General features: G+C 60.9%; 50 protein-coding genes, 1 other RNA gene and 3 pseudogenes (1 of these 54 cut by a window edge). 26 read left to right on the top strand and 28 right to left on the bottom strand.

All coding sequences use genetic code 11. From position 1 onward, the window contains the following. Window positions 1-413 precede the first annotated feature (413 nt). From AC3RCM_RS08435 to AC3RCM_RS08390, 10 genes are all read right to left on the bottom strand, one after another. Entirely contained in the window at window positions 414-794 is a 381-nt protein-coding gene (locus tag AC3RCM_RS08435) for a hypothetical protein (protein ID WP_492629505.1), read from the bottom strand. Between the two features lie 83 nt (window positions 795-877). Next, window positions 878-1,894 carry an IS30 family transposase gene (locus AC3RCM_RS08430; RefSeq protein ID WP_008435491.1) on the bottom strand — a complete coding sequence of 339 codons (1,017 nt, stop codon included), beginning with the start codon at window positions 1,892-1,894 and terminating at the stop codon, window positions 878-880. 70 nt (window positions 1,895-1,964) lie between these two features. Next, window positions 1,965-2,675 carry an HNH endonuclease gene (locus AC3RCM_RS08425; protein WP_492629504.1) on the bottom strand — a complete coding sequence of 237 codons (711 nt, stop codon included), beginning with the start codon at window positions 2,673-2,675 and terminating at the stop codon, window positions 1,965-1,967. Window positions 2,676-2,812: 137 nt separating this feature from the next. Further along, window positions 2,813-3,421, bottom strand: a complete 609-nt coding sequence (locus AC3RCM_RS08420) for a hypothetical protein (RefSeq protein ID WP_156343188.1) — start codon at window positions 3,419-3,421, stop codon at window positions 2,813-2,815. Between the two features lie 5 nt (window positions 3,422-3,426). Further along, window positions 3,427-4,401 (bottom strand): hypothetical protein, encoded by a 975-nt coding sequence (locus AC3RCM_RS08415; RefSeq protein WP_060519344.1) that lies wholly within the window; start codon window positions 4,399-4,401, stop codon window positions 3,427-3,429. A gap of 317 nt (window positions 4,402-4,718) precedes the next feature. Continuing rightward, an RNA gene (gene ffs / locus AC3RCM_RS08410) (signal recognition particle sRNA small type) lies at window positions 4,719-4,815 on the bottom strand. Window positions 4,816-5,039: 224 nt separating this feature from the next. Beyond that, a complete protein-coding gene (gene ligA / locus AC3RCM_RS08405; RefSeq protein ID WP_064493453.1) occupies window positions 5,040-7,370 on the bottom strand; it encodes an NAD-dependent DNA ligase LigA in 2,331 nt (776 codons plus the stop codon). A 235-nt stretch (window positions 7,371-7,605) separates the two neighbouring features. Beyond that, window positions 7,606-8,499, bottom strand: coding sequence for a cell division protein ZipA (zipA, locus tag AC3RCM_RS08400; protein WP_020193514.1), 894 nt, complete (start codon window positions 8,497-8,499; stop codon window positions 7,606-7,608). 204 nt (window positions 8,500-8,703) lie between these two features. Further along, window positions 8,704-12,192, bottom strand: a complete 3,489-nt coding sequence (smc, locus tag AC3RCM_RS08395) for a chromosome segregation protein SMC (protein WP_104886428.1) — start codon at window positions 12,190-12,192, stop codon at window positions 8,704-8,706. 3 nt (window positions 12,193-12,195) lie between these two features. Further along, window positions 12,196-12,855 carry a GntR family transcriptional regulator gene (locus AC3RCM_RS08390; RefSeq protein WP_064493455.1) on the bottom strand — a complete coding sequence of 220 codons (660 nt, stop codon included), beginning with the start codon at window positions 12,853-12,855 and terminating at the stop codon, window positions 12,196-12,198. A 268-nt stretch (window positions 12,856-13,123) separates the two neighbouring features. Here AC3RCM_RS08390 and xdhA point away from each other — a divergent pair, with 268 nt between their 5' ends. From xdhA to guaD, 4 genes are all read left to right on the top strand, one after another. Further along, window positions 13,124-14,578, top strand: a complete 1,455-nt coding sequence (gene xdhA, locus AC3RCM_RS08385) for a xanthine dehydrogenase small subunit (protein ID WP_492629503.1) — start codon at window positions 13,124-13,126, stop codon at window positions 14,576-14,578. Next, on the top strand, window positions 14,571-16,970 hold the full coding sequence (gene xdhB / locus AC3RCM_RS08380; protein WP_064493457.1) for a xanthine dehydrogenase molybdopterin binding subunit: 2,400 nt from the start codon (window positions 14,571-14,573) through the stop codon (window positions 16,968-16,970). The genes xdhA and xdhB overlap by 8 nt, the downstream gene beginning before the upstream one ends. A 119-nt stretch (window positions 16,971-17,089) precedes the next feature. Next, window positions 17,090-17,935 carry a xanthine dehydrogenase accessory protein XdhC gene (gene xdhC, locus AC3RCM_RS08375; RefSeq protein WP_064493458.1) on the top strand — a complete coding sequence of 282 codons (846 nt, stop codon included), beginning with the start codon at window positions 17,090-17,092 and terminating at the stop codon, window positions 17,933-17,935. A gap of 10 nt (window positions 17,936-17,945) precedes the next feature. Then, the gene (guaD, locus tag AC3RCM_RS08370; RefSeq protein WP_010955026.1) at window positions 17,946-19,250 is read left to right on the top strand and encodes a guanine deaminase; all 1,305 of its coding nucleotides are present in this window, start codon (window positions 17,946-17,948) and stop codon (window positions 19,248-19,250) included. On the opposite strand, the gene aqpZ is transcribed toward guaD, so the two are convergent. Both aqpZ and AC3RCM_RS08360 read right to left on the bottom strand, forming a co-directional pair. Continuing rightward, window positions 19,247-19,945: an aquaporin Z gene (gene aqpZ / locus AC3RCM_RS08365; RefSeq protein ID WP_014590205.1), complete on the bottom strand. Its 699-nt coding sequence runs from the start codon at window positions 19,943-19,945 to the stop codon at window positions 19,247-19,249. The genes guaD and aqpZ overlap by 4 nt on opposite strands. Before the next feature lie 151 nt (window positions 19,946-20,096). Next, on the bottom strand, window positions 20,097-20,852 hold the full coding sequence (locus AC3RCM_RS08360; protein ID WP_014590204.1) for a GntR family transcriptional regulator: 756 nt from the start codon (window positions 20,850-20,852) through the stop codon (window positions 20,097-20,099). 280 nt (window positions 20,853-21,132) lie between these two features. Between AC3RCM_RS08360 and AC3RCM_RS08355 the strand changes: the two genes are divergently transcribed. Beyond that, window positions 21,133-22,482, top strand: a complete 1,350-nt coding sequence (locus tag AC3RCM_RS08355) for an NCS2 family permease (RefSeq protein WP_013973528.1) — start codon at window positions 21,133-21,135, stop codon at window positions 22,480-22,482. Between the two features lie 300 nt (window positions 22,483-22,782). Here the strand turns inward: AC3RCM_RS08355 and uraH are convergent, their stop codons facing one another. After that, on the bottom strand, window positions 22,783-23,136 hold the full coding sequence (gene uraH / locus AC3RCM_RS08350; protein WP_003254328.1) for a hydroxyisourate hydrolase: 354 nt from the start codon (window positions 23,134-23,136) through the stop codon (window positions 22,783-22,785). Window positions 23,137-23,535: 399 nt separating this feature from the next. Here uraH and puuE point away from each other — a divergent pair, with 399 nt between their 5' ends. From puuE to AC3RCM_RS08315, 7 genes are all read left to right on the top strand, one after another. After that, a complete protein-coding gene (gene puuE, locus AC3RCM_RS08345; RefSeq protein WP_020193280.1) occupies window positions 23,536-24,462 on the top strand; it encodes an allantoinase PuuE in 927 nt (308 codons plus the stop codon). After that, window positions 24,462-24,977, top strand: a complete 516-nt coding sequence (gene uraD, locus AC3RCM_RS08340; RefSeq protein ID WP_010955031.1) for a 2-oxo-4-hydroxy-4-carboxy-5-ureidoimidazoline decarboxylase — start codon at window positions 24,462-24,464, stop codon at window positions 24,975-24,977. The genes puuE and uraD overlap by 1 nt, the downstream gene beginning before the upstream one ends. 49 nt (window positions 24,978-25,026) lie before the next feature. Further along, window positions 25,027-25,530, top strand: coding sequence for an ureidoglycolate lyase (locus tag AC3RCM_RS08335; protein ID WP_003254333.1), 504 nt, complete (start codon window positions 25,027-25,029; stop codon window positions 25,528-25,530). Between the two features lie 44 nt (window positions 25,531-25,574). After that, on the top strand, window positions 25,575-26,903 hold the full coding sequence (locus AC3RCM_RS08330) for a urate hydroxylase PuuD (RefSeq protein ID WP_064493249.1): 1,329 nt from the start codon (window positions 25,575-25,577) through the stop codon (window positions 26,901-26,903). Between the two features lie 185 nt (window positions 26,904-27,088). Beyond that, a complete protein-coding gene (locus AC3RCM_RS08325; RefSeq protein WP_010955033.1) occupies window positions 27,089-28,444 on the top strand; it encodes a nucleobase:cation symporter-2 family protein in 1,356 nt (451 codons plus the stop codon). 139 nt (window positions 28,445-28,583) lie between these two features. Then, window positions 28,584-29,369: an outer membrane protein OmpK gene (locus tag AC3RCM_RS08320; RefSeq protein WP_003254337.1), complete on the top strand. Its 786-nt coding sequence runs from the start codon at window positions 28,584-28,586 to the stop codon at window positions 29,367-29,369. A gap of 353 nt (window positions 29,370-29,722) precedes the next feature. Further along, window positions 29,723-30,505, top strand: a complete 783-nt coding sequence (locus AC3RCM_RS08315) for an outer membrane protein OmpK (protein WP_003254339.1) — start codon at window positions 29,723-29,725, stop codon at window positions 30,503-30,505. Window positions 30,506-30,644: 139 nt separating this feature from the next. On the opposite strand, the gene AC3RCM_RS08310 is transcribed toward AC3RCM_RS08315, so the two are convergent. After that, the gene (locus AC3RCM_RS08310; protein WP_492629502.1) at window positions 30,645-31,559 is read right to left on the bottom strand and encodes a DUF808 domain-containing protein; all 915 of its coding nucleotides are present in this window, start codon (window positions 31,557-31,559) and stop codon (window positions 30,645-30,647) included. Between the two features lie 132 nt (window positions 31,560-31,691). Between AC3RCM_RS08310 and AC3RCM_RS08305 the strand changes: the two genes are divergently transcribed. Beyond that, the gene (locus tag AC3RCM_RS08305; protein WP_010955036.1) at window positions 31,692-32,303 is read left to right on the top strand and encodes a TetR/AcrR family transcriptional regulator; all 612 of its coding nucleotides are present in this window, start codon (window positions 31,692-31,694) and stop codon (window positions 32,301-32,303) included. 120 nt (window positions 32,304-32,423) lie between these two features. Here the strand turns inward: AC3RCM_RS08305 and AC3RCM_RS08300 are convergent, their stop codons facing one another. Beyond that, window positions 32,424-32,864, bottom strand: coding sequence for a GlcG/HbpS family heme-binding protein (locus AC3RCM_RS08300; RefSeq protein ID WP_010955037.1), 441 nt, complete (start codon window positions 32,862-32,864; stop codon window positions 32,424-32,426). Between the two features lie 257 nt (window positions 32,865-33,121). Between AC3RCM_RS08300 and gcl the strand changes: the two genes are divergently transcribed. From gcl to AC3RCM_RS08270, 6 genes are all read left to right on the top strand, one after another. Beyond that, complete coding sequence (gene gcl, locus AC3RCM_RS08295; RefSeq protein WP_010955038.1) at window positions 33,122-34,897, top strand: glyoxylate carboligase; 1,776 nt, start codon at window positions 33,122-33,124, stop codon at window positions 34,895-34,897. A 53-nt stretch (window positions 34,898-34,950) separates the two neighbouring features. Further along, on the top strand, window positions 34,951-35,733 hold the full coding sequence (hyi, locus tag AC3RCM_RS08290) for a hydroxypyruvate isomerase (RefSeq protein WP_010955039.1): 783 nt from the start codon (window positions 34,951-34,953) through the stop codon (window positions 35,731-35,733). 152 nt (window positions 35,734-35,885) lie between these two features. Next, on the top strand, window positions 35,886-36,779 hold the full coding sequence (locus tag AC3RCM_RS08285; RefSeq protein ID WP_064493251.1) for a 2-hydroxy-3-oxopropionate reductase: 894 nt from the start codon (window positions 35,886-35,888) through the stop codon (window positions 36,777-36,779). Between the two features lie 233 nt (window positions 36,780-37,012). Further along, on the top strand, window positions 37,013-38,287 hold the full coding sequence (locus tag AC3RCM_RS08280; protein WP_020192149.1) for a glycerate kinase type-2 family protein: 1,275 nt from the start codon (window positions 37,013-37,015) through the stop codon (window positions 38,285-38,287). Next, window positions 38,284-39,699 (top strand): pyruvate kinase, encoded by a 1,416-nt coding sequence (gene pyk / locus AC3RCM_RS08275; RefSeq protein ID WP_064493253.1) that lies wholly within the window; start codon window positions 38,284-38,286, stop codon window positions 39,697-39,699. The genes AC3RCM_RS08280 and pyk overlap by 4 nt, the downstream gene beginning before the upstream one ends. A 206-nt stretch (window positions 39,700-39,905) precedes the next feature. Beyond that, window positions 39,906-40,781, top strand: coding sequence for an urea transporter (locus AC3RCM_RS08270; protein WP_492629501.1), 876 nt, complete (start codon window positions 39,906-39,908; stop codon window positions 40,779-40,781). Here AC3RCM_RS08270 and AC3RCM_RS08265 read toward each other — a convergent pair. After that, window positions 40,778-41,512 (bottom strand): RHS repeat-associated core domain-containing protein, encoded by a 735-nt coding sequence (locus tag AC3RCM_RS08265; protein WP_104887841.1) that lies wholly within the window; start codon window positions 41,510-41,512, stop codon window positions 40,778-40,780. The two genes, AC3RCM_RS08270 and AC3RCM_RS08265, sit on opposite strands and share 4 nt — an antisense overlap. Window positions 41,513-41,652: 140 nt before the next feature. On the opposite strand from AC3RCM_RS08265, the pseudogene AC3RCM_RS08260 reads away from it, so the two are divergent. Together AC3RCM_RS08260 and AC3RCM_RS08255 are read left to right on the top strand one after the other, a co-directional pair. Then, a pseudogene (locus tag AC3RCM_RS08260) lies at window positions 41,653-41,908 on the top strand (hypothetical protein); the annotation flags it as partial. 217 nt (window positions 41,909-42,125) lie between these two features. Continuing rightward, window positions 42,126-42,281 (top strand): annotated as a pseudogene (locus tag AC3RCM_RS08255) (urea transporter); the annotation flags it as partial. Between the two features lie 564 nt (window positions 42,282-42,845). Here AC3RCM_RS08255 and AC3RCM_RS08250 read toward each other — a convergent pair. Continuing rightward, a pseudogene (locus tag AC3RCM_RS08250) lies at window positions 42,846-43,139 on the bottom strand (RHS repeat-associated core domain-containing protein); the annotation flags it as partial. A gap of 154 nt (window positions 43,140-43,293) precedes the next feature. Here AC3RCM_RS08250 and AC3RCM_RS08245 point away from each other — a divergent pair. Both AC3RCM_RS08245 and AC3RCM_RS08240 read left to right on the top strand, forming a co-directional pair. Then, window positions 43,294-44,115, top strand: coding sequence for an ion transporter (locus AC3RCM_RS08245; RefSeq protein WP_064493256.1), 822 nt, complete (start codon window positions 43,294-43,296; stop codon window positions 44,113-44,115). 211 nt (window positions 44,116-44,326) lie between these two features. After that, window positions 44,327-45,325, top strand: coding sequence for a sulfate ABC transporter substrate-binding protein (locus AC3RCM_RS08240; protein ID WP_492629500.1), 999 nt, complete (start codon window positions 44,327-44,329; stop codon window positions 45,323-45,325). Between the two features lie 13 nt (window positions 45,326-45,338). Here the strand turns inward: AC3RCM_RS08240 and AC3RCM_RS08235 are convergent, their stop codons facing one another. Beyond that, on the bottom strand, window positions 45,339-46,265 hold the full coding sequence (locus tag AC3RCM_RS08235) for a class I SAM-dependent methyltransferase (protein ID WP_371928137.1): 927 nt from the start codon (window positions 46,263-46,265) through the stop codon (window positions 45,339-45,341). 31 nt (window positions 46,266-46,296) lie between these two features. Then, window positions 46,297-47,220 carry a DMT family transporter gene (locus AC3RCM_RS08230; RefSeq protein ID WP_409312940.1) on the bottom strand — a complete coding sequence of 308 codons (924 nt, stop codon included), beginning with the start codon at window positions 47,218-47,220 and terminating at the stop codon, window positions 46,297-46,299. 133 nt (window positions 47,221-47,353) lie between these two features. Between AC3RCM_RS08230 and AC3RCM_RS08225 the strand changes: the two genes are divergently transcribed. The 3 genes from AC3RCM_RS08225 to AC3RCM_RS08215 all read left to right on the top strand — a co-directional run bounded on the left by AC3RCM_RS08225 (window position 47,354) and on the right by AC3RCM_RS08215 (window position 50,564). Next, window positions 47,354-47,791: an Lrp/AsnC family transcriptional regulator gene (locus tag AC3RCM_RS08225; RefSeq protein ID WP_003254357.1), complete on the top strand. Its 438-nt coding sequence runs from the start codon at window positions 47,354-47,356 to the stop codon at window positions 47,789-47,791. Window positions 47,792-48,286: 495 nt separating this feature from the next. Beyond that, window positions 48,287-49,819, top strand: a complete 1,533-nt coding sequence (locus tag AC3RCM_RS08220; protein WP_047604158.1) for an NCS1 family nucleobase:cation symporter-1 — start codon at window positions 48,287-48,289, stop codon at window positions 49,817-49,819. A 16-nt stretch (window positions 49,820-49,835) separates the two neighbouring features. Beyond that, the gene (locus tag AC3RCM_RS08215; protein ID WP_010955048.1) at window positions 49,836-50,564 is read left to right on the top strand and encodes an aspartate/glutamate racemase family protein; all 729 of its coding nucleotides are present in this window, start codon (window positions 49,836-49,838) and stop codon (window positions 50,562-50,564) included. A gap of 118 nt (window positions 50,565-50,682) precedes the next feature. Here the strand turns inward: AC3RCM_RS08215 and AC3RCM_RS08210 are convergent, their stop codons facing one another. The 9 genes from AC3RCM_RS08210 to ccmI all read right to left on the bottom strand — a co-directional run. Continuing rightward, window positions 50,683-51,876 (bottom strand): D-amino acid dehydrogenase, encoded by a 1,194-nt coding sequence (locus tag AC3RCM_RS08210; RefSeq protein WP_492629499.1) that lies wholly within the window; start codon window positions 51,874-51,876, stop codon window positions 50,683-50,685. Window positions 51,877-51,920: 44 nt separating this feature from the next. Beyond that, a complete protein-coding gene (locus AC3RCM_RS08205) occupies window positions 51,921-52,583 on the bottom strand; it encodes a histidine phosphatase family protein (RefSeq protein WP_064493261.1) in 663 nt (220 codons plus the stop codon). Between the two features lie 234 nt (window positions 52,584-52,817). Beyond that, complete coding sequence (locus tag AC3RCM_RS08200; protein ID WP_104961068.1) at window positions 52,818-53,156, bottom strand: FKBP-type peptidyl-prolyl cis-trans isomerase; 339 nt, start codon at window positions 53,154-53,156, stop codon at window positions 52,818-52,820. Window positions 53,157-53,283: 127 nt separating this feature from the next. Next, window positions 53,284-53,691: a GFA family protein gene (locus AC3RCM_RS08195; protein ID WP_004577113.1), complete on the bottom strand. Its 408-nt coding sequence runs from the start codon at window positions 53,689-53,691 to the stop codon at window positions 53,284-53,286. Window positions 53,692-53,758: 67 nt separating this feature from the next. Continuing rightward, a complete protein-coding gene (locus tag AC3RCM_RS08190; RefSeq protein ID WP_010955053.1) occupies window positions 53,759-54,547 on the bottom strand; it encodes a PhzF family phenazine biosynthesis protein in 789 nt (262 codons plus the stop codon). A 52-nt stretch (window positions 54,548-54,599) separates the two neighbouring features. Further along, window positions 54,600-55,538, bottom strand: coding sequence for a 2-hydroxyacid dehydrogenase (locus tag AC3RCM_RS08185; protein ID WP_492629498.1), 939 nt, complete (start codon window positions 55,536-55,538; stop codon window positions 54,600-54,602). 38 nt (window positions 55,539-55,576) lie between these two features. Beyond that, a complete protein-coding gene (locus AC3RCM_RS08180) occupies window positions 55,577-55,765 on the bottom strand; it encodes a hypothetical protein (RefSeq protein ID WP_492629497.1) in 189 nt (62 codons plus the stop codon). Between the two features lie 609 nt (window positions 55,766-56,374). Beyond that, window positions 56,375-56,791, bottom strand: coding sequence for a hypothetical protein (locus tag AC3RCM_RS08175; protein ID WP_003254373.1), 417 nt, complete (start codon window positions 56,789-56,791; stop codon window positions 56,375-56,377). 12 nt (window positions 56,792-56,803) lie between these two features. Further along, window positions 56,804-57,137, bottom strand: partial view of a c-type cytochrome biogenesis protein CcmI gene (gene ccmI, locus AC3RCM_RS08170; RefSeq protein ID WP_064491598.1) — the final stretch only. It continues 863 nt past the right edge of the window; 334 of the gene's 1,197 nt are visible here — the last part of the coding sequence; its start codon lies off the right edge, out of view; it ends in the stop codon at window positions 56,804-56,806.

The following is a 57,137-nucleotide window of genomic DNA, read 5'->3' as shown; positions in this document are numbered from 1 at the left end:
ACTGCGAGCCTGAAATAAGCTATGTGGAGGCTTTTTGTATGCGCCCATCGGATTTGATTAATATTTAGGCCCATCCGGCCTTGGCACCGGCCTTGCAGTCAAGCGATGTCGCTGTATCGCGGGGGATTTTGACTACTATGGATTCGCAGTTAGTTAAAAAAACCAGATTCTGAAATCTGTGGGGTTGAGTTGATAGCGTAAGATCAACACAGTATACCTCGAAGCACCCTGCATATCGATAAAGCGCTTCTAACCTCCAACCCGCTTACCTCGTCACACCAAGCCATCCTATCAGAGCTTTGCCCTTTCAGGGATAGCATAAACTATGTTCGATGGCGAGGGCAAACCTCGCTTTAATTTCACGCGACCTAGCCTATTGTCACCAATCAACATCGCTGGCACATCTAGCCCTTCTAACGTAGGCAGCTTCTTGTCAAACCTTGGAACCGATCGAGGTAACCTATAGGCATATGCTCCAAGCTACGCTCTTGAATTAAAGACTTTTTACGATCTTGGTCATTGGGCGTGATATCCAAAAAATACATGGGGTGTCCTGTTATCGCGGTTATAGTAATCCGGTTACCCTGACGGTAGCTTTTGGCACCATCGAACCGGATCATCTCAAACCCCCGCGCATTACCATTAAAGACTCCGACGATGCATTCATCTAAAACTTCTGGAGAGAGCTCGCTAGTATAAATTTTTGCAGGCAGCGCTTCTCTCATTTGATCAATCGACATCATGCCGCAAGAGGCGAGAAAAATGATAGCTATAAGCAGTGTAGCGAATCGCACTACGAAATCTCCTCAACTGAATCAAAGCACAACGCCCCAAACACCTAAAGCATGGGCGGTTGCAGGAGCTGAGTGCAACACAGTTACTGGATTGAGGCGGGAGCCTCGTGATGCTTGGCCATCAGCTCGGTCATGACCTCGATGGGGCACTTGAAACCGAAGCGCTTACGCGGTCGGATGTTCAACTCGTAGGCAATCGCATCCAACTGCTCTTGGCTGCACACCGACAGATCCGTGCCCTTGGGCAGGTACTGGCGGATCAGTCCGTTGATGTTCTCATTGCTGCCGCGCTGCCAGGGGCTGTGCGGGTCGCAGAAGTAAATTGCCACCCCGGTCTTCTGGGTGATTTCCGCGTGACGCGCCATCTCCCGCCCTTGGTCGTAGGTCATGCTCTTGCGGGCCGCCAGCGGCATATGGTTCAGCGCCGAACTGAAGCCTTCCACGGCCGAGGTCGCCGTCGCGTCTTGCATCTTCACCAGCATCAGGTAGCCGCTGGTGCGTTCGACTAGCGTACCCACGGCCGATGCGTTGGCTTTGCCCTTGATCAAGTCGCCCTCCCAATGTCCCGGCATCACGCGATCCTCGATCTCCGGCGGACGCACATGGATGCTGACCATGTCCGGGATCTGGCCACGGCGATCTACGCCGCCAGAACGCGGACGGCGGGAGGTTTTGCCTTGCCGCAGGCAGATGATCAGCTCCTTGCGCAGTTCGCCGACCGGCAGGGCATAGATCGCGTTGTAGATCGTCTCGCGGCAGACGTAGGCGTCTTCGAAGCTTGGGGATTTCATGGTTCGCAGCTTGCCGGCAATCTGCTCGGGAGAAAAGCGCTGTCGCAGCAGGTGGGCGACCAGCTCGAACAATTCGTTGCCGGGCACCAGCTTTTGCCGGGGCCGGCAGGGCAATCGACGATCGCGCATGGCTTGTTGGGCATGCTGGGTGGTGTACTCACCCCGGGCATCACGATTGCGACGGATCTCGCGACTGATCGTTGAGGGGCTGCGGTTGAGCATTCGGGCAATGGCGCGCTGGCTCATGCCACGCAGCAGACTGACCTGGATATCGGAGCGTTCTTCAACGCTGAGTTCGTGATAAGACATGGCAACACCCTACCGGAAAGGTCAGGTGTTGCACTCAGTTTTTGCCGCCGCCATGCAATCTAAAACTATTTTAAATGATTTCTCTAGCCTCTTCTATTGACAACCACTTACCTCTAACCGCCATAGCGCGATGAAGCAAGCGATGGCAGTTAGCACAGAGAAGGGCCATTTCACTAACTTTAGTAGTTGACTCACCCCTTATACTTAATGGCAAGACATGATGGCACTCAAACATTGAATCTCGAATGTCAGGATCAAGATGACAACCATCAATCCTACAAATATCGCACGATAGGCTTCCCGACTTCAGACGGATACGTATAAACTCTTTTCGCAGCTTCGCGCTACGCTCTCGCCGCACATGTAATGCAGTAGCAGCCTTTCCCTCTGGAAATTCCTCTTCGTCATAAGGTTCTGGAAGGTTCTCCATCGCCTCTACTCGTCGTCGGACATCACTCGCTAAACCACTTGTGAGTTCACGGGCCCGACCAAGCTCCAACCATACCTCTCGATCAATTTTTGAAGTATTCTTGAGCCCGACACCTTTATCTACAGCGCGAAGATTTTGAAGTTTGAACAATATACTATCAGGATTTCTAAATGATGCTTCACGCGCTTGCAGTAAGTGGTGTGGGAATGACCGTAATTCATTTGACAACTTGCACACTCTAATGTCATTCACACCGGGAATCTTACCATCACAATGGTGATACAGTTCTAAGGCTAAAATTACCTCATCCCTAGTCCAGCGTGGATTTCCGTGCCCTTTAGTAACAGCCAATTGTCCCTCCTTGGCACAAATAGCATTGAATCATCATTAATACCAGAACGGCATTTGACGAATACTAGCCGTAACCAACCTTAATGTCTTTATTATTGATGCATCAACGACAAGGCCACACACCAATAAATCCGGCATCACTGAATAGCTTTCCAACGAATTGCTGTCATTACAGTATGGTAAACATTGTAAATGAATGACTTCAACTGCATGAGCAGAAAGAAAAAGCCTGTATAAAGCATCACATATGCAGCACCCACCAACCACTCCGAGATTTTCCATGATATTGGGGATAACTGAACAATCGCATGCACCAAGCCTCCCTTAACAGCAAAGACTATTACGAGCAAGCAAAAAACAGTATAACTCAAATAATATATGAACACTCGCATAAAGATAAAAAAGTTATTTTTCAAATACGAGAGTTGCGATTTTTCATGGCGATGCCTAGACATGGCCACCAACATATCCGGCTGACTAATAGTTGCAAAAATCGTGAAACCCGCAAGTATAAAGCCCAAAACAGAGACCACGAGCCCAATAGCCATCGTACTAAATTCACGAACTATCTTAAGCTTATCGTCAAGAGAGATTTCCAGCATGCAATACTGAAGGGATACCAAAACAAAAACGATGAACGTCGCCCAAAAATTAAAAGAGGTTACAGGAATCCGCCTAGCCTTGACATAAATTGCCCATAGGCTTTTCTCATCCATTAGTGCCTTTGGTGACAAATCATCGTTCACTTGACTCACCTTCGATACGGATTAAGTTTAGCAAGGGCCGCCTGAGTTGGAGCAGCAACCTGAATCATTCCATCCCCGACCAACTGAATGAATTTTTGGAACAGTGTAGGCGCGGCATCAGCGGGCGATGTAGATTTTAGCTCAACAAAACTTTTGAGCTGAAAATTTTCATTATCTCCCCGTAACTCAGTTCCAGAACTATCCTTACCCACAAGCGTAACCTTCTGATTACCTTGAACAGTTGCAGCTTGGACTTCTTCGATTACACTTTCTTTATCCAAACCATCAGAGTTTGAGTGCTTGATCGTGGTAGTCTTACTACCGACCTCATCTTTTTGACGCTGAACAGCTTCAAAAAAGCCTTCGTTATCGTGCTCATCATTACGATCCGAGAATTTGTACGTAACCGAGCTGAGTACTTCATACTGACGCACGAACGAATCAATACTTTGAGCCGATGTCAAAGGAATCAACTCCAGAGTAGGTGAGACATTGTCAAGCATCAACTGCCTCTTTGTCACCTTCTCTTTACGCTCCTTTGCAGCATCGTAAACAGAGTCTATGTAAAGTTTATACTTTGCCTTAAGAAAATTTTCGAGAGTAGACTTAAAATTATCGAGATTCGGTGCACCCTTAGTTTCTTTAAGGAATATCAGCCTATGGATATCAAGAACCAGAACAAATATACATGACGGCGATGACTGCATCTCATCATGATCGGCTACCAGCCCATCAGAAGTATAAACCTGCTCTCGCTCGAAGATCATGTCTTTGATGAATCTACCCACGAGCAACACGCGCCCATCAACCGTGACCAACTGGACATTTTCAAAGAAATACTTCGTTTCCGAATACACCCTCCGAAGGGCAGGATCCGAAAAAGCTGGGTACACAATCTCTTCAAAATAGTCAAGGAGATTTCTAGCCCCGAATTTACAAACGAGATTAGCCATCTCGACCGGGTATTGGCGCTTAGACATTAGGTCCCTCTAACTGAGCTTGGAGTTCTGATAGCTATTTGATAGCTAACTTTAGCGACACCAACCAGCTTTGTCACTGTAGTCGGTAGCCTAAGCATAAGGAAAGCCACTGCAAAATTGGCCGGAAACGATGATTACAGCCGCAAGCACACGAAAGCGCGTCCATGCAACCTAAAGTTGCGTAGTGGCTGATCTGTAGGATACAAGGTAGGATGCTAAGCACAGTGCACACTCAGGTGTACTACGGCACTGGTCCACTTTGAGATTTTTGAGCGAGAAAGTCCTTTAGAATTAAGGACTTACAGAAATGGAGGCGGCCCCACCAGCCACACCCCGGCACTCGATGTTCCCGCTATGGCTGCTCCCTTCCGGGCCTGACCAGGTTAACGGGTAATCAATGCGGGGGGACCGATGGGGCCACCACAACATGCCTCGCTGAGCAGCGAGTGGCGCCATTGTACCGGTCTTTGGAGCAGATACAACCACTGAGGCAGAAAAAGTCATCATTTCTCAATGACTTGTCAGGGTCGAGATGGCCTGGACGGGCCTCTTCGCGGGTAAACCCGCTCCTACGGGCGACCGCGCTGGCTTTTCAAGTTTTGAGCAAGACAGTTGCCCCCCACAGGGGGCACGGATGCCTAGACCGCTATGCCCTGTTCGGCCAGGAATGTGACGAAGGCATCTTCGTCCAGTACCTTCACACCCAGCTCAGCAGCCTTGGCCAGCTTGGAACCTGCCCCCGGCCCTGCCACCACGCAGTGGGTCTTGCCGGAAACGGAACCGGCAACCTTGGCCCCCAGGCTTTCCAGCTTGTCCTTGGCAATGTCGCGGCTCATGCGCTCCAGCGTACCGGTCAGCACCCAGGTCTGGCCGGCCAGCGGCAAGCCTTCGGCCACCTTCTTCTCGCTGCTCCAGTGCATGCCGAACGCCAGCAGCTGCGCTTCGATGTCCCGGGCCAGTTTCTGGTTTGCTTCATCCTTGAAGAACTCACGCACTGCGTCGGCCTGCTTGGCCGCCAGGGCCTGGCGCAGGTCAATGCCGTCGGCGGCGATGATCTTGTCCAGGCTGTCGAGCCTGGCCACCAACTTCTCGGCACCGGTCGGGCCGACGGAGGCAATGTCGAGCTTGGCGATCATCCCGGCCAAGGTGGTGCTGGCGGCAAATTCGGCAGCCAGTTCGCCTTCGTCCTGCAACTGCATACCGCTGTCGAGCAGTTGCTGGATAACCTTCTGGTTGTGCTCGTCTTCAAAGAAGTTGTGGATCTCGTAGGCCACTTCGAGACCGATGTCCGGCAAATAGGTCAGCACCTGCGGCAATGCCTGCTGCACGCGCGCCAGGCTGCCCAGCGAGCGGGCCAGCACCTTGGCGGTCTCCTCGCCGACATCCGGGATGCCCAGCGCGTAGATGAAGCGCGCCAGGCTCGGGCGCTTGCTGGCTTCAATGGCATCCAGCAGCTTCTGGGTAGACACCTCGGCGAAGCCTTCCAGGCCGACGATCTGCTCGAACTGCAGCTTGTACAGGTCAGCCGGCGAGCCGATCAGGCCTTCATCCACCAACTGCTCGACGCTCTTCTCACCCAGACCGTCGATGTCCATGGCACGGCGCGACACATAATGAATGATCGCCTGCTTGAGCTGGGCGCCACAGGCCAGGCGGCCGACACAGCGGTACACCGCACCTTCGCTGGTGGTTTCCTTGCCCTTGCTGCGCTTTACCAGCCGGGTACGCTCGACCTGCGAGCCACAGACCGGGCATGCGCTTGGCACCTCTACCGGGCGGGCGCCTTGCGGACGACGCTCCAGCACCACCTGCATCACCTGCGGGATCACGTCGCCGGCCCTGCGAATGATCACCGTGTCGCCGATACGCAGGCCCAGGCGGGCGATTTCGTCCATGTTGTGCAGGGTGGCGTTGGACACCGTCACACCGGCCACCTTGACCGGCTTCAGGCGCGCCACAGGCGTGACTGCACCCGTGCGGCCAACCTGGAACTCGACATCCAGCACCTCGGTCAGCTCTTCCATGGCCGGGAACTTGTGGGCAATCGCCCAGCGCGGCTCACGGGCGCGGAAGCCCAGCTCGCGCTGGGCGGCCAGGCTGTTGACCTTGAACACTACCCCGTCGATCTCATACGGCAGGCTGTTACGCCGCTCGCCAATGTCGCGGTAGTAGGCCAGGCATTCTTCGATGCCCGCCGCATGCTTGAGCTCGCGGCTGATCGGCAGGCCCCAGGCCTTGAGTTGCTCGAGGATGCCGATGTGGCTGTCGCCGATGCTCTCGGACACCTGGCCAACGCCATAGCAGCAGAACTCCAGCGGGCGGCTGGCGGTAATTTTCGAATCCAGCTGGCGCAGGCTGCCAGCGGCAGCGTTGCGCGGGTTGGCGAAGGTCTTGCCACCGGCCTCGGCCTGGGCGGCATTGAGCCGGTCGAAGCCGGCCTTGCTCATGTACACCTCGCCGCGCACCTCCAGCACCGCCGGCCAGCCCTTGCCCTGCAACTTGAGCGGGATGTTGCGCACGGTGCGTACGTTGGCACTGATGTCTTCGCCAGTGGTGCCGTCGCCACGGGTGGCACCCTGCACCAGCTGGCCGTCGCGGTATAGCAGGCTCACGGCCAGGCCATCGAGCTTGGGTTCGCAGCTGTAGTCGACCGCGCCAGGCTGATCGAGGCCTTCTACCACGCGACGGCCGAACTCACGCAGGTCGGCTTCTTCGAAGGCGTTGCCCAGGCTGAGCATCGGCACTTCGTGGCGCACCTGGCTGAACGCAGCCAAGGCAGCTCCACCCACACGCTGGGTGGGCGAGTCGGGGGTTACCAGGTGCGGGTGTTCGGCTTCCAGCGCCTTGAGCTCGTTGAACAGGCGGTCGTATTCGGCATCAGGCACGCTGGGCTCGTCGAGCACGTAGTAGCGATAGTTATGCTGATCGAGCTCGGCACGCAGTTCGAGGATACGGGTTTCGGCGGTCATGGGATTGTCTTCTCTTGCAAAGCAAAAGAGCAGCTTGGGGTGGTGCGTGGGGTTCCAGGTGTCTGTTGACTGTGCCGGCCTCTTCGCGGGTAAACCCGCTCCTACAAGGGCGTCACATGCCCTAGGGCGGTGATGTACCTGTAGGAGCGGGTTTACCCGCGAAGAGGCCGGCACAGGCAACGACGATACCCGAACCGGCCAGCACGCCCTCAGGCTGCTCTTTCGTCTGGATCTGTCAGCGTTTCTGGGTCAGCGCACGGCGCTCGAACTCGACGATACGCTGGCGGTAGTGCTCGATGGTCTGGGCAGTCAGCACGCTGCGCTGGTCATCCTTGAGCTCACCGTTCAGTTCGTGGGCCAGCTTGCGTGCCGCAGCAACCATCACGTCGAAAGCCTGCTTCGGATGACGCGGGCCCGGCAAACCGAGGAAGAAGCTCACCGCGCGGGTGCTGAAGTGATCGATGTCGTCCAGGTCGAACACGCCAGGCTTGACTGCGTTGGCCATCGAGAACAGCACCTCGCCGTGACCGGCCATGCTCTCGTGGCGGTGGAAGATGTCCATTTCGCCGAAGCGCAAGCCGCTTTCCAGGATGTTCTGCAACAACGCCGGGCCCTTGAAGCCACCCTCGTCGCGCGAGATCACGCTGATGACCAGCACCTCTTCGGCAGGTGGCAACTCCTTGACGCTGTTGCTGGCAGGCGCTGCGCCGCTGCTACGGTTGTTGTCGGCGGCAAAGTCGTCATCGCTGTCGGCAAACAGGTCGGGCTCGCGCGGCTCGGCGCTCAGGTTCAGGTCACCCTGCTGCACATCGGCAGCCGCACTGGCACGCTTGCCGCGCTTGCTGGCCTTGACCGGCTTGGGCTCACGCTCGCGATCACGCGCAGACGCGCTGAGCGACGGCAGGTCGCTTTCGTCCAGCTCAGGCTCCTTGTGGGTATCGAGCACTCGCGACGGGCCGAGCACTTCGGCACTGCCACCCTCTTCGTCCGGCAGGTTGGAATAACTGCGATCCAGACGGAATTTCAACTTGCCTTTCCCGCCGCGCATGCGGCGCCAGCCGTCGAAAAGAATCCCGGCGATAACAATGATGCCGATGAGGATCAGCCACTCGCGCAGACCGATTTCCATGTAATCCCGTGCCTCTATAAAAATATGCTTGAAAACAAAGGGTTCAAAGCCCTTTAACACGTGGCGCCAACTCTATGTTCTGACAGGCGTTTTACCCACGCAAAAAACGAGTGACATTAAGCTAGCACGACCAAAGACAACTTTACACCGTCTGTCGCACACGGCGGGGCATTTCGCTGCAGAATGTGCCCCTATCGTCGTGCATCAAGCGTCGACCATGGCCATGGCCGCCTCCACATCAACCGCAACAAGGCGTGAACAACCTGGTTCATGCATGGTCACCCCCATCAATTGGTCCGCCATCTCCATGGCAATCTTGTTATGGGTGATGTAGATGAACTGCACGCTTTCACTCATTTCCTTGACCAGACGCGCGTAGCGCCCGACGTTGGCATCGTCCAGCGGTGCATCGACCTCGTCGAGCATGCAGAACGGTGCGGGGTTCAACTTGAAGATGGCAAACACCAGCGCCAAAGCGGTCAGTGCCTTCTCGCCGCCGGACAGCAGATGGATGGTGCTGTTCTTCTTGCCCGGCGGTCGCGCCATGATCGTTACCCCTGTATCGAGTAGATCTTCGCCCGTCAGTTCCAGATAAGCGCTGCCACCACCGAAAACTTTTGGGAAAAGTGCCTGTAATCCGGCATTTATCTGATCAAAGGTATCCTTGAAGCGGTTGCGGGTTTCCTTGTCGATCTTGCGGATGACGTTTTCGAGGGTCTCCAGCGCTTCGACCAGGTCGGCGTCCTGGGCGTCCAGGTAACGTTTGCGCTCGGACTGCTGCTCGTATTCTTCGATGGCCGCCAGGTTGATCGCCCCCAGGCGCTGGATGCGCGCTTCAAGCTGTTCCAGCTCCTGCTCGGTGCCCTGCTCGCTGGCCTCGGCTTCCAGGGTGGCGAGCACGCCTTGCAGGTCATAGCCGTCGGCCAGCAACTGTTCCTGCAAGGTCTTGCGCCGCACATCCAGGCCCTGGCACTCCAGGCGCAGCTGCTCCAGTTGACCACGCAGCAGCTGGGCCTGCTGCTCGGCCTGGGTGCGGCGTTTTTCGGCATCGCGCAGTTCGCGGTCAGCTTCGTCCATGTGCAGGCGAGCCAGGCGCATTTCCTCGTCGACGCTCATGCGCCGCTCCAGCAGCTCCTCCAGCTTCAGACGCAGTTCTTCCTGCGGGGCTTCACCCTCCTCCAGGTTCAGGCTCAGTTGTTCCTGGCGTTCGGTCAGGCGCGCAGCTTGCTGCTCCAGACGCTCCAGCGCCTGGCGGGTAGAGTCGTGCTGGGCACGCAGCGACCCCAGACGCACCGCCAGCTGGTGAGCGTGGTCCTTGTGCTGGCGGGCCTCCTGACGCACCCGGTCAAGGCTTTCGCGCAGGGTGTCGCGGCGGGCCATCAACTGTTCGCGCTGCTCGGTGTCCTGGGCCATGAGCTCCAAAGCCTCTTGCAGCAGCAGGCGTGCTTCGCCCAGTTGCTCGTGTTCCAGGGCGCGCTGTTCTTCCAGCTCGCTCAGCTCTTCGTGCAAGCGGCGGCGTCGCAGCTCGACCTGCTCGGCGCGCGCGCGGCTGGCCGAAAGACTGGCCTTCAGCTCGCCGTGCAGGCGGTTTTCATCCTGGGTGCGGCGGCGCAACTGTTCGCGCTGCTCCTCCAGGTCCAGTTGCTGCTCGCGCAGGGCCTGCAACTGTTGATCGAGTTGCTCCAGCGCCGCTTCCTGTTCCAGTTGTTCCTGGCCCAGGCGTTCGATTTCCTGGCCGCGCGCCAGCACGCCGCCTTCGGCCTCGCCACCCCGGCGTACCCGCAGGAAGTGCCGGCCGACCCAGTAGCCATCGCGACTGACCAGGCTCTGCCCTTCGCCGAGCGCCCCGCGCTGCTCCAGTGCCTGAGCCAGGTCTTCCACAGGCCTGACCTGGCCCAGCCAGGGCGTCAGGTCGATACGGCCCTCGACCTTCTCCAGCAAGCTGCCGGGCAAGGTCGCCCCCGCGCCGAGGGCCAGCAGCAAGCGCAGCTCACCCTGTTCCAGGCCGGCAAAATCGAGGTCGTTGAAATCGTCCACCAGCACAGCCTGCAGATCGGCGCCAAGCACCGTCTCTACCGCCAGCTCCCAACCCGGCTCCACCCGCAAGCCTTCGGCCAGCCGCGGCTGTTGCTCCAGCCCTTGGCCGTGCAGCCATTGCGCAGCACCTGCGCCCGGCTCCAGGGCGGCCTGCTGCAAGGCTTCAAGCGAGGCCAGGCGCCCACCCAGGCGCTGCAGGTCGCCCTGTGCCTGCTGTTGCGCCTGGGTGGCCTGCTGCAGTTGCTCGCGCGCGCTTTCCAGGCGCTCGATCACCTGCTCTTCGGAGAGCTGCAGTTCTTCCAGCAGCATTTCGCTGCTGGCCAGTTGCTCGGCCAGTTCGAGCATGGCGGCATCCTGCGGGTCGCTGCCCAGTTGCTCGCGCTCCTCGACCAACTTACGCTGGCGCTCGGCCTGGCGCTCAAGGCTGGTTTCCAGCTGCTGCAGGCGCGCCTGCTGCACTTCGGCCTGGCGGCGCGGTTCGGCGGAGCGGCTGTTGAAGCTGTCCCACTGTTCCTGCCAGCCGTGCATGCCCAGCTCGGCCTCTTCAAGCGCGGCAGCGGCTTCCTCGGCAGCAGCCAGGGTCATTTCCTGCTCGGGTTCGAGCATGGCCAGCTCTTCGCCCAAAGTCGCCAGCAGGGTACGGTCGTGCCCCAGGTGCGATTCGGTTTCCAGGCGTGTGCGCTCGGCTTCCTTGAAGTCGTCCTGCAACTGCCGCAGGCGCTGCTGGCCGTGCTGAATGCTCTGCTCGACCCGGGCGATGTCACCGGCAACCGAGTAGAAACGACCCTGCACCTGGTTGAAGCGTTCGGACAGTTCGTGATGACCGTCGCGCAGGCGTTCGATACTGGCATCGGCATTGCGCTGCTCGGCCACCAGTGCCTCGTGAGAAACGCCCTGATCGCCGATCACCGATTCGCGCTGGCGTACTTGTTCGTCCAGGTCTCGCCAGCGCAAGGCAGACAGGCGCGCTTTCATCTGCCGCTCCTGAGCCTTGTACTCACGGTACTTCTCGGCTGCCTGGGCCTGGCGATGCAGACGCTCCAGCTGGCGCTCGAGCTCTTCGCGCAGGTCGGTCAGGCGCGCCAGGTTTTCCTGGGTGCGGCGGATGCGGTTCTCGGTTTCGCGGCGGCGCTCCTTGTATTTGGAAATGCCAGCCGCTTCCTCGATGAAATTGCGCAGCTCCTCGGGCTTGGCCTCGATCAGCTTGGAGATCATGCCCTGCTCGATGATCGAGTAGCTGCGCGGCCCCAGACCCGTCCCAAGGAAAATATCCGTGATGTCACGCCGGCGGCACTTGGTGCCGTTGAGGTAATAGCTGTTCTGCCCGTCGCGGGTAACCTTGCGGCGGATCGAAATCTCGGCGTAGGCGGCATACTCGCCGACCAGGGTGGTTTCGCTGTTGTCGAACACCAGCTCGATACTGGCCTGGCTGACCGGCTTGCGGCCACTGGAGCCGTTGAAGATGACGTCGGTCATCGACTCGCCGCGCAGGTTTTTCGCCGAACTTTCGCCCATCACCCAACGCACCGCGTCGATGATATTGGACTTGCCGCAGCCGTTTGGCCCGACCACCGCCGCCATGTTGCTGGGGAAGTTGACCGTGGTCGGGTCGACGAACGACTTGAACCCGGCCAGGCGAATGCACTTCAGGCGCATCGGTCAGCCTCTGGCCAGTGCCGCCAGCACCAGTTCGCAGCTGCGCTGGCCATAGGCGGTGAGCACCTCGCGAATGCGCGGCAGGTCACGCGAGACCACGGCTTCGAGCAAGCGGGCGAACAGGTCGAGATAGTCGATCATGTTGGCCTGGCGCTGGTCCAGCGACAGGTAATAGGCACGGCTCATGGCCGGCTGCAGGTTTTCCACGGTTTCCTGCAGGAACGGGTTGTCGGCGAACGGATAGGCCGCACGCATGACCGCAAAACTGTCGGCGACGAAGGTCTTGATGTCGAGCTGGTCATGGGCACGCTGCAGCCGCTGCTGGATTTCCAGAAACGGGCGCAGGTCGGCTTCGGTGCGCCATTTTTGCGCAACCGCATTGCCCAGCAGGATGTAAAACTCGCCCATCAGCGAGCACAGGCTGCGAACGCTGCGCTCGTCCAGCACGGTCACATGGGCACCCCGGCGCGGCAGGATCGCCACCAGATGGCGGCGCTCGAGGATCAGCAGTGCTTCGCGCACCGAGCCGCGGCTGACGTTGAGCGCCTGGGTAACTTTCTGCTCCTGGATACGTTCGCCTGGCGCCAGCTCGCCGCGGATGATGCGTTCGGCCAGATAATCGGCAATCTGCTCGGAGAGGCTGTCCGGGGCCTTGAACGTCATGGTTTTCCTTCAAAATCATTGAACTGGGCACAAGGGGCGAATTGTAGCGTACTTGGGCGGTAATCGCGCAGAGGGGCCAGGTGGTTTATTTGACCTGTCAGACAGCCTCGCGCCCGGCGCGATCTATGCTTGTAATAGAGGCAGTGTGTGCGGCTGGGCATGGACATGTGCATTTTCTTGACCCTTGAGTCAGAAAAATATTGACCTGCTAGACAGGTCTTGCTTAGAGTCCGCCCAACAACAATAAAACCATTGCGAGGCCTTCCCCGTGATCCAGTTTCTCGTCAACCAGGAGCTGCGTAGTGAGCACGCCCTGGACCCTAACATGACGGTGCTGCAGTACCTGCGCGAGCACCTGGGCAAAACCGGCACCAAGGAGGGCTGCGCCAGTGGAGACTGCGGCGCTTGCACCGTGGTGGTCGGCGAACTGATCCAGGACGACCTGGGTAACGACAGCCTGCGCTACCGCAGCCTCAATTCGTGCCTGACCTTTGTGTCGTCGCTGCACGGCAAGCAACTGATCAGCGTCGAGGGGCTCAAACAACAGGGCCAACTGCACAGCGTTCAACAAGCGATGGCAGACTGCCACGGATCGCAATGCGGCTTCTGCACGCCCGGCTTCGTCATGTCACTGTTTGCCCTGCAAAAGAACAGCAGCGTCCCCGACCTGCATCAGGCCCAGGAAGCCCTGGCTGGCAACCTGTGCCGCTGCACCGGTTACCGACCGATCCTCGACGCCGCCGAGCAGAGCTGCCGCCAGCCCTGCCGCGACCAGTTCGATACCCAGCAGGCGCAAACCATCAGCCGCCTCAAGGCCATTGCCCCGACCCAGACCGGCGAGCTGAACAGCGGCGACAAGCGCTGCCTGGTGCCGCTGACCGTGGCGGATCTGGCCGACCTGTACAGCTCGCACCCCGAAGCGCGATTGCTGGCCGGTGGTACAGACCTGGCGCTGGAAGTCACCCAGTTCCACAAGACCTTGCCGGTGATGATCTACGTCGGCCATGTGGCAGAACTCAAGCGCATCGAGAAAACCGCCAGCCACCTGGAGATCGGCGCCGCCACGCCACTGACTGACTGCTACGCCGCGCTGAACGAGGAGTACCCTGACTTCGGGGCACTGCTTCACCGCTTCGCCTCGCTGCAGATCCGCAACCAGGGCACCCTCGGCGGCAACATCGGCAACGCCTCGCCAATCGGCGACTCGCCACCCCTGCTGATCGCCCTGGACGCGCAGGTGGTGCTGCGCCAGGGTGAACGCCAACGGGTTATGCCGCTGGAAGACTACTTCATCGACTACCGCATCACAGCTCGCCAGGACAGCGAGTTCATCGAGAAGATCATCGTGCCGCGCGCCACCCGTGACTGGGCGTTCCGCGCCTATAAAGTGTCCAAGCGTCTGGACGACGACATCTCCGCCGTGTGCGCAGCCTTCAACCTCAGCATCGAAGACGGAGTGGTCAGCGGTGTGCGTATCGCCTTCGGCGGCATGGCGGCGATTCCCAAGCGCGCCCGCGCCTGTGAGGCGGCGCTGCGCGGCAAGCCGTGGGACCAGGCTGCCATCGAGCGCGCCTGCCAGGCCCTGGCCGAGGACTTCACCCCGCTCAGCGACTTCCGCGCCAGCAAGGAATACCGCCTGCTGACCGCGCAGAACCTGCTGCGCAAGTATTTCATCGAACAGCAAACACCGTACATCGAAACCCGGGTGACCGCTTATGTCTAACCATCACGTAGCCAAGAGCCAGGCCGAGATGGCCGAACTGTTCAGCCAGGACCTGACCACCGGGGTCGGCCGCAGCGTCAAGCACGACAGCGCCGACAAGCATGTATCGGGGGAGGCGCTGTACATTGACGATCGCCTGGAATTCCCTAACCAGTTGCATGTATATGCGCGTACCGCCGACCGCGCCCATGCGCGCATCCTGCGCATCGACACCACGCCGTGCTATGCCTTCGAGGGTGTGCGTATCGCCATCACCCACGAAGACATCCCCGGCCTGAAGGACATCGGCCCGGTGGTGGCCGGCGACCCGCTGCTGGCCATCGACAAGGTCGAGTTCTTCGGCCAGCCGGTGCTCGCTGTCGCTGCCCGCGATCTTGAAACCGCACGCAAAGCGGCCATGGCCGCCATCGTCGAGTACGAAGACCTGGAACCGGTGCTGGATGTGGTCGAGGCGCTGCGCAAGAAGCACTTCGTGCTCGATAGCCACACCCATCAGCGCGGCGATTCGGCTGCCGCCCTGGCCAGCGCCCCGCATCGCATTCAGGGCACCCTGCACATCGGCGGCCAGGAGCACTTCTACCTGGAAACGCAGATTTCCTCGGTCATGCCTACCGAAGACGGCGGCATGATCGTCTACTGCTCCACCCAGAACCCCACCGAAGTGCAGAAACTGGTCGCCGAAGTACTCGACGTGCCGATGAACAAGGTGGTGCTGGACATGCGCCGCATGGGCGGCGGTTTTGGCGGCAAGGAAACCCAGGCCGCCAGTCCGGCATGCTTGTGCGCGGTAATCGCGCGCCTGACCGGCCAGCCAACCAAGATGCGCCTGCCGCGGGTCGAAGACATGACCATGACCGGCAAGCGCCACCCGTTCTACGTCGAGTATGACGTGGGCTTCGACGACAACGGCCGGCTGCACGGTATCAATTTCGACCTGGCTGGCAACTGTGGCTATTCGCCCGACCTGTCCGGTTCGATCGTCGACCGTGCCATGTTCCACTCCGACAACGCTTACTACCTGGGCGATGCCACCGTCCACGGCCACCGCTGCAAGACCAACACCGCCTCCAACACCGCCTACCGCGGCTTTGGCGGCCCACAGGGCATGGTCGCCATCGAGCAGGTGATGGACCATATCGCCCGTCATCTGGGCCGCGACCCGCTGGCCGTGCGCAAGGCCAACTATTACGGCAAGACCGAACGCAACGTCACCCACTACTACCAGACCGTCGAGCACAACATGCTCGAAGAGATGACCGCCGAGCTGGAGGCCAGCAGCGACTACGCCGAGCGACGCGAGTCGATCCGCCGCTTCAACGCCAACAGCCCGATCCTGAAGAAAGGCCTGGCACTGACACCGGTCAAGTTCGGCATTTCGTTCACCGCCACCTTCCTCAACCAGGCCGGTGCACTGATCCATATCTACACCGACGGCAGCATTCACCTGAACCACGGCGGCACCGAAATGGGCCAGGGCCTGAACACCAAGGTGGCCCAGGTGGTGGCGCAGATCTTCCAGGTGGATTTCAGCCGCATCCAGATCACCGCTACCAACACCGACAAGGTGCCTAACACCTCGCCTACGGCTGCTTCCAGCGGCGCCGACCTGAACGGCAAGGCGGCGCAGAACGCCGCCGAAATCCTCAAGAAACGCCTGACCGAGTTTGCCGCACGGCACTATCAAGTGACCGAGGAAGACGTCGAGTTCCGCAACGGCCATGTGCGGGTGCGCGACCAGATCGTCAGCTTCGAGCAACTGGTGCAGCAGGCCTACTTCGCCCAGGTGTCGCTGTCCAGCACAGGGTTCTACCGCACGCCGAAGATCTTCTACGACCGCAGCCAGGCCCGCGGCCGGCCGTTCTACTACTTCGCCTTTGGCGCTGCCTGCGTGGAAGTGATCGTCGATACGCTGACCGGCGAATACAAGATGTTGCGCGCCGACATCCTGCATGACGTGGGCGATTCGCTGAACCCTGCGATCGACATCGGCCAGGTGGAGGGCGGTTTCATCCAGGGCATGGGCTGGCTGACCACCGAAGAGCTGGTGTGGAACGCCAAAGGCAAGCTGATGACCAACGGCCCGGCCAGCTACAAGATCCCGGCCGTGGCCGACATGCCACTGGACCTGCGAGTGAAGCTGGTGGAGAACCGCAAGAACCCGGAAGACACCGTGTTCCACTCCAAGGCCGTGGGCGAGCCCCCGTTCATGCTCGGCATTGCTGCCTGGTGTGCAATCAAGGATGCCGTGGCCAGCCTGGCTGATTACCGCGTGCAGCCGCAGGTGGATGCGCCGGCAACGCCAGAGCGGGTGCTGTGGGGCTGCGAGCAGATGCGCAAGGCAGTGGCTGAAACACAGTCGCGCGAACGGGAACTGGAAACCATCACCCCCTGACAACGCAAGGCCCTTGTAGGAGCGGGTTTACCCGCGAATGCGATAGTGGCTTGACCGCCGCATTCGCGGGTAAACCCGCTCCTACCAGGGTCGGCAGCATGGCTTAGAGAGGTTGCATCATGCACCAATGGATCAACGCCCTCGCCGACCACCAGTCCCGTGGCGAAGCCTGCGTGCTGGTGACCATCATCGAAGAGCGCGGCTCTACCCCGCGCAACGCAGGCTCGAAGATGGTGGTCAGCGCCAGCGGCCTGTTCGACACCATCGGCGGCGGCCACCTGGAATACAAGGCGCTGCACATCGCCCGGCAAATGCTCGAAGAGCAGCGCACCACCCCGCACCTGGAGCGCTTCAGCCTCGGTGCCAGCCTGGGCCAGTGTTGCGGCGGCGCCACCGTGCTGCTGTTCGAGCCGATGGCAGCGGTACAGGCGCAGATCGCCGTGTTCGGCGCGGGCCATGTCGGCAGGGCTCTGGTACCCTTGCTCGCCGCGCTCCCCTGCCGGGTGCGCTGGATCGACTCGCGTGAACAGGAATTCCCCGAACTCATCCCCAATGGGGTGACCAAGGTCGTCAGTGAGGAACCGGTCGACGAAATCGCAGACCTGCCGCCCGGCAGCTACTGCATCGTCATGACCCACAACCACCAGCTCGACCTGGAACTGACCGCCGCCATTCTCAAGCGCAACGATTTCACCTGGTTCGGCCTGATCGGCTCGAAGACCAAACGGGTCAAGTTCGAGCACCGCCTGCGCGAACGAGGCTTCGACGAGGCCGTGATGGCACGCATGCGCTGCCCGATGGGCCTGGCCGAGGTCAAAGGCAAGCTGCCCATCGAGATCGCCGTGTCCATCGCCGGTGAAATCATTGCCACTTACAACGCCTGCTTCGGCCAGCACGACGCTGCCGCCAATGCCGGCCCCATCGCCCAGTTGCTGCCGCCCTCCCGGCGCAGCCAAGCCATTTGACGAGTGTGTTATGACCGTTACCCGCAAAGCCTACCGTGCCGCCATCCTGCACAGCATTGCCGACCCGGCCGAGGTGGGCCTGGAGGCTTCCCATGAATACTACGAAGACGGCCTGCTGGTGGTCGACGATGGCCGCATCAGCGCCGTGGGGCACGCCAGTGAACTGCTGCCGACGCTGGATGCCGGCATCCCGGTCGAGCACTACCAGGACGCGCTGATCACCCCGGGCTTCATCGATACCCACATCCACTTCCCGCAGACCGGCATGATCGGTTCCTACGGCGAGCAGCTGCTGGATTGGCTCAATACCTACACCTTCCCCTGCGAAAAACAGTTCGCCGACAAAGGCCACGCCGACCAGGTGGCGAAGATCTTCCTCAAGGAACTGCTGCGCAACGGCACCACCACTGCGCTGGTATTCGGCAGCGTGCACCCGGAGTCGGTGAATGCCCTGTTCGAAGAGGCTGAACGCCTGGACCTGCGCCTGATCGCCGGCAAGGTGATGATGGACCGCAACGCGCCGGACTACCTGACCGACACCGCCGAATCGGGCTATGCCGAAAGCAAGGCACTGATCGAGCGCTGGCATGGCAAGGGCCGCCTGCATTATGCCGTTACCCCGCGGTTCGCCCCAACCAGCACGCCGGAACAATTGACCCTGGCCGGCCAATTGCTCAAGGAGCACCCGGGCGTGTACATGCACACGCACCTGTCGGAAAACCTTAAGGAAATCGACTGGGTCAAGTCGCTGTTCCCCGAGCAGAAGGGTTATCTGGACGTCTACGATCACTTCGAGCTACTGGGCGAGCGCTCGGTGTTTGCCCACGGCGTGCACCTGTGCGACGAAGAGTGCCAACGCCTGGCCGAAACCGGCTCGGCCGTGGCCTTCTGCCCCACCTCCAACCTGTTCCTCGGCAGCGGCCTGTTCAACCTGCCCCAGGCCGAGCGGTTCGGGGTCAACGTGGGCTTGGGTACCGACGTTGGCGCCGGCACCAGTTTCTCTCTGCTGAACACCCTGAACGAGGCATACAAGGTGATGCAGCTGCAAGGCGCGCGCCTGCATCCGTACAAATCGCTGTACCTGGCCACCCTCGGCGGCGCCCGCGCGCTACGCCTGGACGACCGTATCGGTAGCCTGCGCCCGGGCAATGATGCCGACTTCGTGGTGCTGGACTACAAGGCCACGCCACTGCTGGACTACCGCATCCAGCAGTCCAACAGCATCGAAGAAACCTTGTTCGTGCTCACCACCCTGGGCGATGACCGTACCGTACGTGAAACCTACGCCGCCGGGCGCTGCGTGCACCAGCGTTAAGGTTCTTTCGCCAGGCCCCGATACAGCGCGCCGCCGATAGCAGCACCGATCAGCGGCGCCACCCAGAACAGCCACAGCTGCTGCAGGGCCCAGCCACCGACGAACAAGGCCGGCCCCGTGCTTCGCGCGGGGTTGACCGAGGTATTGGTCACCGGGATCGAGATCAGGTGGATCAGGGTCAGGGCCAGGCCGATGGCGATGGGTGCAAAACCTGCCGGTGCGCGGGCGTCGGTCGCCCCCATGATGACCACCAGGAACATCGCCGTCATCACCACTTCACTGACAAAGCCCGCACCCAGCGTATAGCCACCGGGCGAGTGGTCGGCGTAGCCGTTTGAAGCCAACCCCGCAGACAGCTCGAAACCGGCCTTGCCGCTGGCGATGAGGTAGATCACACCGGCCGCCAGGATGGCACCGATCACCTGGGCGATCACATAAGGCAGCAGCTCTTTTGCCGGGAAGCGCCCGCCCACCACCAGCCCGAACGACACGGCAGGGTTTAGATGGCAACCAGAAATATGGCCGATGGCGAAGGCCATGGTCAGTACGGTGAGGCCGAAGGCGAAGGCGACACCGAGCACACCGATGCCGAGAGGGGAACTGGCTGCGAGTACCGCACTGCCACAGCCACCAAGGACCAGCCAGAAGGTGCCGATCAGTTCGGCCCCCATGCGTTTACCCAGGGACATGCTCATGAATCCATTCCTCAAGAAGTTGAACGCAACGAATGCGCAAGCCCAACTGCTTGATGAAGGTTTGCTCACAAGAATTTAGCAGACCTTTGGGTTATGGCCAGTAGTGGCTGGAAGGGCTGCCTTGCAGCCCCTCGATCACGCAGGCAAACGATCAACCCTTGACGGAAACCTTGGGTTTTTTCAACAGATGCGAGAACACGGCATGCAAATCGTCCGAGGCGCTCTCCTCGTCCAGGTTCAGCTTGCTGTCGATGTGGTCCATGTGATGCATCATCAGGCTCACCGCCTGCTCGGCATCGCGTGCCTCGATGGCATCGATGAGCTGCATGTGTTCATCGTAAGAGCAGTGGGAGCGGTTGCCGCTTTCGTACTGGGCAATGATCAGCGAAGTCTGCGAGACCAGGCTGCGCTGGAAACTCACCAGCGGTGCATTGCCCGCCGCTTCGGCCAGCTTGAGGTGGAACTCACCGGAAAGGCGGATACCGGCACCCCGGTCACCGCGCGAGAAGCTGTCGCGCTCTTCGCGCACCATCTGCCGCAGCTCGTTGAGCTGCTCGGGGGTGGCATGCTGCACCGCCAGCTCGGTGATGGCGCGTTCGACCATGCGCCGCGAGAAGAACACCTGGCGCGCCTCTTCGACGGTCGGGCTGGCCACCACCGCGCCGCGGTTCGGCCGCAGCAGCACCACGCTTTCGTGGGCCAGGCGCGACAAGGCGCGGCGGATGATGGTGCGGCTGACGCCAAAGATCTCGCCCAGCGCTTCCTCGCTCAACTTGGTGCCCGGAGCCAGACGCTGCTCGAGGATCGCCTCGAAAATATGCGCGTAGACGATGTCGTCCTGGGTACCGCTGCGGCCGGCCTTGCCGACTCGTGCAGGTTTCTTCAGAGGTTGCAGCTGTTCGTTCATGGGCTCTCGAGGCACGAAGAGAAAGTATGGCGCCATTGTACACAGGCTGAGGCGATTCCGCAGGGGGCGTTTTACCTATATAGCCGTTGTACGACACATTGCGCATACAAAACATAAAACATTATTTGCTTTATTTGTACACAAAAGCATAATCCACCGAGCAACTTCTTGACCCATAAGTCAACAAACGGTCAGACGTCTGCCTTCCCGCGGAGCCGCCAAGTGCATCGCTCAGGAAACTGGCTCCATAACAACAAGAACGACTTGAGGAGTACTCGCTGTGGAAAGCCGCAAATCCGAAGCCCCTACGCTGGATCTTGCCCCACCGCTCGAAACGAGCTGGCTGGAGCGGATTTTCAAACTCAAGCAACACGGCAGCACCGTCAGAACCGAAATGATCGCTGGGGTGACCACCTTCATCACCATGGCCTACATCATCTTCGTCAACCCCAACATCATGGCCGACGCCGGCATCGACCATGGTGCCGCTTTCGTCGCCACCTGCATCGCCGCCGCGCTGGGCTGCCTGCTGATGGGCCTGTACGCCAACTGGCCGGTGGGCCTGGCGCCAGGCATGGGGCTCAATGCCTTCTTTACCTACACCGTGGTCGGCACCATGGGCTACAACTGGGAAACGGCGCTGGGGGCGGTATTCGTCTCGGGCGTGTTGTTCATGTTCCTGACCTTGTCGAAAGTGCGCGAATGGCTGCTCAACAGCATTCCGGTCAGCCTGCGCCATGCCATGGGGGCCGGCGTCGGATTGTTTCTCGGGCTGATCGGCCTGAAGACTGCAGGCATCATCGTCGACAGCCCCGCCACCCTGATCAAGCTGGGCTCGCTGCATGAGCCGGGGCCGCTGCTGGCGGCCGTGTGCTTCCTGCTGATCGCCATCCTCAGCTACAAGCGGGTATTCGGCGCGATCCTGATCAGCATCATTGGCGTCACCCTGGCCGGCTGGGGCCTGGGCCTGGTCAAATTTGGCGGGGTGATGTCGATGCCGCCGAGCCTGGCGCCCACCTGGATGGCCATGGACGTGGCTGGCGTGTTCAACGTCAGCATGATCAGCGTGGTGCTGGCGTTCCTCTTCGTGCACATGTTCGACACTGCCGGCACCCTGATGGGCGTCGCGCAACGGGCCAACCTGGTGGCGCCGGACGGGCGGATCGAGAACCTGTCGAAGGCGTTGAAGGCTGACAGTGCCTCGAGTGTGTTCGGCGCGGTGGTCGGTGTACCGCCGGTGACCAGCTATGTGGAGAGTGCTGCGGGGGTTGCCGCAGGTGGCCGAACTGGCCTGACGGCTGTGGTGGTAGGCCTGCTGTTCATCGCCGCGATGTTCTTCGCGCCGCTGGCCGGGATGATTCCGGCCTATGCGACAGCAGGTGCACTGATCTATGTTGCAATGCTGATGATGGGCAGCATGGCGCATATCCATTGGGATGAGGCCACCGACAGCATTCCGGCGATCGTCACGGTGATCATGATGCCGCTGACGTTCTCGGTCGCCGATGGTATTGCCCTGGGCTTCATCAGCTATGTGGCATTGAAGGCGGGTACCGGCAAATACAAGGAAATCTCGGCCAGCCTGTGGGTGCTGTGCGCGATCTTCATTGCCAAGTTCGTGTTCCTCTGACCGAGGGCGCTTCTACCCCGGGGGTGGACAGTTGGATACAGCCCGTCGTAGGAGCGGGTTCACCCGCGAAGAGGCCGGCCCTGCTGGCCAATCTCCACCCGCCGTTCACCGTTGCTGCCGCCACCGTATTCGCGGGTAAACCCGCTCCTACCACGGGGTGGACAGTTGGACACAGCCCGCCGTAGGAGCGGGTTCACCCGCGAAGAGGCCGGCACAGGCCACACAAAAACAGCAGACGAAAAAAAGCCCGCCAGTGTGAGAGCGGGCCAAAGGACCTACGAAGATTCTTCTAGCGACCAACTAGCTTCCACGATAGGTCGAATAGCTGTACGGCGAAATCAGCAGCGGCACATGGTAGTGCTCCTGCGACTCGTCGATGCCAAAGCGCAGCACGACAACATCCAGAAACGCCTGGGCCGGCAATTGCACGCCACGGGCGCGGTAGTAATCCCCAGCGCTGAACTGCAACTGGTAAACGCCAGTGCGGTAATCGTCCCCCTGCAGCAGCGGCGCGTCGACGCGGCCATCGCTGTTGGTCAGGGCGGTGTTCACCAGCTCCAGTTGCTGGCCTTCGACGCGGTACAGCTCGACCTTGATCGAGCTACCCGGGCAGCCATGCGCGGCATCCAGTACGTGTGTGGTCAAACGTCCCATTGCGTGTCGCCTCTTGTTCAATCTGTGGGCAAAAAATACTCAGCCATCGCACCAGCTTAGCGCCTGCGGCAGGCGGGAATGACGTTATTAAGACATTCCATCCAAGGATTGTACACAATTTTTTGATCCCCTCTGTCACACCCTCCATTTGCTGCCCATAAACGACCCATCGGTCGCAAATACACGCACCATAACGATGCCAACCTCATTAGCTGACCAAACAGGCAGGTTTCTTGCACTGTATTTCCAGGTCGCTGCGAGGCGACAAAAGGGAAGAAATGCGGAAAAACAGGCTTACAAAAGATTTCAGAAGTTGTATACAATCAGCCCATCCGGTGGTGCGACATACCGACGCGGCCCGCCCACCCCCCGCACTAACGCACAAGAAGGAAGACTGCAGTGAGCGCTGATTACCCTCGCGACCTGATCGGTTACGGCAACAACCCTCCTCACCCGCAATGGCCGGGCAACGCCCGCATCGCGCTGTCTTTCGTCCTCAATTACGAGGAAGGTGGCGAACGCAACATCCTGCACGGTGACAAGGAATCCGAAGCCTTCCTGTCCGAGATGGTCGCTGCCCAACCCCTGCAGGGCCAGCGCAACATGAGCATGGAGTCGCTGTATGAATACGGCAGCCGTGCCGGTGTATGGCGCCTGCTGAAGCTGTTCAAGGACAGCGGCGTGCCACTCACCATCTTCGCCGTGGCCATGGCCGCCCAGCGCCACCCCGACGTGATCCGCGCCATGGTCGAAGCCGGCCACGAGATCTGCAGCCATGGCTACCGCTGGATCGACTACCAGAACATGGACGAGGCCCAGGAGCGCGAGCACATGCTCGAAGCCATCCGTATCCTCACCGAACTCACCGGCGAGCGCCCGCTGGGCTGGTACACCGGCCGTACCGGCCCGAACACCCGCCGCCTGGTGATGGAGGAAGGTGGTTTCCTCTATGACAGCGACACCTACGACGACGACCTGCCCTACTGGGAGCCGAACAACCCCACCGGCAAGCCGCACCTGGTGATCCCCTACACCCTGGACACCAACGACATGCGCTTCACCCAGGTACAGGGCTTCAACTGCGGCGAGCAGTTCTTCCAGTACCTGAAAGACGCCTTTGATGTGCTGTACGCCGAAGGCGCCGAAGCACCGAAAATGCTTTCCATCGGCCTGCACTGCCGCCTGGTCGGCCGCCCGGCACGCCTGGCTGCACTCAAGCGCTTCGTCGATTACGCAAAAAGTCATGACCAGGTCTGGTTCGCCCGTCGCGTGGATATCGCCCGCCACTGGCACGCCACCCACCCGTACAAGAATGAGAACGCCTGATGACCGCCTTCAATACCCTCAAACCATCCACCCTGGACCGTGACGCCTTCGTCAAGGCCTTCGCCGACATCTACGAGCACTCGCCGTGGGTTGCCGAAAAAGCCTACGACCTGGGCCAACTGGGCGAGCTGGACGAGATCGAGGCGCTGCACCAGCGCATGAGCGACATCCTGCTCAGCGCCAACCACGCTGACCAGCTCGCGCTGATCAATGCTCACCCGGACCTGGCAGGCAAGGCCGCCATCCAGGGCGAACTGACCGAATCGAGCACCAACGAACAGGCCGGTGCCGGTATCCACCAGTGCACCGCCGAAGAGTTCGCCCGGTTCACCGAACTGAACGATGCCTACAAGGCCAAGTTCCAGTTCCCGTTCATCATGGCGGTGAAGGGCAGTAACCGGCACCAGATTCTCGCCGCCTTTGAAAAACGCATCCACAACGATGCCGATGCCGAATTCAAGGAAGCCCTGGCGCAGATCAACCTGATCGCCCTGTTCCGCCTGCTGCAGCTGTAAGCAACAGCCGAACCTTATTCAGAAAACGAACAATAGAAGAGATAACCGCATGCGCACCCTGATGATCGAGCCCTTGACCAAAGAAGCCTTCGCCCAGTTCGGAGACGTGATCGAAACCGACGGCAGCGACCACTTCATGATCAACAACGGCTCGACCATGCGCTTTCACAAGCTCGCCACGGTCGAAACCGCCGAGCCTGAAGACAAGGCGATCATCAGCATCTTCCGCGCCGACGCGCAGGACATGCCGCTGACCGTGCGCATGCTGGAACGCCATCCGCTGGGCAGCCAGGCTTTCATCCCGCTGCTCGGCAACCCCTTTCTGATCGTGGTCGCGCCCGTTGGCGATGCACCTGTATCAGGCTTGGTCCGAGCCTTCCGCAGTAATGGCAGGCAGGGCGTTAATTACCATCGCGGCGTCTGGCACCACCCGGTGCTGACGATCGAAAAGCGGGATGATTTCCTGGTGGTTGATCGCAGTGGTTCTGGCAACAACTGCGATGAGCATTACTTCACCGAGGAACAGATGCTGATCCTCAATCCCCACCAATAAGAAAAGGTCAGTCATCTTCTCGGTGACTGGCAGAGGTACATACTGTGGAAGCACACCTTCACGAATGGCTGAACCTGAGCATTCGCTGGGTTCACATGATCACCGGCGTCGCCTGGATCGGTGCATCGTTCTACTTCGTCTGGCTGGAGAACCACCTGAACCGAAGCAACCCGCGCGATGGGTTGTCGGGTGATCTCTGGGCGATTCACGGCGGTGGTATCTACCACCTGGAGAAATACAAGCTCGCCCCCCCGAAAATGCCCGAGAACCTGCACTGGTTCAAATGGGAAGCCTACTTCACCTGGATGTCCGGTATCGCCCTGCTGTGCGTGGTGTTCTACTGGAACCCGACCCTGTACCTGCTGGCACCTGGCAGCACCCTGAGCGGTGCCGAAGGCGTGGCCATCGGTATCGGCTCGCTGATCGCGGGATGGTTCATCTACGACTTCCTGTGCGACTCGCCCCTGGGCAAGAAGCCAGCGCTGCTCGGTGCTGTGCTGTTCGTGCTGATCATCGCTGCCTGCTGGGGCTTCAGCCTGGTGTTCAGCGGCCGTGGCGCCTACCTGCACACCGGCGCGATCATCGGCACCATCATGGTCGGTAACGTGTTCCGCATCATCATGCCGGCCCAACGCCAGCTGGTGGCGGCGATCGAGAACAACCAGACGCCCGACCCGGTACTGCCGGCCAAGGGCCTGCTGCGCTCGCGTCACAACAACTACTTCACCCTGCCGGTGCTGTTCATCATGATCAGCAACCATTTCCCGAGCACCTACGGTAGCCAGTACAACTGGCTGATCCTGGCCGGTATCGCAGTAGCCGCGGTTCTGATCCGCCACTACTTCAACACCCGCCACGACAGCAACAAGTACGCCTGGACCCTGCCCGTCGGCGCTCTGGCGATGATCTGCCTGGCTTACGTTACCGGCCCGAAACCGATTGCCGTAAGCCCTGAGCAAGCCGCAGCGAAGATCGAGTACCAACCGCTGCCGGCAACTGCGGTAGGCGGCAAGACGGCTGCCGAGCAGCGTGCCGAGGACGCCGCCAAGGCTGCCGAAGCACCCGCCGCACCTGCGCAAGCACCGGCCCAGGCCGCTGCCCAGGCCGGAGGTGGCGAATTCGACAAGATCCACAATGTCATCCAGGAACGCTGCACTGTGTGCCACTCGTCCAAGCCGACCAGCCCACTGTTCAGCACCGCCCCTGCCGGCGTGATGTTCGACACTCCGCAGCAGATCCAGGCCCAGGCCGCGCGCATTCAGGCGCAAGCGGTTGCCAGCCAGATCATGCCGCTGGGCAACATCACCCAGATGACCACCGAAGAGCGCAAGCTCGTCGGCGAATGGATCGCCAAAGGCGCCCAGGTCAACTGACAGCACCTCGCCAGGCAACCCGCCCCCAAGGGAATCACCTTCCCCTGTAGGAGCGGGCTTGCCCGCGAAGAGGCCGATAGCCCCAGCCTCAAGCTCCATGTGTTACGCAACAAGCAAGCATCGAGCGCGCAGGCATGAAGCCTGCCGCTTGGATCCGAGAATAAAAACAAAACTCGAGGTGCTGCATGTCCGAGTCACGCAAGGCGTATATCCCCATTGCGCCGCCGCGCGAACCCTTGCCCCTGTTCCAACTGATCCTGGTTGGCCTGCAACACGTTCTGCTGATGTACGGTGGCGCGATCGCCGTGCCGTTGATCATCGGCCAGGCCGCCGGGTTGTCCCGTGAAGAAGTCGCTTTCCTGATCAACGCCGACCTGCTTGTCGCTGGCGTCGCTACCATCATCCAGTCGTTCGGTATCGGCCCGGTGGGCATCCGCATGCCGGTGATGATGGGTGCCAGTTTCGCTGCCGTCGGCAGCATGGTGGCCATGGCCGGCATGCCCGGCGTGGGCCTGCAGGGGATCTTCGGCGCGACCATCGCTGCCGGGTTCTTCGGCATGCTGATCGCGCCGTTCATGTCCAAGGTTGTCCGCTTCTTCCCACCGCTGGTCACCGGTACGGTGATCACCTCGATTGGCCTGTCGCTGTTCCCGGTGGCTGTCAACTGGGCCGGTGGCGGCCATGAAGCAGAAACGTTCGGCTCGCCGATCTACCTGCTGGTGGCCGGCCTGGTACTGGCCGTGATCCTGCTGATCAACCGCTTCATGCGCGGTTTCTGGGTAAACGTGTCGGTACTGGTGGGCATGGGCCTTGGCTACATCCTGGCCGGCTCCATCGGCATGGTCGACCTGTCGGGCCTGAATGAAGCACCGTGGTTGCAGGTGGTCACCCCACTGCACTTCGGCATGCCGACCTTCAGCCTGGCGCCGATCCTGTCCATGTGCCTGGTAGTGGTGATCATCTTCGTCGAGTCCACCGGCATGTTCCTGGCCTTGGGCAAGGTGACTGATCGTGAAGTAACCCCTGGCATGCTGCGTCGCGGCCTGCTGTGCGATGCCGGTGCGTCGTTCATTGCAGGCTTCTTCAACACCTTCACCCACTCCTCGTTCGCCCAGAACATCGGCCTGGTGCAAATGACCGGGGTGCGCTGCCGCTATGTCACCATCGTGGCCGGTGCACTGCTGATCCTGCTCAGCCTGCTGCCCAAGGCGGCCTTCCTGATTGCCTCGATCCCGCCCGCAGTACTGGGCGGCGCGTCCATCGCCATGTTCGGCATGGTCACTGCCACCGGGATCAAGATTCTTCAGGAGGCGGACATCGGCGACCGCCGCAACCAGCTGTTGGTTGCCGTGAGCGTCGGCTTCGGGTTGATCCCCGTGGTGCGTCCGGAGTTCTTTGCCCAGATGCCACAGTGGATGGAACCCATCACCCACAGCGGTATCGCCATGGCCACGGTCTGTGCCCTGGTGTTGAACGTATTGTTCAACATCCTTGGCGGTGCCGACCGCGCAATGCACAACGACGTCTGTCACCAGCATTGAGCCAAGGGGGGCGGTGCATGGCCGCCCCTCGTTCACCTCTGCAGTAACCGCTACGCCGTCGACCCGCCGGAATGGGTCGCCCGGGGCGCCTGCGCGCCAAAAAAACGCCAACAAAAACAATAAGTCCGGGAATCACAACATGAAGCGCATCACCACGTCCCTGTTGTTGGGCAGCAGCCTGCTGGCCACCCTACCCTCGCACGCAGGCGAATGGCTGCAATGGCACGGCGAAAGCCTGACCTACCTGTACGGCAAGGACTTCAAGGTCAACCCTGATATCCAGCAGACCATCACCTTCGAGCACGCCAACAAATGGAAGTACGGCGACACCTTCATGTTCGTCGACAAGATCTTCTACAACGGCAAGGCCGACCCCGGCAAAGGTGTGACCACCTACTACGGCGAGTTCAGCCCACGCCTGTCATTGGGCAAGATCTTCGACCGCAAGCTTGCCTTCGGTCCGATCAAGGACGTGCTGCTGGCCATGACCTACGAGCGCGGTGAAGGCGACAACGAGGCCTACCTGATCGGCCCAGGCTTCGACTTGAACATCCCCGGCTTCAACTATTTCACCCTCAATTTCTACGTGCGTAACACCGAAGGCAGCCGCCCCGGTGACAACGTCTGGCAGATTACCCCCGGCTGGTCGTACACCCTCCCCGTAGGCCGGTCAGACATTCTGATCGACGGTTACATGGACTGGGTTACCGACAATGACCAGACCCGCCGTGGCACCTATCACGCCAACCTGCACTTCAACCCGCAGGTCAAATACGACCTGGGCAAGGCGCTGAACCTGGGCGCCAAGCAGCTCTACGTCGGCTTTGAATACAGCTACTGGAAAGACAAGTACGGCATTGACAGCCGCGGCAACCTGGACAGCAACCAGAGCGTCGCCAGTGCGCTGATCAAGGTGCACTTCTAGGAAGTTGACCAAACGCACAAGTTTGAATCACCCCGCTCCAGGACGGAGCACTTGAGGCGCGGCGCGCAAGCCAGTAATCTGCGCGCCCCCTCGATCAGGGCAGAACGGATTCTGCCTGCGTTTACTGACCGCTCAGTCAATGAATTCGGGCGGTTGGCCAACGTGTTGCCAGCCTGAAATACCCTTTTCATCCGTTCAGAACGAAGTCGAGCAGGAAGGTTTTGCCAACCCGGAAAAGTTGGCCCAACCCTTGCCAAACAGCTGTGGCCTATCGAAAAAAGCTGACTCAAAAGACAAAAAAAGCGCCGACACCGAGCGCTGACAACAGATCAATCAAGGGAGCGACACTCGCAATGCGTACTATCAAGAGCCTGATCCTTGCCGGCGGCCTGCTGGCCTGCGGCACCACCTTCGGCGGCGACCTGCTGCAATGGCAGAACAACAGCCTGACCTACCTATGGGGCAAGAACTTCAAGGTCAACCCGGCGATTCAGCAAACCGTCACCTTCGAGCACGCCGATGGCTGGAAGTACGGCGACAACTTCATTTTCGTCGACAAGATCTTCTACCAGGGCCAGAAAGACGCCGGCAACGGCCCGAACACCTACTACGGTGAGATCAGCCCACGCCTGTCGTTCGGCAAGATTTTCGACCAGAAGATCGAGTTTGGCCCGGTCAAGGACGTGCTGCTGGCGATGACCTACGAGTTTGGCGAGGGTGACACCGAGTCTTACCTGATCGGCCCGGGCTTCGACCTGGCCATCCCGGGCTTCGACTACTTCCAGCTGAACTTCTACAACCGCACCACCGACGGCAGCCGCGCCGGCGACAACGTGTGGCAGATCACCCCGGTGTGGTCGTACACCATTCCGGTCGGAGATTCCGACGTGCTGATCGACGGCTTCATGGACTGGGTGGTGGACAACGACGAGAACCGCCGCGGCACCTACCAGGCCAACCTGCACTTCAACCCGCAGATCAAGTACGACCTGGGCAAGGCATTGCACCTGGGTGAGAAACAGCTGTACGTGGGTGTGGAGTATGACTACTGGAAGAACAAGTACGGCATCAAGGACAGCGATGCCTTCACTACCGACCAGAACACCATGAGCTTCCTGGTCAAGGTTCACTTCTGAACTGAGTTAGCGGGGCCGCTTTGCGGCCCATTCGCGGGTAAACCCGCTCCTACAGGGGACGCGCCGGGTGCAAGGCAAACGCGGTACCTGGTAGGGGCGGGTTCACGCGCGAACCGGGGCAAAGCCCCGGCCAGGCGCCTCAATTGGCAGGTCTGAGCGCCCGCCACAACTTCCCCGCAGCACTGACCACCGCCAGCACCATGGCACCGGCCACAACCCCGACCCCAGCGTTGAGCAACGCCCCGGTCAGCGCCCCGCCACGCCCTTCGCTGAACGCCTCGATGGCATGATGCAGCGGCTCGATGCCATGCACCAGGATCCCACCGCCAACCAGGAACATCGCCGCAGTACCAATCACCGACAGGCTTTTCATCATGTACGGCGCTGCCCGCAGGATGCCGTTACCCACTGCCTGAGTCAGCCTGGAGGTTTTGCGGGCCATCCACAGCCCAAGGTCGTCAAGCTTGACGATCCCGCCTACCAACCCATACACACCAATGGTCATCACCACCGCAATGCCCGACAGCACGATGATCTGCTGGGTCAGCGGCGAGTCAGCCACGATACCCAAGGTAATGGCGATGATTTCTGCCGACAGGATGAAGTCGGTACGCACCGCCCCCTTGATCTTGGCTTTTTCAAAAGCCACCAGGTCAACGCTGGAATCGGCAACGGCCTCCTTGCGCGCCTCGTGCTGTGCCTCATCCTCTTCCTTGCTGTGCAAGAACTTGTGCGCCAGCTTCTCGAAACCCTCGAAGCACAGGAACGCGCCACCCAGCATCAACAACGGCGTAACCGCCCAGGGTATGAACGCACTGATCAGCAACGCGGCCGGTACCAGGATCGCCTTGTTGACGAACGACCCCTTGGCCACCGCCCAGACGACCGGAAGTTCACGATCGGCACGCACGCCGGTGACCTGCTGGGCATTCAGCGCCAGGTCGTCACCCAGCACACCCGCTGTCTTTTTCGCCGCGACTTTGGTCATTAGCGAGACGTCATCCAGCAGCGTGGCGATGTCGTCGATCAGTACCAGTAGACTGCTTCCTGCCATGTTTGCTTGTATCCAAATAAGTCAATGTGCCGGATTCTAGCCCAAAGCCGCTGCCTTGAGCGCCCGTCGAGGCCGGTGCTACCATGCCCGATCCCTCTTAGAGGTGGCCAGACACGAGGAAGATCCCTGACCATGAGCACCATTCGCGAGCGCAACAAGGAATTGATCCTGCGCGCGGCCAGCGAGGAATTCGCCGACAAGGGCTTCGCCGCCACCAAGACCAGCGATATCGCGGCCAAGGCCGGCCTGCCCAAGCCGAACGTGTATTACTACTTCAAGTCCAAGGACAATCTCTACCGCGAGGTCCTTGAAAGCATCATCGCGCCGATCATGCAGGCATCCACGCCGTTCAATGCAGACGGCGACCCGAAGGAAGTGCTGAGTGCGTACATTCGTTCGAAGATTCGCATTTCGCGTGATCTGCCCCATGCGTCCAAGGTGTTCGCCAGCGAGATCATGCATGGCGCGCCGCACCTGTCTCCGAACCAGGTCGAGCAGTTGAACGAACAGGCCCGACACAACATCGAGTGCATCCAGCGCTGGATCGACCGCGGGCAGATCGCCCATGTGGACGCGCATCACCTGATGTTCAGCATCTGGGCAGCGACCCAGACCTATGCCGACTTCGACTGGCAGATTTCTGCGGTGACCGGCAAGGCCAAGTTGGCCGACAGTGATTATGACGCGGCGGCCGAGACCATCATTCGTATGGTCTTGAAAGGTTGTGAGCCTGAGGCAGCCTGAACCATCTCGAAGGGCCATTCGCGGGCAAGCCCGCTCCCAGAGGATCCACATGCCTGAAGGTTGTGGAGTCCCTGTAGGAGCGGGCTTGCCCGCGAATGGGCCAGAACAGGCAATAGAGATTTAGGCCGCTACCCCAGCATCTGCCCGCAACCCCACCTCCTCGATCGCACTGATCGCACACTGCTCGTCGATATCCGACGTATCGCCGCTGATCCCCACGGCACCCAGCACCTTGCCGTCCTGATCACGAATCAGCACCCCACCCGGCGCCGGCACCACCGGCCGCTCACCCATCCCGTTCAACGCGGCAAAAAAAGCCGGCCGCTGCTGCGCATCCAGCGCCAGCAAGCGCGAGCCCTTGCCCAGGGCAATCGCACCCCAGGCTTTGCCAGTGGCCACTTCAGGCCGAATCAGGCTCGCGCCATCCTCGCGCTGCAGCGCCAGCAGGTGCCCGCCGGCATCCAGCACCGCCACGGTCAGCGGCGCGGCATTGATCTTGCGACCCGCCACCAGCGCGGCATTCACCAGGCTGACGGCGACTTTCAGGTTAAGAACGTTCATGGAAAGGTCCTCTTCTTGTTGTGAGAAGCCCTAAGGGCAGTTGAAAACCGATCGAACAAATAGAACACAACGAGAGATATTTTTGTATACAATATTTTGAAACGATCGTATGCGATGGCGCAAACCCCCGTTTTCACGGGCGCTCTGACGAAAGCCAGCTTAGCCGATGAAAACCCATTGACCTAAGCCGCCAGGCGTGAATACACTCTGTCGCAAAGAAAGTTGTATACAATTACAAAATCGATGAGGCACAAACCATGAGCAAAATGAGAGCAATCGATGCAGCCGTTCTGGTCATGCGCCGTGAAGGTGTAGATACCGCGTTCGGCATCCCGGGGGCTGCCATCAACCCGTTGTATTCGGCCCTGAAGAAAGTCGGTGGCATCGATCACGTCCTCGCTCGTCACGTCGAAGGTGCCTCGCACATGGCCGAGGGCTACACCCGCGCCAACCCGGGCAACATCGGTGTGTGCATCGGCACTTCCGGCCCTGCCGGCACCGACATGGTCACCGGCCTGTACAGTGCCTCGGCCGACTCCATCCCGATTCTGTGCATCACTGGCCAGGCGCCACGTGCCCGCCTGCACAAGGAAGACTTCCAGGCTGTCGACATCACCAACATCGTCAAGCCAGTAACCAAGTGGGCGACCACCGTTCTGGAGCCAGGCCAGGTGCCTTACGCCTTCCAGAAGGCCTTCTATGAAATGCGTACCGGCCGCCCAGGCCCGGTGCTGATCGACCTGCCGTTCGACGTGCAGATGGCCGAAATCGAATTCGACATCGACGCCTACGAACCGCTGCCCGTGCACAAACCGTCCGCCACACGCGTACAGGCCGAAAAAGCCCTGGCCCTGCTCAATGACGCCGAGCGCCCACTGCTGGTAGCCGGTGGCGGCATCATCAACGCCGACGCCAGCGACAAGCTGGTCGAATTCGCCGAACTGACCGGCGTACCCGTGATCCCGACCCTGATGGGCTGGGGCACCATCCCGGACGACCACGCACAGATGGTCGGCATGGTCGGCCTGCAGACCTCGCACCGCTATGGCAACGCAACCCTGCTGAAATCCGACCTGGTATTCGGTATCGGTAACCGCTGGGCCAACCGCCACACCGGTTCCGTCGATGTCTACACCGAAGGCCGCAAGTTCGTGCACGTCGACATCGAACCGACCCAGATCGGCCGCGTGTTCACCCCGGACCTGGGCATCGTTTCCGATGCTGGCAAGGCACTGGACGTGTTCCTGGAAGTGGCCCGCGAGTGGAAAGCCGCCGGCAAGCTCAAGTGCCGCAAGGCCTGGCTGGAAGAGTGCCAGGAGCGCAAGTCGAGCCTGCAGCGCAAGACCCACTTCGACAACGTGCCGGTCAAGCCGCAGCGCGTCTACGAAGAAATGAACCAGGTGTTCGGCAAAGACACCTGCTACGTCAGCACCATCGGCCTGTCGCAGATTGCCGGCGCGCAGTTCCTGCATGTGTACAAGCCTCGCCACTGGATCAACTGCGGCCAGGCCGGCCCGCTGGGCTGGACCATCCCTGCTGCGCTGGGCGTGGTCAAAGCCGATCCGAAGCGCAAGGTTGTGGCGCTGTCGGGTGACTACGACTTCCAGTTCATGATCGAAGAACTGGCGGTAGGCGCCCAGTTCAACCTGCCGTACGTCCACGTGCTGGTGAACAACGCCTACCTGGGCCTGATCCGCCAGGCGCAGCGTGGCTTCGACATGGATTACTGTGTACAACTGGCGTTCGAGAACATCAACTCGACCGACGCTGCCACCTACGGTGTCGACCACGTCGCTGTGGTCGAAGGACTGGGTTGCAAGGCCATCCGTGTGTTCGAGCCAGCAGAAATCGCCCCTGCCCTGATCAAGGCACAGAAGATGGCCGAAGAGTTCCGCGTGCCGGTGGTGGTTGAAGTGATTCTCGAGCGTGTGACCAACATTTCCATGGGCACCGAGATCAACGCGGTCAACGAATTCGAAGACCTGGCCCTGGTCGGCAACGACGCGCCAACCGCCATCTCGCTGCTGGACTGATCGCCTGACGCCCCCAGGCACGCCTGGGGGCCTTCATCGCAAGGAGACAACTCATGCCTCGCTTCGCTGCCAACCTGTCCATGCTGTTCACCGAACAGGACTTCCTGGCCCGCTTCAAGGCTGCCGCCGATGCTGGTTTCAGCGGCGTCGAATACCTGTTCCCGTACGACTTCAGCGCTGCCGACATCAAGCAGCAGCTGGAGGCCAACGGCCTGACCCAGGTGCTGTTCAACCTGCCGGCCGGCGACTGGGCCAAAGGTGAGCGCGGTATCACCTGCCACCCCGACCGCATCGAAGAGTTCCGTGCCGGTGTCGACAAGGCCATCGAGTACGCCAAGGTGCTGGGCAATACCCAGGTCAACGCCCTGGCCGGCATCCGCCCACAAGGCCCGGACTGCGCCACCGTGCGTAAGACCTTCGTCGAGAACCTGCGCTACGCCGCTGACAAGCTCAAGGGCGCCGGGATCCGCCTGGTCATGGAAATGATCAACACCCGCGACATCCCCGGCTTCTACCTGAACACCACCCAGCAGGCGCTGGAAATCCAGGCCGAAGTGGGCAGCGACAACCTGTTCCTGCAGTACGACATCTACCACATGCAGATCATGGAAGGTGACCTGGCTCGCACCATGGAAGCCAACCTGAAGCTGATCAACCACATCCAGCTGGCCGACAACCCAGGCCGCAATGAACCAGGCACCGGCGAGATCAACTACCGCTTCCTGTTCGAACACCTGGACCGCATTGGCTACCAGGGCTGGGTGGGCGCGGAGTACAAGCCGCTGACCACCACCGAAGCGGGCCTGGGCTGGCTGAAAACCCATAACGCAATCTGAGGAACAACTCGGGACCCTGTGGGAGCGGGCTCGCCCGCGAACACCGGCAAAGCCGGTGCCATCCACCGAGTTGTCTGCTTCGCGGGCGAGCCCGCTCCCACAGGGGGCCAAAGCTTGCTTGAGATATCACAATTACAAAGAGGTAATTTCTCATGGCTAAAATCGGTTTCATCGGCACCGGCATCATGGGCAAGCCCATGGCTCAGAACCTGCAAAAGGCAGGTCACAGCCTGTTCATTTCCACCCACCACGACGCCGCGCCAGCCGACCTGATCGCTGCCGGTGCCGTGGCCCTGGCCAACCCGAAAGAGGTTGCCCAGGAAGCCGAATTCATCATCGTCATGGTCCCCGACACCCCGCAGGTCGAAAGCGTCCTGTTCGGTGAAAACGGCGTGGCCGAAGGCGTTGGTCCGAACAAGGTGGTGATCGACATGAGCTCGATCTCGCCAACCGCCACCAAAGCCTTCGCCGAGAAGATCAAGGCTACCGGTGCCGCCTACCTGGACGCCCCGGTGTCCGGTGGTGAAGTCGGCGCCAAGGCGGCGACCCTGAGCATCATGGTCGGTGGCTGCCCGAACGCCTTCGAGCGCACCCTGCCGCTGTTCGAAGCCATGGGCAAGAACATCACCCGCGTCGGTGGCAACGGTGACGGCCAGACCGCCAAGGTCGCCAACCAGATCATTGTCGCCCTGAACATCCAGGCCGTGGCCGAAGCCCTGCTGTTCGCCGCCAAGAACGGCGCCGACCCTGCCAAGGTGCGCGAAGCACTGATGGGCGGCTTTGCTTCGTCGAAAATCCTCGAAGTGCACGCCGAGCGCATGATCAAGGGCACCTTCGACCCAGGCTTCCGCATCAACCTGCACCAGAAGGACCTGAACCTGGCCCTGCAAGGCGCCAAGGAACTGGGCATCAACCTGCCCAACACTTCCAATGCCCAGCAAGTGTTCAACACCTGCCAGGCCCTGGGCGGCGGCAACTGGGACCACTCGGCGCTGATCAAAGGCCTGGAGCACATGGCCAACTTCTCGATCCGCGGCGACAAGTAAGACCTTACCGGCCTCTTCGCGGGCACGCCCGCTCCCACAGGGATCGCACCACCCTCGAAACCTGTGCAGTACCTGTGGGAGCGGGCAAGCCCGCGAAGAAGCCAACACCGCTGAACCTGCGACCACAGGCTCAGGGGTGACCCCGAGCAACACCCGCCCCTGGTTCGGCCTGCACGGAGGCAGTTCCAGGGGCGTTTTGGATTCTGCAGAACAACAATAATTGGGAGCCTGCCATGTCGGTCGATCCGCAAAAACTTCTCCGCGAGCTGTTCGACACAGCCATCGCCGCCGCCCACCCCCGTCAAGTCCTCGAACCCTACCTGCCCGCCGATCGCAGCGGCCGGGTTATCGTCATCGGCGCCGGCAAGGCCGCAGCTGCCATGGCCGAAGTGGTCGAGAAAAGCTGGCAGGGCGAAGTCTCCGGCCTGGTCGTGACCCGTTACGGCCACGGCGCCAACTGCCAGAAGATCGAGGTGGTCGAAGCCGCCCACCCGGTCCCGGACGCTGCCGGCCTGGCTGTGGCCAAGCGCGTGCTGGAACTGGTCAGCAACCTCAACGAAGAAGACCGCGTCATCTTCCTGCTGTCTGGCGGTGGCTCGGCGCTGCTGGCCCTGCCTGCCGAAGGCCTGACCCTGGCCGACAAGCAGCAGATCAACAAGGCACTGCTGAAATCCGGCGCCACCATCGGCGAGATGAACTGCGTGCGCAAGCACCTCTCGGCGATCAAGGGCGGGCGCCTGGCCAAGGCCTGCTGGCCGGCCACGGTCTACACCTATGCCATTTCCGATGTACCGGGCGACCTCGCCACGGTAATCGCCTCCGGCCCCACCGTGGCCGACCCGAGCACCTCGGCCGACGCCCTGGCCATCCTCAAACGCTACAACATCGAAGCGCCCAAAGCGGTCATCGACTGGCTGAACAACCCGGCCTCGGAAACCGTCAAGGCCGATGACCCGGCCCTGGCCCGCAGCCACTTCCAGTTGATCGCCAAACCCCAGCAGTCGCTGGAGGCTGCCGCGGTCAAAGCCCGTCAGGCCGGTTTCAGCCCGCTGATTCTCGGCGACCTGGAAGGTGAATCGCGCGAAGTGGCCAAGGTGCATGCTGGTATCGCCCGGCAAATCGTTCAGCACGGCCAGCCGCTCAAAGCGCCCTGCGTGATCCTGTCGGGTGGCGAAACCACCGTGACCGTGCGCGGCAATGGCCGTGGCGGGCGTAACGCCGAGTTCCTGCTCAGCCTCACCGAAAGCCTGAAAGGCCTGCCGGGTGTGTACGCCCTGGCCGGTGACACCGACGGCATCGATGGCTCGGAAGAAAACGCCGGCGCCTTCATGACCCCAACCAGCTACGACCGCGCCGAAGCCTTGGGCCTGTCGGCCAGCGACGAGCTGGACAACAACAACGGCTACGGCTACTTCGCCGCGCTGGATGCGCTGATCGTCACCGAACCGACCCGCACCAACGTCAACGACTTCCGCGCCATCCTGATCCTCGAGACTGCCCAATCATGACGCCTGATAAAAAAGTAAAGATCCTCGCCACCCTTGGCCCTGCGATCAACGGCATCGACGATATCCGCCAGCTGGTCGAAGCCGGGGTGAACATCTTCCGCCTCAACTTCAGCCATGGCGAGCATGCCGACCACGCCCTGCGCTACCAGTGGATCCGCGAAGTCGAGCAACAGCTGAACTACCCGCTGGGCATCCTCATGGACCTGCAAGGGCCGAAGCTGCGCGTTGGCCGCTTCGCCGAAGGCAAAGTGCAGTTGCAACGCGGGCAGGCCCTGCGCCTGGACCTGGACAAAAACCCGGGCGACAGCCGCCGGGTCAACCTGCCGCACCCCGAAATCATCGCCGCCCTCGAGCCCGGCATGGACCTGCTGCTGGACGACGGCAAACTGCGCCTGCGCGTGACCGCCAAGCACAGCGACGCGATTGACACCGAGGTGCTGAACGGTGGCGAGCTTTCCGACCGCAAGGGCGTCAACGTACCGCAAGCGGTGCTCGACCTCTCCCCGCTCACCGAAAAAGACCGCCGCGACCTGGCCTTTGGCCTGGAACTGGGTGTGGACTGGGTCGCCCTGTCGTTCGTCCAGCGCCCTGAAGACATCGTCGAAGCGCGCCAGCTGATTGGCGACCGCGCCTACCTGATGGCCAAGATCGAGAAACCATCGGCCGTCGAGCAACTGCAAGCCATCGCCGAGCTGGCAGACGCGATCATGGTGGCCCGTGGTGACCTGGGCGTGGAAGTACCGGCCGAAAGCGTGCCGCAGATCCAGAAGCGCATCATCGGCACCTGCCGCCAGCTGGGCAAACCCGTGGTGGTGGCCACGCAGATGCTCGAATCCATGCGTTTCTCGCCAGCGCCAACCCGTGCCGAAGTCACTGACGTGGCCAACGCCGTGGCCGAAGGTGCCGACGCTGTGATGCTGTCGGCCGAGACGGCCTCGGGCGATTACCCGCTGGAAGCTGTGCAGATGATGAGCAAGATCATCCGCCAGGTGGAGAATGGCCCGGACTACCAGGCCCAGCTCGACGTCGGCCGGCCAAAGGCCGAAGCGACCGTGTCGGATGCCATCAGCTGCGCCATCCGCCGCATCAGCGGCATCCTGCCGGTGGCAGTGCTGGTCAACTACAGCGAGTCGGGCGCCTCGACATTGCGGGCTGCACGCGAGCGGCCACGGGCACCGATCCTCAACCTGACGCCGAACCTGAACACCGCACGCCGCCTGAGCGTGGCTTGGGGTGTGCATTCGGTGGTCAACGACCGCCTGCGTCAGGTGGACGAGGTGGTTTCCACTGCCCTGGAGATTGCCCAGGCGCAAGGCATGGCCAGCCGTGGCGACACGCTGCTGATCACCGCTGGCGTGCCTTTCGGCAAGCCGGGTACGACTAACACGCTGCGGATCGAGACTTTGATCTGAGATTGCCGGGGGCGCGTTGCGCCCCTTTCGCGACACAAGGCCGCTCCCACAGGGCCGCGCTGGCACAAGGAAATGCGATCCCTGTGGGAGCGGCCTTGTGTCGCGTTTGGAGGGCAAAGCCCTCCCCGAATACCGCTCTACCCGACCGCGGAAAACCGAGGCCCAAAGAGGCCCACCGCTCCCCCATCAACCTCACTGACTGCCCCATGTACACCAAAAATTTCGTCAACCCGTGCCCCGACTGGGCCACGGCGTTACTCAACGGCTTCAGCCAGGTGCTGCTGCTGCGCAACCCCCTGTGCGGCCTGTGCTGCCTGCTGGCCATCCTGCTGACAGCACCCAACCTGGTCGGCGGCGCGCTGCTTGGCGCCCTGGCCGGCCTGCTCACCGCCCAGGCACGCGGCTATGACCGTGCCGACCGCCAGGCCGGGCTTTACTGCTACAACGGCGTACTGATCGGCATCCTGATCAGCGCCGTGCTGCCCTGGTCGGCCATATTGCCCCCCCTGATCATCGCCGCCGGCGGCCTGTCCAGCATCATCACCCACCAGTGGCGCAAGCGCGGCGGCAAGTTGCTGGTCGCCTACACCGCCCCCTTCGTCATGCTCGGCTGGGCCACACTGCTAATCGCCAGCCCCTCGCCCAGCGGCTTCGTCGAAGCTGACCTGCTGTATGCGTTGGCCCGCGGCATAGGCCAGATCTTCCTGCTCGACCAGCCCTTGGCCGGGTTGCTGATCATCGTCGGCATGTTCATCGCCAATCCCTATGCGGCGCTGTGGGCGGTGATCGGCTCGGCCATTGGCGGCGGGGTGGCGCTGCTCGCCGATCGACCGCAAGCTGCCTGGTTGGGGCTATACGGTTTCAACGCAGCCCTGGCGGCACTGGCCTTCAGCAGGCGAGGTGAAAAACCCTGGGTGACCCTGCTGGCGATTGCCCTGGCCTTGCTGCTGCAACCCCTGTTCAAGCTGATGCCTGTGCCCGGCCTGACCGCGCCCTTTGTCGCCGCCTGCTGGCTGATGCATGTAGCTGATCACCTAGGTCACAGGACACAGAAAGACAGCTCACATCGATTACCGAACTAACGGGGGGCAGATATCCACTCCGCCTCTGGCAGCCTAATGGGAGCTGGATCGGGTGCCGAGGAAATACCCTTTGGCGGGCGCGGTGGCGGAGACGGAGACGGAGGTAGAGGACGAAGAGGCTTCGGAAGAGAGCGTAGCGCTAGCTGCTCATCTAGCCTGCTCTGCAGCACTTGATTCTGTTCTTGAAGGCGAACGTTGTCTGCTTGAGAGCGCTCCAACTGTTTCCGAGTAGCGCCCAAACCATCAACCTTGACCACCGTAAACCGACCATCCTTACCTCTGGAAATTTCGTATCCAGCACTACCAATACCCAAGCTGTAAGCTTCAGAGCTGTTCGCGAAATGATTCTTCACTCCCCTTTTGAAAATTTTCGGTATGCCGAAGCGCTTAAACTCAGCAGTTAGCCCAGTTTTCACACGTTTCATCTGACCTGACGGGTCAGAGCTGTTTATCGGATCACCCTCACAATAACAGTAAGCATTCAGCCCACCATTCCCAAAAGGGCTTAAACCATCCGGGCTGTAAAAACGCATAAAAATGGGGCTATAGAATCGGTGACCATTGCCCAGCGCATAGGCTTGCAAGATGCCATCGTGCCGTTCGCCATTGAAACCCAATGAAGGAATCGGCCAATTCAGTGAATACCCATAAGCTGCGTATGACCGTATCCACTTCGTCTGAGCACGCTCAACAGCAATTTGCTCGGGTAACTGTCCACTCTGCAGTTTCATGCTCGCCTCCCCCCTGACCCTACGGGATTCTGCCCCAGCCAATCCGATCCGGAGAACTAGCAATTTTAACAGTTCATTCGTTGCAGCCTTGGGCAAAGACCCTCTAGGCTTTCCGCTTTGCCTTCGGAACCCGCTACATCATGGTCTTCCAGACCGACACCCTAGCCGGTCGCCGCTTCGACAAGATCCTGCTGTTGATCATCCTGGCCAGCCTGGTCACGGTGATCCTCGACAGCATCGACGAAGTGCACCAGAGCTAAGCCGGCTTACTGGCCGCCATCTGTACTCAAGCTCAGCCCGTACCTCAAGCAGGCCCATTACCTGATGGAGGCGCTGCGCGGCAGCAAGCAGAAGAACATCGTGTTCCTGGTGAGGCGGCGTTCTGTTCTCGCTGTGGGAATGGGTTGTTTCCCAAAGCGTGATAGCGCCTGCGCCGCCTATTCGCGGGCCGCTCCGACAGGGCCGCGCTGGCACAAGGAAATGCGATCCCTGTGGGAGCGGCCTTGTGTCGCGATTGGAGGGCAAAGCCCTCCCCGAATACCGCTCTACCCGACCGCGGAAAACCGAGGCCCAAAGAGGCCCACCGCCCCCCATCAACCTCACTGACTGCCCCATGTACACCAAACATTTCGTCAACCCGTGCCCCGATCGAGCCACGGCGTTACTCAACGGCTTCAGCCAGGTGCTGCTGCACACCCCCCTGGCCATCCTGCTGACCGCGCCCAACCTGATCGGCGGCGCCCTGTTTGTTGCCCTAGCCGGTCTGCTGGCGAACGCCCTGGCCTTGCTGCCGCAACCGCTGTCCGGCCTTCTACCTATGGCAGCGCTGATCGCACCATTTGTAGTTGCCTGCTGGTTAATGCATGTAGGTGACAGTGCGTTTACTCAGCTAAGCCTCAGAAGAATCAATCGTCGCGTCGATAGGCAAGTTAGCTCTTAAATTCGCCCCTGCAGCCGGTAGTTGAGGGTGTTGTGGAGTAATCGGTGGCATTGCGCTGGTTTTTTCTTTAGGAACAAGATCCATTGTTGATGAAAAACCCCTGCCAACCGGCATCATAGGAACATGGTCGAGACTCACTTCAATGCCATTTTTTTGGTATTTAGCAGGATTCGACAGCAAATCGAAACTGGTTCTAGACGCATAAGAGAAGCTCCCGTCCACTACATTCACCTCAATATAAGATGAACCTACCTTTACCGTAAATCTAAACGTTCCTTTCTGCTCGGCAATCGCCTGCATCGGCTCGCGTAAGAACTTCTTGGCTCTCGTCCGCTGCGCCAAGTTCACATTCTTCTGCTTCATGAACTTACCGAAACCGGTTTTTACTCCTGCGTTGCCTGAGGGGTCGGTATGGTTCACAGGATCTCCACCGCAATACATGTATGCATTCACGCCACCTCTGCCAAAGGGGCTCAAACTGTCTGGACTGGAAAAACGCATAAGTGCAGGATTGAACAGCCGCTTCCCACTGCCCAGCAGATACCCCTGCGTTCCTCTCTCCAACCACTGCCCATTGAACGCCAAGCGCGTTGCGCTCTCGATGCACTGTAAAAAACCAAATGGTGTGTAAGCTAACAAAGTGTGCCCCAAACGCTGCCGGCTTACTGCTTTTGACTGGTCGTTCATTTCCCGCCTCGCTGTCAATGAAATACCCAGTCTTATACTGAGGCCTCGACGAGAACCTTAGTACTGGCATTTTTAGCAGGTGACATGATTCACCTTTCCGTAGCAGGCCCTGTGCATCTAGTCTTGCATCTCAAGCTTTCGGAACCTGCACTTCATGACCGCACCTCTGCCTTTACGCGAACGCCTCTACATCATGGTCTTCCAGACCGACACCGTAGCCGGTCGCCGCTTCGACAAGATCCTCCTGCTGATCATCCTGGCCAGCCTGGTCACCGTCATTCTCGACAGCATCGACGAGGTGCACCAAGGCTACGCCGGCCTGCTGGCCGGCATCGAGTGGGGCTTTACCGCGATCTTCCTGGCCGAATACATCACCCGCCTGTACTGCTCGCCCAAGCCGTTGCGCTATGCCTTCAGTTTCTACGGCCTGGTCGATTTACTGGCGATCGTGCCGGGGATCCTCGCGCTGTACTACAGCGACGCCCAGTACCTGCTCATCATCCGGGTCATCCGGATGCTGCGGATCTTCCGTGTACTCAAGCTCAGCCCGTACCTAAAGCAGGCCCATTACCTGATGGAGGCGCTGCGCGGCAGCAAGCAGAAGATCATCGTGTTCCTGGTGACGGTATCGACGCTGGTGACCGTGTTCGGCACGCTGATGTACGTGATCGAAGGGCCTGAGCATGGCTTTACCAGCATCCCCAAAGGCATCTACTGGGCCATCGTTACCCTGACCACAGTGGGCTTTGGCGACATCGTGCCGAAGACCCCGCTGGGGCAGGTGCTGTCGTCGCTGGTGATGATTACCGGCTACTCGATCATTGCCGTGCCGACCGGCATCTTTACCGCCGAGCTGGCCAATGCCATGCGTGGGGAGCAGCTGCAGCATGATTGCCCGACCTGCCACAAGAAGACCCACGAGCAGGGGGCGGCGTTCTGTTCTCGCTGTGGGAATGGGTTGTTTCCCAAAGCGTGATATCGCCTGCGCCGGCCTCTTCGCGGGTAAACCCGCTCCTACCAACAGGCAGGGACCGTGCGCGGTCCCCCGTAGGAGCGGGTTTACCCGCGAAGAGGCCGGCACAGGCAGAAGCATAACCAAAGCATTTTTTGTTCTTTAACCCGTGTAAACCCACCCGTTATAGTCGCTGGCAATCTGCCCCAACACCCTTCAAGAACAAGGAAGCAACGTGAAAAAACTCTTCACCGCCTCGCTGCTCGCCGCAGGCCTGGCCTTGGGCAACCTCGCCCAGGCCGCCCCCACCCTGCTCAACGTTTCCTACGACGTGATGCGCGACTTCTACAAGGACTACAACCCGGCCTTCCAGAAGCACTGGGAAGCCGAGCACAACGAGAAGGTCAACGTGCAGATGTCCTTCGGCGGCTCGAGCAAGCAGGCCCGTGCAGTGATCGATGGCCTGCCGGCCGATGTCATCACCATGAACATGGCCACCGACATCAACGCCCTGGCAGACAACGGCAAGCTGGTGCCCGACAACTGGGTCACCCGCCTGCCGAACAACAGCGCGCCGTTCACCTCGGCCACTGTGTTCATCGTGCGCAAGGGCAACCCGAAAGCCCTGAAAGACTGGCCCGACCTGCTCAAGGACGGTGTCCAGGTGATTGTGCCCAACCCGAAAACCTCGGGTAATGGCCGCTATACCTACCTGTCGGCCTGGGGCTACGTACTCAAGCAAGGCGGCGATGAAAGCAAAGCCCGCGACTTCGTCGGCAAGCTGTTCAAGCAGGCACCCGTGCTGGACACCGGTGGCCGCGCCGCCACTACCACGTTCATGACCAACCAGATCGGTGACGTGCTGGTCACCTTCGAGAACGAAGCCGAGATGATCGCCCGCGAGTTCGGCCGCGACCAGTTCGAAGTGGTCTACCCAAGCGTATCGGCCGAAGCCGAGCCACCGGTGACGGTGGTCGACAAGGTAGTGGCCCGGAAAGGCACCCAGGCCGTGGCCGAGGAATACCTGAAGTACCTGTGGTCACCAGCAGCCCAAGAGATCGCCGCCAACAACTACCTGCGCCCGCGTGATGCGACGGTACTGGCCAAGTACACCGACCGCTTCCCGAAAGTGGACTTCCTGTCGGTGGAGAAAACCTTCGGTGACTGGCGTACCGTGCAGAAGACCCACTTCAATGATGGTGGGGTGTTTGACCAGATCTATACCAGTCAGTAACGCACAAGCAACATCAAACCCGGCGGAACACCAAGGCCTTCAGCCCCCCCGCCGGGTCAACGTCCGGAAACTCCGGCGGGTTTTCCAGGCGCTCGACATAAGCCAACGAAGGCGCCTGCTCTGCCATGCCTTCAATCAGAAACTCAGGCCCGATCCCCGGGTCGTTGACACACGCCAGCACCGTCCCGCCTTCGCTCAACAACTCCGGCAAACGCCGCAGGATCTTTGCGTAATCCTGGGTCAGCACAAAGCTGCCACGCTGGAAGGTCGGCGGGTCGATGATGATCAGGTCATAAGGCCCGTACTTACGCACCTTGCCCCACGACTTGAACAGTTCATGCCCCAGGTACGCCACCCGTGATGCATCGTGGCCATTGAGGCGATGGTTGTCCCGGCCTCGCGACAGGGCCGACTTGGCCATATCCAGGTTCACCACCTGCTCAGCGCCGCCGGCAATCGCTGCCACGGAAAAGCCGCAGGTATAAGCGAACAGGTTCAGCACACGCTTGCCCGCCGCCTGCTCGCGCACCCAGCGGCGGCCATAGCGCATGTCGAGGAACAGGCCATTGTTTTGCCGCACGCCCAGGTCCAGCAGGTAGGTCAGGCCGTCCTCGATCACTTCGCGTTGCTGGCACGGCTCGCCCAGCAGCCACTGGCCCGGGCTGTCGGGCAGGTAGCGGTGCTGGATGATGACTGCCTGACCCGTCCACTGCGGGCGCTCGGCCAAGCTGCGCAGCATGGCTTCCAGTTCGGCGAGCTGGCCCTCGGGCGGCTCACGGAACAAGGCGACCGACAGCACGCCCTGCAGCCAGTCGACGGTGACCTGCTCCAGGCCCTGCCAGCAGCGGCCGCGGCCGTGAAACAGGCGGCGGGTTTCCCGTGGTGCAGGGTCAAGGGCGGCAAGCAGGTGTTGCTCAAGGGTGTCGATGGGCGAGGTCATGGCGGATCGCAGGCTGGCAAAAAGCGGCATTCTACCTTGCGGGCCTCTTCGCGGGTAAACCCGCGCCTACAGGATGGCGCGCCGAGCGGAACCACCACCCCTGCTGCATCCCCGCTGCCGCCAGCAGGATCAACCCCACGCCCAGCCACTGCAGCGGCACCAGGCGGTGCCCGAACGCCACCCAGTCCACCAGAATTGCCGCAATCGGGTAAATGAACGACAGCGCACCGGTCAACGCCGTGGGCAAACGCTGGATGGCGCTGTACAACAGCACATACATCAGGCCGGTGTGCACCATCCCCAGTGTCAACAAGCTGGCCAACGCCGGCACTTCGACCGGCAACCCGCCAAGCGTGACCCATGGCGCCAGCAGCAACACACCCGTGGTTACCTGAATCAACGCAATCAGGTGCGGGGGCGTGCCACTCAGGCGCTTGATGATCAAGGCCGCGATTGCATACAGAAACGCCGCCCCCAGCGCCAGGGCAATCCCCAGCAGATAGTCCTCGCCATTACTTTGCCCAGCGCCGTGGGCACTGACGATGGCCAGCATGCCGAGGAACGCCACACTCAACCAGGTCACCTTGGCCAACGTGATCTTTTCGCCCAGAAACAGCGCCGCCAGCCCCACCAGCATGAACGGCTGCACGTTGTACACCGCCGTGCCAATGGCAATCGACGCCCGTGCGTACGAAGCGAACAACAGCAGCCAGTTGCCGACAATGGCCACCCCGCTGGCAATCGCCAGCAAAAATGCCGTGCGGCTGATCACGCCTGGGCGCAGAAAGCCAAACGCGGCGCAAATCGCCAGCAAGGTCACGGCACCGAACACGCAGCGCCAGAACACCACATCCAGCACCGGCTGGCCGGACACCAGCACGAACCAGCCAATGGTCCCGGAAATCAGCATGGCGGCCACCATTTCCAGCGAGCCGCGGCGCAATGAACTGTCCATCTCAAACCTCCCTTTGATAATGGCCACAGTATGCAAAGGCTGAAGGCGGGCCATCCAGCGGATAACCAAGGCGTTTTTGCCAACCTGCCTTTACTATCAAGGCAGATAACACGAATTACCTGATGAGGTGAGCATGACCGATGCCATTGACCAATTATTGATCAACGCACTGATGGAGGACTCGCGCCGCTCGCTCAAGGCTCTGGCGCAGGTCAGCGGGCTGTCCGCACCCAGCGTCAGCGAGCGCCTGCGGCGGCTGGAAGAGCGTGGCGTGCTGCGCGGCTATACCGTGGAGGTCGACCCACGCGCCTTTGGCTACCAGTTGCAGGCGATCGTGCGTATCCGTCCGTTGCCGGGGAAGCTGCAAGAAGTGGAGCGCCAGATCATTGCCATCCCTGAGTTCACCGAATGCGACAAGGTCATTGGCGAAGACTGCTTCGTCGCCCGACTGCATGTGCGCTCGATGGAGCAGTTGGACACGCTGCTCGACCTCATGAATGTGCTGGCTGAGACCAATACCGCGATCATCAAGAAGACCCCGGTCAAGCGGCGGTTGCCGCCAATGGATTGATCGGCCCCTGTACTGGCCTCCTCGCAGGCGTGCTCGCGAAGAGGCCAGCACAGGAAAAGCTGACTATTTTTTGTACACAAAAACGTAACCATAGGTGCCATTTTTGTGTGCACTTTCTTCAGTAGCGCCCCAATTCGTTACACACTTTCCTCCCGTTATTTTGACCAATTGATCAACTAATCAATCTTTCAAAAATTTAAACTTGTTCATACGGTCAACTTATATTCTCTGTATTTCATTAACTTACCTTTTAACAAGATAAGTTCGAAATCATCACCTGTTGAAACCTGCTCTTCCCTTGGCATGGAACTCGCTTTTGTGTGTTCGTGTTTTGTATACAACTTAAACAAACATAGATACACAAGAATCCGCGACGCCGACCCAATGTCAGCCACCGCGCCCACAACCCTGTGATGCCAACGCTGCATCGACGAGATGGCGAGCCCGTGCGCATGCCCGCTCATCGCAGTCCAAGCGCATCAGGAGCCCGCCGGAATGAGTAGCAGCCTCGACCTTGCCCCTGAACTATCCGTCGCCAGCACACACCCCGCGTCCACGCTTGCCGGCCACCAGCCGGACCTTGTTCTCAGCCCGCGCCTGCATAACCGCGACCTGGCGCCAACGCGTATGGAAGGCCGTCGCTGGGGCGGCTACAGCATCTTCGCGCTGTGGACAAACGATGTGCACAATATCGCCAACTATTCGTTCGCCATGGGCTTGTTCGCCCTCGGCCTGGGTGGCTGGCAAATTCTGCTGTCGCTGGCCATCGGCGCGGCACTGGTGTACTTCTTCATGAACCTGTCGGGTTACATGGGGCAGAAAACCGGGGTACCGTTCCCGGTCATCAGCCGCATTGCCTTCGGCATCCACGGCGCGCAGATCCCGGCGCTGATCCGTGCCGTCATCGCCATCGCCTGGTTCGGCATCCAGACCTACCTGGCATCGGTGGTGCTGCGGGTGCTGCTCACCGCCGTGTGGCCGCAACTTGCAGCCTACGACCACGACAGCATCCTCGGCCTGTCGAGCCTGGGCTGGGTGTGTTTCGTGTCGATCTGGCTGGTGCAGCTGGTGATCCTGGCCTACGGCATGGAGATGGTGCGCCGTTACGAGGCCTTTGCCGGGCCAGTGATCCTGCTGACCGTCGCCGCCCTGGCGGTGTTCATGTACTTCAAGGCCGACGCGCGCATTGCCTGGTCGGTGGCTACGCCGCTGACCGGCTACGAGATGTGGCGCAACATCTTTGCCGGCGGCGCACTGTGGCTGGCGATCTACGGCACCCTGGTGCTGAACTTCTGTGACTTCGCCCGCTCCTCGCCTTGCCGCAAGACCATCCGCGTGGGCAACTTCTGGGGCCTGCCGGTAAACATCCTGGTATTCGCCGTGATCACCGTGGTGCTGTGCGGCGCGCAATTCCAGATCAACGGCCAGATCATCGACAGCCCGACGCAGATCGTCGCCGCCATACCCAGCACGCCATTCCTGGTGCTCGGCTGCCTGGCCTTCCTGATCGTCACCGTGGCGGTGAACATCATGGCCAACTTCGTCGCCCCGGCCTTCGTACTCAGCAACCTGGCGCCGCGCCACCTGAACTTCCGGCGTGCCGGGCTGATCAGCGCCACCCTGGCGGTGCTGATCCTGCCCTGGAACCTGTACAACAGCCCGCTGGTGATCGTGTACTTCCTGTCGGGCCTGGGCGCCCTGCTCGGCCCGCTGTACGGCGTGATCATGTCCGACTACTGGTTGCTGCGCAAAGGCTGCATCAACGTGCCGGAGCTGTATACCGAGCACCCTGCCGGCGCCTATCACTACAGCAAGGGCATCAACCTGCGCGCCGTGGCCGCCTTCGTGCCGGCCGCACTGCTGGCCATCGTGCTGGCCCTGGTGCCCAACTTCCAGGGCATCGCGCCGTTCTCCTGGCTGATTGGTGCCGGCATCGCCGCCGCCCTGTACCTGCTTATCGCGCCACGTAACCGCCATTACCACGACGTCAGCGGCGAGTGCATCGCCGTCGACCACAGCGGCCATTGATCAAGGAGGACTGCCCATGCGTATTCTGATCGCCAACGTCAACACTACCGAAGCCATCACCCACGCCATTGCCGAACAGGCCCGTGCGGTGGCCGCACCCGGTACCGAAATCGTCGGCCTGACACCCTGGTTTGGCGCCGAATCGGTGGAGGGCAATTTCGAGAGCTACCTCGCGGCCATCGCGGTGATGGACCGGGTACTGGCCTTTGAAGGGCCTTACGATGCCGTGATCCAGGCCGGTTATGGCGAGCATGGCCGCGAAGGCCTGCAGGAACTGCTCAACGTGCCTGTGGTGGACATTACCGACGCCGCCGCCAGCACGGCAATGTACCTGGGCCACGCCTATTCCGTAGTAACCACGCTTGACCGCACCGTGCCACTGATCGAGGACCGCCTGAAGCTCTCGGGCCTGTATGACCGCTGCGCCTCGGTGCGAGCCAGCGGGCTGGCGGTGCTGGAACTGGAAGCCGACCCGCTGCGGGCCGTGGAGGCGATTGTCGAGCAGGCCGAACGCGCCGTGCGCGACGACAAGGCCGAGGTGATCTGCCTGGGTTGTGGCGGCATGGCCGGGCTGGACGAGCAGATTCGCCAACGCACCGGCGTGCCGGTGGTGGATGGTGTGAGTGCAGCGGTGACCATTGCCGAATCGCTGGTGCGCATGGGTTTGAGCACGTCCAAAGTGCGCACCTATGCGACGCCACGGGCGAAGAAAGTGGTGGGCTGGCCGATGCGCTTCGGCCGCTAGACATCCTTCGCCTGTACCGGCCTCTTCGCGGCTGAAGCCGCGCCTACAGAACCACCACCCGCCTGAATACCGTGGGGTCCTCGTAGGAGCGGCTTTAGCCGCGAAGAGGCCGGCCCGCTTAACGCATCATCTCGGCCAAGCGCTGCGCACTGCCACAGGCCAAGGTGAATCCCAACGCCCCATGCCCCAGGTTCAGCCACAGGTTGCGGTACACTGTCCCACCTATGATCGGCACCCCGGTCGGTGTCGCGGGTCGCATCCCCGCCCACTCCACCGCCTGGCCATAATCCGCCGCCCTTGGCAGCGTCTCCAGCGCCAGCCGCCGCATGCTCTGCAAACGGCGCATGTCCACCGACTCGTCGAAGCCGACAATGTCCACCATCGCCGCTACCCGCAGCTGCTGCCCCAGGCGTGCATAGACAATCTTGCGCTCATAGTCGGTAAGGCTCACCTCCGGGGGCAGATGCCCGGCGCTGATCGGCGCGGTCAGGCTGTAGCCCTTCAACGGGTAAACCGGTATCTGCACCCCCGGTAATGCCAAGCCTGGGCCGCGATGCCCGGCACACAGCACCAACTGCTCCACGTCCAGCTGCTGATCGCCCAGTTGCAGTGCCACGACCTGGCCCTGGCGCTGAACCAATTGCGTCACCGGCCGGCCAAGCAGGAAACGGCACTGGCCCGACGCGCGCAACAGCGCTTCCAGCCGCAAGCAAAACACGTGGCAATCGCCAACCTCTTCGCCCGCCGTGAACACGCCACCCACAAACGGTGCGCCATCCAGGGCAGGCTCCAGCCCGCGCAGCTCGGCAGCCGCCAGCACCTGCTGACTGGCCGGGTCCGTCAACTGTTCCCGGCCTTGGGCAAAGGCCCGCTCACTGCGAAAAGCCACCAGCTTGCCATTGCGCCGCCAGGCGAAATCCCCCAGGTTCTGGTCTTCGCGCCACTGCGCCAGAACGGCCTGGCTGCACAGCGCCAGCTCAAGCAATTGCCCGGCATTACGGCGATTGACGCTACGCCGGCAAGCCAGGGTGAATGCCAGCAGCCAGCGCCACTGGGCCGGGTCCATGCGCAAGCGCAGGCGCAATGGCGACTCGCCCTGCAACAGCCAGCCCAGCGCCTGCCACGGCACCCCGGCATCAGCCAGCGGCGCTACATAGCGATAGGACAATTGCCCGCCATTGGCGAAGCTGGTGGCCGACGCCAGGCTGTCGCGGGCCTCGATCAGGTCAACCGACCACCCTTCCCGCACCAGCGCGTAAGCCGTCGCCAGGCCCACCACTCCACCACCGATCACTGTTACCCGCTGCTTCATCGCTCATCCCTGTTCCGGCTTCCTTGCCAAACAGTACCAGCGGATCAGGTCGGGCAGCTATGCGCACCGTCATTCAGGCCCTGGCGCACATTGCGGCTCAGCAGGCTGGCCTTGCCATCGCGCCAGGTCAGGGTCAATACGTAGAGGGTGTCGAAGTCTTCGCCGCTCCAGTCCTCGGTGATCACCCGCTCCTCCCCCAGGGCCTTGCCGGCCACGGTGTTGATCAGTTCCGGCAGGTAGCCGTGGGACCAGGCCGTGTAGATGGTCGCATTGCGGTATTTGTCGCTCAGCAACTCATCGGCCAGTTCGGCGGTGTCGTTGGCGCCGTAGTCGATATTCACCGGCAAGCCGAGGCGGATGGCACTGGGGGTGATGGTCATCAATGGGCGGATATAGCTGTAGCTTTCGTCCCGGCTGCCTTCCTCGACATGCCGCGTGGGGTTGGCGGCAAACACATAGTCGGCCTTGCCGAAGCGCTCGGGCAGTACAGTGGCCAGGTCCAGCGCACGGTTGAGGCCTTGGCAGTTCAACTGCCCGAGCCCCTCGCCCGGCTTCTCGCCATGACGCAGAAACACCAGGGTCTGGGTGCCATCCACCGGTTGTGCCCGGCTTTCGACAGCCTCCAGCGCCAACGGCGCGGCGATGGCAGTGAGCACCAGGCTCAGCAGCAAGTGACGGCGACGGCGAAAGAATGTTGGCAACTTCATCAAGGCAGGCTCGTGTGGCAGAGAATATCGGGTTTACCCGCCACATCGCCCGGCCAGTTGCAGGGCGCCCGTGCAGTGAATGCCATCCTTGGCAACGCGTGAGGGTCAGAGTGCCCCGAACCCGTTTGGTTCCTCCCTGGAGGTGATTGCCGTTCCCTAGGCAAGGCCTAGGTTAGGGGCTGGGTGTTGCGCAATTGTGTAAGGTGCAAGAACCTCGGGTTGCAACGTGACCACTCAATCATCCCGCGTGAGCACTTCCAGCAGTTCGATCTCGAAGGTCAGGTCCGAATTCGGCGGGATCTTCCCTACGCTGCGTTCGCCATACCCCAGGTGTGCCGGTACCTGCAGCTTGCGCTTGCCGCCAACGCGCATGCCCATCAGGCCTAGGTCCCAGCCTTTGATTACCCTGCCGGTACCGATCACGCACTGAAACGGCTTACCGCGCGACCAGGACGAGTCGAACTCGCTGCCATCGGCCAGCCAGCCGGTGTACTGGGTGGTGATCAGGGCACCCTTGACGGCGGCTTTGCCGTCTCCCTCGACCAGGTCGATGATCTGCAGTTCTTGGCTCACGGGTACACTCCAAACGCTGAAAAACAAAACCGCCCTTTTCTCAGGAATGCACCGGTTTGGCAAGTTCACGCAGAATTGTACGGAGGCATTCGCCGACGGAATGCCTCCGTACAGACATGACGTTGAATCAGCTGTTCTGCTCGAACACCTCTTGGCCGGACAGCTCCTTGGTCTGATTGGCGAAGCAGTACCACGCGGGTTTCTCTTCGACGAAGATCTGCAGGTCGAAATCCCAGGCTTGGTCGCCATCGAGTAGGCCGACCGGCACGGCATGGAAGTCGTTGGCCTTGAGCCGGTAGTACAGGTGCGTACCACAGCGGCCACAGAAAGCACGCTGGGCCCAGTCGGACGAATCATAGACGCTGGGCGCACGCCCTTCGATCAGCGGAGGCTTGCTGCAGTGCACCACCAGCAGCGGGCCGCCGGTCCACTTGCGGCACATGCTGCAATGACAAGCGCTGATATGGGTATTGTCGACGGTGACCGTCAGCCGCGTGTCGCCGCACAGGCAGGTGCCGTGTTTTTCCAGGGCCATGGGTGGCTCCTTGAACGGAAAGATGGGCCTGCAATTATAGAAGCCACCCAGGGCATCGCACGCCGTACTAGATGTACACATTGCCCCGCAGGTACAACGCCGCCCGCCCACTGATGATCACGCGGCCATTGCCCGGCACTTCGCACTGCAACTGCCCTTTGCGTGCCCCGCCCTGCTCGCAGCTCAGCACGTTCTTGCCCAGCCTTTGGGCCCATAACGGCGCCAGCGAGGTGTGTGCCGAACCGGTTACCGGGTCTTCATTCACACCAACCCGCGGGCCGAACCAGCGGGTGACGAAGTCAAAGCCACGCCCTGCCGCGGTCACGGCAATGCCACGGACGTCGAAGGCCGACAGCGCAACAAAGTCGGGTTTCAACGTTTCGAGCAGCATGGCGTCATCGATCACCACCACATAATCGTCGCTAAGGTACACCGCCTTCGCCTGGCTCAAGCCCAGCGCCTGCAACAGGCCCGCTGGCATGTCGACCGCTACGGGTTGTTTGGCGGGGAAGTCCATGGCCAGCAGGCCATCAGCGCCACGGCTGACGCGCAACTCGCCACTGCGGGTATTGAAGCGCAGCACTTGCGCCTGCTCACCCAGTTGCTCGAACAGCACGTACGCCGAGGCCAAGGTAGCATGGCCGCACAGGTCGACTTCCACGGTGGGGGTGAACCAACGCAGGTCGAACGTTTCGCCTTTGCGCACGAAGTAGGCTGTTTCTGACAGGTTGTTTTCTTCAGCGATGCGCTGCAGCACATCGTCCGGCAGCCAGCTGTCCAGCGGGATCACTGCGGCCGGGTTGCCACCGAACGGTTCAGTGGAAAAGGCATCGACCTGGAAGATTTCGAGTTGCATGCACACACTCCTTGTTGCCCGGGCGCTGCCAGGCAGATATCTGGAAAAAGGGTTAAGGGCGTACCGGGGTCAAAACTGGCTCACCGGCAAAGAACGCCTGCAGGTTGCGCAGCACCAAGTCCACCGTGTCGCGCGCGGCTTCTGGCGACTGGCCAGCCACGTGGGGTGTGAGCACGGTGTTGGGCAAGGCCTTGAGTGCATCGGGCACTGTCGGCTCGTCATCGAATACATCCAGCGCGGCGCCAGCCAGCTGGCCACGCTGCAATGCAGCAATCAGGGCCTGGGTGTCGACCACGCTGGCACGGGCGATGTTCACCAGATAGCCGTCAGCCCCCAGGGCCTGAAGGACGTGGGCATCGACCAGATGCCGGGTGTTGGCGCCACCGGGGGTGGCCACCACCAGGATGTCGACGGCTTCAGCCAAGTGTCGGGGGCTGTCGTACCAGGCATAGGGCACATCCTGGCGTGCTGTGCGGCTGTGGTAGCTGACGTGCATGTCGAAGCCCAAGTGGGCCCGCTTGGCGATCGCCAGCCCTACTGCGCCGAGGCCGAGAATGCCCAGGCGTTTGCCGCTCACCGAGGGGCTGATCACCCGGTTCCATTCACCGCGCCGCGTGCTGGCATCGGCACGGGGGATGTCGCGCAGCAGCGCCAGCAGCAGGGCCAGGGTGTGGTCGGCGACGGCTGCGGCATTGGCCCCGGCGCCATTGGTGACGGTTATGCCGCGTGCGGCGGCGGCGGCCAGGTCGACCTGCTCATAGCCGGCGCCGATCACGCAGATGATCTGCAATCTGGGTAATGCGTCAATTTCGGTGGCGGATAGCCCCAGCGGCCCACGGGTGAGTACCGCATCGATTTCTTCGGCGTGGCGATGAATGGCATCGGCGCGCAGTTGCGGCGAAGGGGCACGGATCAGGTGGTAACCGGCCTGCTCCAGCATGGGCAGGTAATCGTCGACGGTTTCCACCAGTACCAGGACTGTCTTGCTCATGCCACCTCCGGGTGAATTCGAGGCGTCATTATGCGGAGTCACCGGCCGGTACAGTCAATGGAAATAACAAGGCAAAACTGTACTGTGCTGTTGCTGTTGCTGTTGCTGTTGCTGTTGCTGTTGCTGTTGATCTTGATCTTGATCTTGATCTTGATCTTGATCTTGATCTTGATCTTCGCGACTTCAGGAGGCCGAACGCAGGCCTTGCGGAGGCAGGTGACGGGCATGGATGCCCGTCAAGCGCTGAGGCCCCAGGATGGGGCCTTCGGCGCGGTCCTGCCGGGAGCAAGGCCGGAGTGAGGGGACCCCGGAGCGCAGCGCAGGGGCCGGATGATGGGAGCGCAGCGTTTTTTGGTTACTTTTTGTCGCGTTTGACAAAAAGTGACTCGCCGTAAGGGCGAAAAGGTGAGTCAGCGTCGCCATCGCAAACGGACGGTTCGCTGAGTCAAAACAGACGAGTTCGCTTCTTGCTTCTTGCTTCTTGGATGTGGGCATCCACATCGCGTAGGTATTCATTCGCGCAGGGGGCGCATAGTCACCCTTCCGCCCTTACGGCGGGTCACTTTTTGTCAAACGCGACAAAAAGTAACCAAAAAACGCTGGCTCCTATCATCCGGCCCCTGCGCTACGCTCCGGGGTTCCCTCGCTACGGTCTTGCTCCCGGGAGTACGCGCTGCAGGCCCCATCCATGGGGCCTCAGCGCTTGACGGGCATCCATGCCCGTCACCTCCCTTCGCAAGCCCTGCGCTCGGCCTCCTGAAGTCGCAATCTGCGTCGCTTGAACTATCGCGCGCTTACAAGCAAAAGCAAAAGCAGAAGCAGATACAGAAACAGCGTTACTGTGCGAACGCCCGCCCTAACCCACCTGGTACACCACTGCTGTCAGTTTCCTGCCAAGGCCCATTCGGGCTCAACGACCAGCTCCAGCCGTTATCAAACCGATAGTAGGTACGCTGCCGGTAGAAGGTATTGGGCTGTTTCTCCAACACATATACACCCAGCTTGGGATCCCAGTGGCTTGCCCCGCCAGGCGGTGGCGCAAAGCTGGCCGAGGTGCGCGGCATGGGCTTGGGTATCGCCGCCGGCTTGCTCGGCGAAGTGGCAGGCTGCCTGCCCGGCAAGGGCTTGACCACCGGCCCCGACGGCGGCACACGCTCGATCGGTGGCGCGGGCTGCTCGTACGGCTCATGCACCGTACACGCAGACAAACCCAGGGCCAGGGTAATCAGGGTCAGGCGGACGGTGCTGTGCATGGCATTGCTCTCTTACTGGTCTGGAGTGTCGATGGTCAGGCGCTGGGTAGCCTGGGTGGCGCTAGACAACGGAGCACCCCGGCCAACCCACTCCCCCTGGGTAGGCTGACCCGCGCGTGAAACACGTGCAACCAGTTGGACTTCGGCATACTGCGACAGTTTCATCTGCGGCATCATCGCATCAGCATCAGACAATTCCACCTCGATCGGCAACTGCGCCACGGTCACCCGCTTGGCCGCCAGCGGCATCGGCGGGCCATTGCTGGCGCGAGCGAAGATAAACACCGTGTCGTCCGGCTTGACCTTGTCCTTCAAGGCAGCCGCCAGTTCCACCCGCACTTTCAGG

It is taken from the genome of Pseudomonas sp. GW823-FHT05G12 (assembly GCF_058795575.1).
Note: the sequence above shows the minus strand (reverse complement) of the source record. Positions and strands in the feature narration are given on the sequence as shown.

What these genes read in the sequence shown, in the direction of transcription:
- xdhB (WP_064493457.1), top strand. Translation starts at nt 14,571, where the DNA reads ATGTCTAACCATCACGTAGCCAAGAGCCAGGCCGAGATGGCCGAACTG.
- AC3RCM_RS08305 (WP_010955036.1), top strand. Translation starts at nt 31,692, where the DNA reads ATGAGCACCATTCGCGAGCGCAACAAGGAATTGATCCTGCGCGCGGCC.
- AC3RCM_RS08215 (WP_010955048.1), top strand. Translation starts at nt 49,836, where the DNA reads ATGCGTATTCTGATCGCCAACGTCAACACTACCGAAGCCATCACCCAC.
- AC3RCM_RS08315 (WP_003254339.1), top strand. Translation starts at nt 29,723, where the DNA reads ATGCGTACTATCAAGAGCCTGATCCTTGCCGGCGGCCTGCTGGCCTGC.
- AC3RCM_RS08415 (WP_060519344.1), bottom strand. Translation starts at nt 4,401, where the DNA reads ATGTCTAAGCGCCAATACCCGGTCGAGATGGCTAATCTCGTTTGTAAA.
- pyk (WP_064493253.1), top strand. Translation starts at nt 38,284, where the DNA reads ATGACGCCTGATAAAAAAGTAAAGATCCTCGCCACCCTTGGCCCTGCG.
- AC3RCM_RS08285 (WP_064493251.1), top strand. Translation starts at nt 35,886, where the DNA reads ATGGCTAAAATCGGTTTCATCGGCACCGGCATCATGGGCAAGCCCATG.
- AC3RCM_RS08245 (WP_064493256.1), top strand. Translation starts at nt 43,294, where the DNA reads ATGACCGCACCTCTGCCTTTACGCGAACGCCTCTACATCATGGTCTTC.
- AC3RCM_RS08280 (WP_020192149.1), top strand. Translation starts at nt 37,013, where the DNA reads ATGTCGGTCGATCCGCAAAAACTTCTCCGCGAGCTGTTCGACACAGCC.
- smc (WP_104886428.1), bottom strand. Translation starts at nt 12,192, where the DNA reads ATGCGCCTGAAGTGCATTCGCCTGGCCGGGTTCAAGTCGTTCGTCGAC.
- AC3RCM_RS08205 (WP_064493261.1), bottom strand. Translation starts at nt 52,583, where the DNA reads ATGAAGTTGCCAACATTCTTTCGCCGTCGCCGTCACTTGCTGCTGAGC.
- AC3RCM_RS08230 (WP_409312940.1), bottom strand. Translation starts at nt 47,220, where the DNA reads ATGGACAGTTCATTGCGCCGCGGCTCGCTGGAAATGGTGGCCGCCATG.
- AC3RCM_RS08335 (WP_003254333.1), top strand. Translation starts at nt 25,027, where the DNA reads ATGCGCACCCTGATGATCGAGCCCTTGACCAAAGAAGCCTTCGCCCAG.
- uraD (WP_010955031.1), top strand. Translation starts at nt 24,462, where the DNA reads ATGACCGCCTTCAATACCCTCAAACCATCCACCCTGGACCGTGACGCC.
- zipA (WP_020193514.1), bottom strand. Translation starts at nt 8,499, where the DNA reads ATGGAAATCGGTCTGCGCGAGTGGCTGATCCTCATCGGCATCATTGTT.
- AC3RCM_RS08225 (WP_003254357.1), top strand. Translation starts at nt 47,354, where the DNA reads ATGACCGATGCCATTGACCAATTATTGATCAACGCACTGATGGAGGAC.
- AC3RCM_RS08190 (WP_010955053.1), bottom strand. Translation starts at nt 54,547, where the DNA reads ATGCAACTCGAAATCTTCCAGGTCGATGCCTTTTCCACTGAACCGTTC.
- AC3RCM_RS08320 (WP_003254337.1), top strand. Translation starts at nt 28,584, where the DNA reads ATGAAGCGCATCACCACGTCCCTGTTGTTGGGCAGCAGCCTGCTGGCC.
- AC3RCM_RS08270 (WP_492629501.1), top strand. Translation starts at nt 39,906, where the DNA reads ATGTACACCAAAAATTTCGTCAACCCGTGCCCCGACTGGGCCACGGCG.
- AC3RCM_RS08390 (WP_064493455.1), bottom strand. Translation starts at nt 12,855, where the DNA reads ATGACGTTCAAGGCCCCGGACAGCCTCTCCGAGCAGATTGCCGATTAT.
- ligA (WP_064493453.1), bottom strand. Translation starts at nt 7,370, where the DNA reads ATGACCGCCGAAACCCGTATCCTCGAACTGCGTGCCGAGCTCGATCAG.
- guaD (WP_010955026.1), top strand. Translation starts at nt 17,946, where the DNA reads ATGACCGTTACCCGCAAAGCCTACCGTGCCGCCATCCTGCACAGCATT.
- AC3RCM_RS08175 (WP_003254373.1), bottom strand. Translation starts at nt 56,791, where the DNA reads ATGCACAGCACCGTCCGCCTGACCCTGATTACCCTGGCCCTGGGTTTG.
- aqpZ (WP_014590205.1), bottom strand. Translation starts at nt 19,945, where the DNA reads ATGAGCATGTCCCTGGGTAAACGCATGGGGGCCGAACTGATCGGCACC.
- xdhC (WP_064493458.1), top strand. Translation starts at nt 17,090, where the DNA reads ATGCACCAATGGATCAACGCCCTCGCCGACCACCAGTCCCGTGGCGAA.
- AC3RCM_RS08265 (WP_104887841.1), bottom strand. Translation starts at nt 41,512, where the DNA reads ATGAAACTGCAGAGTGGACAGTTACCCGAGCAAATTGCTGTTGAGCGT.
- AC3RCM_RS08185 (WP_492629498.1), bottom strand. Translation starts at nt 55,538, where the DNA reads ATGAGCAAGACAGTCCTGGTACTGGTGGAAACCGTCGACGATTACCTG.
- hyi (WP_010955039.1), top strand. Translation starts at nt 34,951, where the DNA reads ATGCCTCGCTTCGCTGCCAACCTGTCCATGCTGTTCACCGAACAGGAC.
- gcl (WP_010955038.1), top strand. Translation starts at nt 33,122, where the DNA reads ATGAGCAAAATGAGAGCAATCGATGCAGCCGTTCTGGTCATGCGCCGT.
- AC3RCM_RS08325 (WP_010955033.1), top strand. Translation starts at nt 27,089, where the DNA reads ATGTCCGAGTCACGCAAGGCGTATATCCCCATTGCGCCGCCGCGCGAA.
- AC3RCM_RS08310 (WP_492629502.1), bottom strand. Translation starts at nt 31,559, where the DNA reads ATGGCAGGAAGCAGTCTACTGGTACTGATCGACGACATCGCCACGCTG.
- AC3RCM_RS08195 (WP_004577113.1), bottom strand. Translation starts at nt 53,691, where the DNA reads ATGGCCCTGGAAAAACACGGCACCTGCCTGTGCGGCGACACGCGGCTG.
- AC3RCM_RS08220 (WP_047604158.1), top strand. Translation starts at nt 48,287, where the DNA reads ATGAGTAGCAGCCTCGACCTTGCCCCTGAACTATCCGTCGCCAGCACA.
- AC3RCM_RS08210 (WP_492629499.1), bottom strand. Translation starts at nt 51,876, where the DNA reads ATGAAGCAGCGGGTAACAGTGATCGGTGGTGGAGTGGTGGGCCTGGCG.
- AC3RCM_RS08300 (WP_010955037.1), bottom strand. Translation starts at nt 32,864, where the DNA reads ATGAACGTTCTTAACCTGAAAGTCGCCGTCAGCCTGGTGAATGCCGCG.
- uraH (WP_003254328.1), bottom strand. Translation starts at nt 23,136, where the DNA reads ATGGGACGTTTGACCACACACGTACTGGATGCCGCGCATGGCTGCCCG.
- AC3RCM_RS08180 (WP_492629497.1), bottom strand. Translation starts at nt 55,765, where the DNA reads ATGCCCGTCACCTGCCTCCGCAAGGCCTGCGTTCGGCCTCCTGAAGTC.
- AC3RCM_RS08430 (WP_008435491.1), bottom strand. Translation starts at nt 1,894, where the DNA reads ATGTCTTATCACGAACTCAGCGTTGAAGAACGCTCCGATATCCAGGTC.
- AC3RCM_RS08235 (WP_371928137.1), bottom strand. Translation starts at nt 46,265, where the DNA reads ATGACCTCGCCCATCGACACCCTTGAGCAACACCTGCTTGCCGCCCTT.
- AC3RCM_RS08360 (WP_014590204.1), bottom strand. Translation starts at nt 20,852, where the DNA reads ATGAACGAACAGCTGCAACCTCTGAAGAAACCTGCACGAGTCGGCAAG.